Annotated in this window: 45 protein-coding genes (1 of these 45 running past the window's edge); 19 read left to right on the top strand and 26 right to left on the bottom strand. The window is 62.0% G+C overall.

The window, feature by feature from the left end; all coding sequences use genetic code 11:
* Window positions 1-592: the 3' portion of an efflux RND transporter periplasmic adaptor subunit gene (locus tag D460_RS0103075; protein ID WP_018897035.1), read on the top strand. Its footprint begins 587 nt before the window's first position; the window shows 592 of its 1,179 coding nt (coding positions 588-1,179); the start codon falls outside the window, past its left edge; the stop codon is at window positions 590-592.
* Entirely contained in the window at window positions 589-3,783 is a 3,195-nt protein-coding gene (locus D460_RS0103070; protein WP_018897034.1) for a multidrug efflux RND transporter permease subunit, read from the top strand. The genes D460_RS0103075 and D460_RS0103070 overlap by 4 nt, the downstream gene beginning before the upstream one ends.
* Here the strand turns inward: D460_RS0103070 and D460_RS0103065 are convergent.
* The 4 genes from D460_RS0103065 to D460_RS0103050 form a co-directional block, all read right to left on the bottom strand.
* Window positions 3,778-4,785, bottom strand: coding sequence for an acyltransferase (locus tag D460_RS0103065; RefSeq protein ID WP_018897033.1), 1,008 nt, complete (start codon window positions 4,783-4,785; stop codon window positions 3,778-3,780). The genes D460_RS0103070 and D460_RS0103065 overlap by 6 nt on opposite strands.
* Window positions 4,786-4,835: 50 nt before the next feature.
* Window positions 4,836-6,107, bottom strand: a complete 1,272-nt coding sequence (locus D460_RS0103060; protein WP_018897032.1) for an O-antigen ligase — start codon at window positions 6,105-6,107, stop codon at window positions 4,836-4,838.
* Window positions 6,108-6,116: 9 nt separating this feature from the next.
* Complete coding sequence (locus tag D460_RS0103055) at window positions 6,117-7,388, bottom strand: polysaccharide biosynthesis/export family protein (protein ID WP_026282737.1); 1,272 nt, start codon at window positions 7,386-7,388, stop codon at window positions 6,117-6,119.
* A gap of 65 nt (window positions 7,389-7,453) precedes the next feature.
* Entirely contained in the window at window positions 7,454-8,134 is a 681-nt protein-coding gene (locus D460_RS0103050; protein WP_018897030.1) for a sugar transferase, read from the bottom strand.
* A gap of 768 nt (window positions 8,135-8,902) precedes the next feature.
* Between D460_RS0103050 and D460_RS0103045 the strand changes: the two genes are divergently transcribed.
* The gene (locus tag D460_RS0103045) at window positions 8,903-9,175 is read left to right on the top strand and encodes an exopolysaccharide production repressor protein (protein WP_018897029.1); all 273 of its coding nucleotides are present in this window, start codon (window positions 8,903-8,905) and stop codon (window positions 9,173-9,175) included.
* A 130-nt stretch (window positions 9,176-9,305) separates the two neighbouring features.
* Window positions 9,306-10,307, top strand: a complete 1,002-nt coding sequence (locus tag D460_RS0103040) for a glycosyltransferase family 2 protein (RefSeq protein WP_018897028.1) — start codon at window positions 9,306-9,308, stop codon at window positions 10,305-10,307.
* A 63-nt stretch (window positions 10,308-10,370) separates the two neighbouring features.
* On the opposite strand, the gene D460_RS0103035 is transcribed toward D460_RS0103040, so the two are convergent.
* Window positions 10,371-11,330, bottom strand: a complete 960-nt coding sequence (locus D460_RS0103035; RefSeq protein ID WP_018897027.1) for a glycosyltransferase — start codon at window positions 11,328-11,330, stop codon at window positions 10,371-10,373.
* 579 nt (window positions 11,331-11,909) lie between these two features.
* Between D460_RS0103035 and D460_RS0103030 the strand changes: the two genes are divergently transcribed.
* From D460_RS0103030 to D460_RS0103005, 6 genes are all read left to right on the top strand, one after another.
* A complete protein-coding gene (locus D460_RS0103030; protein WP_245267708.1) occupies window positions 11,910-12,992 on the top strand; it encodes an acyltransferase in 1,083 nt (360 codons plus the stop codon).
* A gap of 3 nt (window positions 12,993-12,995) precedes the next feature.
* Window positions 12,996-13,802 carry a glycoside hydrolase family 16 protein gene (locus D460_RS0103025; protein ID WP_018897025.1) on the top strand — a complete coding sequence of 269 codons (807 nt, stop codon included), beginning with the start codon at window positions 12,996-12,998 and terminating at the stop codon, window positions 13,800-13,802.
* A 1,241-nt stretch (window positions 13,803-15,043) separates the two neighbouring features.
* Window positions 15,044-16,042 carry a glycosyltransferase family 2 protein gene (locus D460_RS36320; protein ID WP_026282735.1) on the top strand — a complete coding sequence of 333 codons (999 nt, stop codon included), beginning with the start codon at window positions 15,044-15,046 and terminating at the stop codon, window positions 16,040-16,042.
* A complete protein-coding gene (locus tag D460_RS0103015; protein ID WP_051110762.1) occupies window positions 16,039-16,992 on the top strand; it encodes a glycosyltransferase family 2 protein in 954 nt (317 codons plus the stop codon). Before D460_RS36320 ends, D460_RS0103015 begins: the two co-directional genes overlap by 4 nt.
* Window positions 16,989-17,996, top strand: coding sequence for a glycosyltransferase family 2 protein (locus D460_RS0103010; protein WP_018897022.1), 1,008 nt, complete (start codon window positions 16,989-16,991; stop codon window positions 17,994-17,996). Before D460_RS0103015 ends, D460_RS0103010 begins: the two co-directional genes overlap by 4 nt.
* A gap of 4 nt (window positions 17,997-18,000) precedes the next feature.
* Window positions 18,001-20,358: a polysaccharide biosynthesis tyrosine autokinase gene (locus D460_RS0103005; RefSeq protein ID WP_018897021.1), complete on the top strand. Its 2,358-nt coding sequence runs from the start codon at window positions 18,001-18,003 to the stop codon at window positions 20,356-20,358.
* Here D460_RS0103005 and D460_RS0103000 read toward each other — a convergent pair whose 3' ends face one another.
* The 5 genes from D460_RS0103000 to D460_RS0102980 all read right to left on the bottom strand — a co-directional run bounded on the left by D460_RS0103000 (window position 20,359) and on the right by D460_RS0102980 (window position 24,582).
* Window positions 20,359-21,096, bottom strand: a complete 738-nt coding sequence (locus D460_RS0103000; RefSeq protein ID WP_018897020.1) for a metallophosphoesterase — start codon at window positions 21,094-21,096, stop codon at window positions 20,359-20,361.
* 276 nt (window positions 21,097-21,372) lie between these two features.
* Window positions 21,373-21,837, bottom strand: a complete 465-nt coding sequence (locus D460_RS0102995; RefSeq protein WP_018897019.1) for an Rrf2 family transcriptional regulator — start codon at window positions 21,835-21,837, stop codon at window positions 21,373-21,375.
* A gap of 113 nt (window positions 21,838-21,950) precedes the next feature.
* The gene (locus D460_RS0102990; RefSeq protein WP_018897018.1) at window positions 21,951-22,217 is read right to left on the bottom strand and encodes a hypothetical protein; all 267 of its coding nucleotides are present in this window, start codon (window positions 22,215-22,217) and stop codon (window positions 21,951-21,953) included.
* Window positions 22,218-22,248: 31 nt separating this feature from the next.
* The gene (locus D460_RS0102985) at window positions 22,249-22,425 is read right to left on the bottom strand and encodes a hypothetical protein (RefSeq protein ID WP_018897017.1); all 177 of its coding nucleotides are present in this window, start codon (window positions 22,423-22,425) and stop codon (window positions 22,249-22,251) included.
* 105 nt (window positions 22,426-22,530) lie between these two features.
* On the bottom strand, window positions 22,531-24,582 hold the full coding sequence (locus D460_RS0102980; RefSeq protein WP_026282732.1) for an NAD(+) synthase: 2,052 nt from the start codon (window positions 24,580-24,582) through the stop codon (window positions 22,531-22,533).
* Between the two features lie 269 nt (window positions 24,583-24,851).
* On the opposite strand from D460_RS0102980, the gene D460_RS0102975 reads away from it, so the two are divergent.
* Together D460_RS0102975 and D460_RS0102970 are read left to right on the top strand one after the other, a co-directional pair.
* Entirely contained in the window at window positions 24,852-25,940 is a 1,089-nt protein-coding gene (locus D460_RS0102975; protein ID WP_026282731.1) for a hypothetical protein, read from the top strand.
* A gap of 342 nt (window positions 25,941-26,282) precedes the next feature.
* On the top strand, window positions 26,283-27,290 hold the full coding sequence (locus D460_RS0102970; RefSeq protein WP_026282730.1) for a porin: 1,008 nt from the start codon (window positions 26,283-26,285) through the stop codon (window positions 27,288-27,290).
* A 163-nt stretch (window positions 27,291-27,453) separates the two neighbouring features.
* On the opposite strand, the gene D460_RS0102965 is transcribed toward D460_RS0102970, so the two are convergent.
* Both D460_RS0102965 and D460_RS0102960 read right to left on the bottom strand, forming a co-directional pair.
* Window positions 27,454-27,942 carry an Rrf2 family transcriptional regulator gene (locus D460_RS0102965; protein ID WP_018897013.1) on the bottom strand — a complete coding sequence of 163 codons (489 nt, stop codon included), beginning with the start codon at window positions 27,940-27,942 and terminating at the stop codon, window positions 27,454-27,456.
* Window positions 27,943-28,102: 160 nt separating this feature from the next.
* The gene (locus D460_RS0102960; RefSeq protein ID WP_026282729.1) at window positions 28,103-29,131 is read right to left on the bottom strand and encodes a CorA family divalent cation transporter; all 1,029 of its coding nucleotides are present in this window, start codon (window positions 29,129-29,131) and stop codon (window positions 28,103-28,105) included.
* Window positions 29,132-29,405: 274 nt separating this feature from the next.
* Between D460_RS0102960 and D460_RS0102955 the strand changes: the two genes are divergently transcribed.
* Complete coding sequence (locus D460_RS0102955) at window positions 29,406-31,967, top strand: FAD-dependent oxidoreductase (RefSeq protein ID WP_018897011.1); 2,562 nt, start codon at window positions 29,406-29,408, stop codon at window positions 31,965-31,967.
* A gap of 356 nt (window positions 31,968-32,323) precedes the next feature.
* On the opposite strand, the gene D460_RS0102945 is transcribed toward D460_RS0102955, so the two are convergent.
* Genes D460_RS0102945 through D460_RS0102935 form a run of 3 tightly spaced genes read right to left on the bottom strand, consistent with a single transcriptional unit; the run spans window position 32,324 to window position 36,131 of the window.
* The gene (locus tag D460_RS0102945; protein ID WP_018897009.1) at window positions 32,324-33,643 is read right to left on the bottom strand and encodes a cytochrome c; all 1,320 of its coding nucleotides are present in this window, start codon (window positions 33,641-33,643) and stop codon (window positions 32,324-32,326) included.
* 11 nt (window positions 33,644-33,654) lie between these two features.
* Window positions 33,655-35,424, bottom strand: coding sequence for a GMC family oxidoreductase (locus D460_RS0102940; protein ID WP_018897008.1), 1,770 nt, complete (start codon window positions 35,422-35,424; stop codon window positions 33,655-33,657).
* 5 nt (window positions 35,425-35,429) lie between these two features.
* Complete coding sequence (locus tag D460_RS0102935; protein WP_018897007.1) at window positions 35,430-36,131, bottom strand: gluconate 2-dehydrogenase subunit 3 family protein; 702 nt, start codon at window positions 36,129-36,131, stop codon at window positions 35,430-35,432.
* On the opposite strand from D460_RS0102935, the gene D460_RS36650 reads away from it, so the two are divergent.
* Window positions 36,130-36,393, top strand: coding sequence for a hypothetical protein (locus D460_RS36650; RefSeq protein ID WP_155947662.1), 264 nt, complete (start codon window positions 36,130-36,132; stop codon window positions 36,391-36,393). The genes D460_RS0102935 and D460_RS36650 overlap by 2 nt on opposite strands.
* Before the next feature lie 56 nt (window positions 36,394-36,449).
* On the opposite strand, the gene msrA is transcribed toward D460_RS36650, so the two are convergent.
* From msrA to D460_RS0102905, 6 genes are all read right to left on the bottom strand, one after another.
* Window positions 36,450-37,094, bottom strand: a complete 645-nt coding sequence (gene msrA, locus D460_RS0102930; protein ID WP_245267711.1) for a peptide-methionine (S)-S-oxide reductase MsrA — start codon at window positions 37,092-37,094, stop codon at window positions 36,450-36,452.
* A 117-nt stretch (window positions 37,095-37,211) separates the two neighbouring features.
* Window positions 37,212-39,089 (bottom strand): cytochrome c biogenesis protein DipZ, encoded by a 1,878-nt coding sequence (locus tag D460_RS0102925; RefSeq protein WP_018897005.1) that lies wholly within the window; start codon window positions 39,087-39,089, stop codon window positions 37,212-37,214.
* Window positions 39,090-39,104: 15 nt separating this feature from the next.
* Window positions 39,105-39,596: a peptide-methionine (R)-S-oxide reductase MsrB gene (gene msrB / locus D460_RS0102920; RefSeq protein ID WP_018897004.1), complete on the bottom strand. Its 492-nt coding sequence runs from the start codon at window positions 39,594-39,596 to the stop codon at window positions 39,105-39,107.
* Window positions 39,597-39,928: 332 nt separating this feature from the next.
* The gene (gene glf, locus D460_RS0102915; protein ID WP_018897003.1) at window positions 39,929-41,086 is read right to left on the bottom strand and encodes a UDP-galactopyranose mutase; all 1,158 of its coding nucleotides are present in this window, start codon (window positions 41,084-41,086) and stop codon (window positions 39,929-39,931) included.
* Window positions 41,087-41,153: 67 nt separating this feature from the next.
* A complete protein-coding gene (locus D460_RS0102910) occupies window positions 41,154-43,199 on the bottom strand; it encodes a hypothetical protein (RefSeq protein WP_018897002.1) in 2,046 nt (681 codons plus the stop codon).
* Between the two features lie 217 nt (window positions 43,200-43,416).
* Window positions 43,417-48,654, bottom strand: a complete 5,238-nt coding sequence (locus D460_RS0102905; RefSeq protein ID WP_018897001.1) for a hypothetical protein — start codon at window positions 48,652-48,654, stop codon at window positions 43,417-43,419.
* Window positions 48,655-49,524: 870 nt separating this feature from the next.
* Here D460_RS0102905 and D460_RS0102900 point away from each other — a divergent pair.
* Window positions 49,525-50,232, top strand: a complete 708-nt coding sequence (locus D460_RS0102900; RefSeq protein ID WP_155947661.1) for a hypothetical protein — start codon at window positions 49,525-49,527, stop codon at window positions 50,230-50,232.
* A 123-nt stretch (window positions 50,233-50,355) separates the two neighbouring features.
* Here D460_RS0102900 and D460_RS0102895 read toward each other — a convergent pair whose 3' ends face one another.
* The 5 genes from D460_RS0102895 to D460_RS0102875 are packed head-to-tail and all read right to left on the bottom strand — an operon-like array spanning window position 50,356 to window position 53,461.
* Window positions 50,356-50,682: a hypothetical protein gene (locus D460_RS0102895; protein ID WP_018896999.1), complete on the bottom strand. Its 327-nt coding sequence runs from the start codon at window positions 50,680-50,682 to the stop codon at window positions 50,356-50,358.
* Window positions 50,679-51,401: a glycosyltransferase family 2 protein gene (locus tag D460_RS0102890; protein WP_018896998.1), complete on the bottom strand. Its 723-nt coding sequence runs from the start codon at window positions 51,399-51,401 to the stop codon at window positions 50,679-50,681. The genes D460_RS0102895 and D460_RS0102890 overlap by 4 nt, the downstream gene beginning before the upstream one ends.
* Window positions 51,402-51,411: 10 nt before the next feature.
* Complete coding sequence (locus tag D460_RS0102885) at window positions 51,412-52,038, bottom strand: HAD family phosphatase (protein ID WP_018896997.1); 627 nt, start codon at window positions 52,036-52,038, stop codon at window positions 51,412-51,414.
* The gene (locus D460_RS32465) at window positions 52,035-52,703 is read right to left on the bottom strand and encodes a hypothetical protein (protein ID WP_018896996.1); all 669 of its coding nucleotides are present in this window, start codon (window positions 52,701-52,703) and stop codon (window positions 52,035-52,037) included. Before D460_RS32465 ends, D460_RS0102885 begins: the two co-directional genes overlap by 4 nt.
* Complete coding sequence (locus D460_RS0102875; RefSeq protein WP_018896995.1) at window positions 52,700-53,461, bottom strand: glycosyltransferase family 2 protein; 762 nt, start codon at window positions 53,459-53,461, stop codon at window positions 52,700-52,702. Before D460_RS0102875 ends, D460_RS32465 begins: the two co-directional genes overlap by 4 nt.
* 385 nt (window positions 53,462-53,846) lie before the next feature.
* Here D460_RS0102875 and D460_RS0102870 point away from each other — a divergent pair, with 385 nt between their 5' ends.
* From D460_RS0102870 to D460_RS34905, 4 genes are all read left to right on the top strand, one after another.
* The gene (locus tag D460_RS0102870) at window positions 53,847-54,863 is read left to right on the top strand and encodes a zinc-dependent alcohol dehydrogenase family protein (protein WP_026282727.1); all 1,017 of its coding nucleotides are present in this window, start codon (window positions 53,847-53,849) and stop codon (window positions 54,861-54,863) included.
* A gap of 99 nt (window positions 54,864-54,962) precedes the next feature.
* The gene (locus D460_RS0102865; RefSeq protein WP_018896993.1) at window positions 54,963-56,165 is read left to right on the top strand and encodes a carboxymuconolactone decarboxylase family protein; all 1,203 of its coding nucleotides are present in this window, start codon (window positions 54,963-54,965) and stop codon (window positions 56,163-56,165) included.
* Between the two features lie 188 nt (window positions 56,166-56,353).
* Window positions 56,354-57,436, top strand: a complete 1,083-nt coding sequence (locus D460_RS32460) for an MFS transporter (RefSeq protein WP_018896992.1) — start codon at window positions 56,354-56,356, stop codon at window positions 57,434-57,436.
* Window positions 57,437-57,465: 29 nt separating this feature from the next.
* The coding region (locus D460_RS34905; protein WP_155947678.1) for a transposase at window positions 57,466-57,671 on the top strand (206 nt) is incomplete at its 3' end.

Genomic DNA, 57,671 nt, shown 5'->3' with positions numbered 1-57,671 from the left:
GACGACCATCGTGTCGCTGGACCCGATCGATTTCTACTTCGACGTCGATGAGCGCCGCCTGCTGAACTTCGCCGACACGGCGCGCAAGCTCGGCAAGGATCTGCAACTGGGCGGCGGCGGCGTGCCGGTTACGGTGACCATCTCCGACCCGAACGCCAAGCCCTTCATCGGCAAGCTCGACTTCGCCGAAAACCGCATCGACAACGAAAGCGGCACCATCCGCATCCGCGCTCGCCTCGCCAATCCCGACCTGATCCTGCAGCCCGGCCTCTTCGGCCGCGTGCAGGTGGAGGCCTCCAACAAGTACAAGGCGATCCTCGTGCCCGACGAGGCGATCGGCTCCGACCAGAACGAACGCGTCGTCTTCGTTGTCGGCACTGACGGCAAGGTATCGACCAAGCCCGTGCGCCCCGGCCCGCGTCTCTACGGCTACCGTGTCATCCGAGAAGGCCTTGATGGCACCGAGACGATCATCGTCAACGGCCTGATGCGCGCCCGCCCCGGCGCCACCATCACGCCGCAGATGACCGAACTGCCGCAGGAGCGGCGCGACACGCCGCCGGAAAACGCCGCGACGGAGACGCCACAATGAGGTTCGCTCATTTCTTCGTCGACCGCCCGATTTTCGCGGCGGTCATCTCGATCGTGCTCCTCGTCGTCGGCAGCATCGCCTACACGCAGCTGCCGGTGTCGCAATATCCGGAGATCGCGCCGCCGACCATCGTCGTGCGCACCTCCTATCCGGGCGCCGACCCGCAGACCATCGCCGACACGGTCTCCACGCCGCTGGAGCAGCAGATCAACGGCGTCGAGGACATGCTCTACATGTCCTCCTATTCCAGCGCCGATGGCGCCATGTCGCTGACCATCACTTTCAAGCTCGGCACCGATCTCGACAAGGTGCAGGTGCTCGTCCAGAACCGCGTCTCGATCGCCCTGCCCCGGCTTCCCGAAGAGGTGCAGCGCCTCGGCGTCACCACCGACAAGAGCTCGCCCGATCTGATGATGGTCGTCCACCTTCTCTCGCCCTCGCACCGCTACGACCAGCTTTACGTCTCCAACTACGCCCGTAACCGCATCCGCGACACCCTGGTGCGCCTCGATGGCGTCGGCGACGTGCAGGTGTTCGGCGAGCGCCAGTATTCCATGCGCATCTGGCTCGATCCGCAGAAGCTCTCCGCCTACGGCATGACATCGGATGACGTGGTCTCGGCCCTTCGCGACCAGAACGTCCAGGTCTCCGGCGGCAAGATCGGCGCACCGCCAGTGACAGGCAAGAACGCCTTCGAATATACGGTGAGAACCGACGGCCGCTTCTCCGACGTGCGCGAATTCCGCTACGTCATCGTCAAGTCAACCGGCGCCGGCCGGCTTGTGCAGCTGCAGGATGTCGCCCGCATCGAGCTCGGTGCGCAGGACTATGTGACCAACAGCTATCTCAACAACGACCCCGCCGTGGCGCTCGGCATCTTCGCACGCCCGGGAACCAACGCGCTCGATACCGCGCACCAGATCCAGTCGCTGATGAAGGACATCTCCCAGACCTTCCCGCAGGGTCTGGAATACCGCATCGTCTACGACACCACCGAGTTCATCTCGGAATCGATCACCGAGGTCTACCGGACCATCGCCGAAGCCGCGATCCTGGTGGCGATCGTCGTCCTCGTCTTCCTGCAATCCTGGCGAACCGCGATCATCCCGATCATCGCCATCCCGGTCTCGCTGATCGGCACCTTCGCCGTGCTCCTCGCCTTCGGCTTCTCGCTGAACATGCTAACGCTGTTCGGCCTAGTGCTCGCGATCGGCATCGTCGTCGACGACGCCATCGTCGTGGTCGAGAATGTCGAGCGCAATCTCGCCAAAGGCATGACGCCGAAGGAGGCTGCGCATGTGACCATGGATGAGGTCGGCACCGCCGTCATCGCCATCTCGCTGGTGCTGATCGCCGTCTTCGTTCCGACCGCCTTCATCCCAGGGATTTCCGGCCAGTTCTACAAGCAGTTCGCGGTGACCATCTCGGTCACCACCGCGATCTCGGCGCTGAACTCGCTGACGCTCTCGCCAGCGCTGGCCGGCATTCTGCTCCGAAGCCACGATCATCAGCACACGCGCAACAACATCGCCCTGCGTTTCGGGCGCGGTCTCGCCAATGGCTTCAACAACGGCTTCGATCGCCTGAGCCACGGCTATTCGTGGATCGTCAGGCACCTCGTCAGAAGCTGGATCGGCATCACCTGCTCGCTGCTCGTCTTCGCGGGCCTGCTCGGCGCCACCTACTTCATGATCACCAAGGTCCCGTCAGGCTTCATCCCGACCATGGACCAGGGCTACGCGATCGTCGTCGTACAGCTTCCTGATGGCGCGTCGCTGGCGCGTACCGATGCGGTGGTGAAGCAGGTGGGCGATATCGCCCGCACGGTCCCCGGCGTCGGCAATGCCGTACAATTCGCCGGCTTCAGCGGCGCGACCTTCACCAACGCCTCCAATTCCGGCGTCGTCTTCGTGCCGTTCAAGTCGTTTGCCGAGCGCGAGGAAGGCGGCGAGACAGCCAACAAGATCATCGGCGAGCTTTTCGGCAAGCTGCAGAGCATCCAGGAGGCCTTCATCATCGCCGTGCCGCCGCCATCCGTGCGCGGCGTCGGCAATTCCGGCGGCTTCAAGATGCAGATCCTCGATCTTGAAAACGCCGACATGACCCGCGTTCTCGGCCTTGCCCGGCAGATGATGGGCGCGGCCGCGACGACCGAAGGCCTGACCGGCGTCTTCACGACCTTCTCCGATGCCAGCCCGCAATATTATCTCGCGATCGATCGCGACAAGGCCCGTTTCCTCAACGTGCCGATCCCCAACATCTTCAACGCGCTGTCGATCAATCTCGGCGTCGCCTATGTCAACGACTTCAACGCCTTCGGCCGCGTCTACCAGGTCCGCGCCCAGGCCGACCGGCAATACCGCATGGACCGCGAGGATATTTTAGGTCTCAAGGTGCGCTCGGCCACCGGCGCGCTGGTGCCGCTCGGCACGCTGATGGATATCCAGGACTCCAGCGGCCCTGCGCTTGTCCAGCGCTACAATATGTATGTGTCCGTTCCGCTGCAGGGCAATCCGACACCCGGCACATCGACGGGCGACGCGCTGAAGAAGATGGAGGCGCTGGCCGCCAAGATCCTGCCGCCGGGTACGACCTTCGAATGGACCGAACTCGCCTACCAGGAAACCCACACCGGCAACACGGCGGTCTATATCTTCGCCCTGTCGGTCATCTTCGTATTCCTGGCGCTCGCGGCCCAATATGAAAGCTGGGTGCTGCCGCTGGCCATCATCCTGATCGTCCCGCTGGCCGTGCTCGCCGCGCTGATCGGCGTCTGGTTCAGGGGCATGGACAACAACGTGCTGACTCAGATCGGCCTGATCGTCTTGATCGGCCTTGCGGCGAAGAACGCGATCCTGATCGTCGAGTTCGCCCGCCAGGCGGAAGACGAAGGCAAGTCTCCCGTGGAGGCAGCCGTCGAGGCGAGCCATCTGCGCCTTCGCCCGATCCTGATGACGGCCTTCGCCTTCATCTTCGGCGTGCTGCCGCTCGCGATCGCCACCGGCCCCGGCGCGGAAATGCGCCAGTCGCTCGGCACGGCCGTCTTCTCGGGCATGCTCGGCGTCACGATCTTCGGTCTGTTCCTGACGCCCGTCTTCTATGTCGCCTTGCGCTCGTTCAGGAGAAAGGCCCGGCCGGCGCCGACGGTGGAACCGGATGCCGGGCCCCCGCCGGTCGAAGCCTCTTCATGAGGGCCGGCGGGCGAGTGTGGCCTGTTTCGAGCGGGAGCTGGAGAGCAGCTTCCTCAGCGGCTTTTCGATGAGCTCGTAGGCCGCGGTTCCAAGAACCACGCCGGCAAGGACGCACACCGGCGCCATGACCGCAGCCGAAAGACCGATGACCTGCCCCGCCTTGGCGACCACCGAGATCGCCAGCGTGTGCCAGAGATAGATCGAATAGGAGGCGTCGCCGAGATAGGTGAGCAGCGGCATGCGGCCGAGACTTCCGGCCGCCTCAAGCGACACCATCCCGTAAACAAGCACCATCGCCAGCGGACCACAGATCCCCGCATTGAACTCGGCGCCCATCAGATGGATGGCGGCGAAACCGGAAAGAGCGGCGCCCACGCAGGCAAGCCCCAGGCTGGTGCCGGCGATCCACCAGCGCAGCCAAAGCTCGGCGATCAGCACGCCACCGACGAATTCGAGAATGATCGGCCGCGTATAGGTGTAGAGCGCCGGCGTCGTCGGCTGCAGGATCTGCCCGGCAAGGAAGAAGCCGCCGAACAGCGCGAGCAGAAAGACGAGACGCCATTTGCGCGGCAGGAACAGTGCGCCCGCGAAGAGCACGTAGAAGAAGATCTCGAAATTCAGCGTCCACCCCTGCACCAGCACCGGCCAGATGTCGCCGGTGCTTGGCGAATGCGCGGGAATGAAGAACAGCGACGCAAGGATATGCGACGTCGTCAGCTGCAGGTTGGGAAACAGCCCGGCCACGGCGCCGGCGATCATGATTGCTGTCACCAGCCAATAGGATGGCGCGATGCGGCGCAGGCGGTCCAGGAGAAAACCCTGCGGCGTCATCGGCCGGCGCTCGCTGATCACCCACATGATGAAGCCGCTGATGACGAAGAACACATCGACACCGGCAGCCCCGATGGCGAAGTGCTCGCCGGACTTCTCGGCCGCGTGAAAAACGACGACAGCAAGCGCCGCAAAGGCGCGCAGATATTGGATGCCGTAAAGGGTCTTCATCCGGTTTCCTCAAATGACCGGTCAATGCCGGCCGACAATGCTGTTAAGTGCTAATGCATCAAAGGTTCGGGCTGCCGTGCCTGCCGCGCCCATGCCGCGACATCAGGCTGGCGGCGCACGCTCATCAGCTTTCCGGCGCAGAAATAGAACAGGAACGTCCCGACATTGTAGGGCGTCAGAATGTCGATCTCGACGAAGGAGCGGATCAACAGAAGCACGCAGATGGCAAACAGCAGATAGGATTCATCGTTCCTGATGTCTTCGATCAGGCGACGCAAATGCCCCCAGAGGATCTTCAGGAAAGTGAAGACCAGGATCAGAAGGCCCACGAGGCCGAGCTCCACCGTCGTTTCGATATAGGTGTTGTGGAAGTGGAAGCCGCTGCGCGAGCCGATGAAGAACTCTTCCCAGAGACGCTCCGGCTCCGAGAAGCCCTGAACCCAATAGGCCTGATAGCCGACGCCGAAATAGGGATTGTCGGCCGCAGCCTTGATCCCCTGCTGCCACAGATAGGTGCGTCCCGTCAGCGTCGAATCCTTGCCGAAGATCCCGAGCACGGCATCGACCGCGCCGAGATAGACACCGGCGACCGCAAGCACGATCACCGCGACCCCGCCGCCAATGACGAGCAGCTTGCGCTGGTCGGGCGTCAGCGTCAGCACCACACGCAGACCGACCATCAGCGCCAGAACCACGACCGCGGTCAGAACCGAGGTCGCCGATTGGCACATCATCAGGCAATAGGCCGACAGCAGCCCGACGACGCCTGTGGCACCCAGCCATGATGGACGGCGTTCGCCGAAGATGAATACCGTCGCGAAACAGGCGATCAGGCCGAGCGAGGCATAGAACCCGAGCTGGTTCTTCGACGCGAAGGCGCCGACGAAGCTGTAGGTGTTGTCGATCACGTCGAGCTCGTAATGCCCGAAGAGCACCGAATAGACGAGTACGATGCCGATGCCGGCGACCATGCCGAGCGTCAGCGTCTTGGCATCCAGCACCCTGACCGCGATCAGCGTGCACAGCACCTGCGTGAAATATTGAATGGCGGCGCGCATCGACACGCTGGGCGCCGCCGACCAGAAGACCGACAGGAAGGCGATCGCCGCGAAGGCGTAGATCCAGATGTAGCGATTGTAGTTGCCGAGCACCTTGCGGTAATCGACCGCGATCAGCGGCAGCCAGAGCGCATAGTAAAGCAGGATCGACACCTGCCCGAACCGAAGCGAGTAGGCGAACGAAAAAAGCGAAATCGCCACGGCGGAAACGGCATAGGCCACATTCCCGCCGGGCTGGATGAGCGCCGACTTAGCGATACGCATACTGCCTCGTTACCTCATGGCCAGTCCGGCGGTGACCTTGATCAGATCGCCGGGCTGCAACGCGGTGCTTTCCTGCACCGGGATTTCCTTCGGCTTGCCGTCCACGTCACGAATGACGGAGTAGGCAATGCTGGCGGCACCCGTCGACGTGTCGAAGCGGGCCGCGTCCGTGGATTGGGTCAGCGCCTCGGCCATCAGCGAGTTGCTCGTCGTGAGCTTCAGGTTAAGCTGGTCGAGCTGCGCGTCGGCACTTTGCTTTTCCTGGGCAAGCTGTGCGTCCCAGTCGTTGCGAAGCGTGATCTCGTCCTGGTTGGCCTTGCTGATATCCTGCTTGGCCTTGAGCGAGTTCGTGTCGATGTCGAGAAGCATCGCCTCGAGATCGGCCGCGCGTTGCTCGGCCGTCATCTTGCGGGCGCTGAGCACCAGCCCCTTCTCGGCGAGATCGTCGACCTTGTCGCGATCGGCCGTGGCCAGTTCCAGCTGGCGGGTCTGCGTCTGCGTCTTCTTGGCAAGCGTCTCGACTTCGCTCTGCAGCAGAGCCCTCAAGTCATCGAGTGCCTGAAGCTGCAGCGTCAGCCGCTTCTTGCGCGAGGTCATGAGCGCGTTCTCGCTGTCGACGAGCGCTCTGGCCTCCGGCTTGTCCTTCAGTTCGGCCGGAATCTCGAAACTATCCTTGTTGTCGATTTCGGCCTGAAGACGAGCCTGCTTCACCAGAAGCCGCGCCCGGTCCGCCATGTAGACGACGGCGTCGCCCTTGGCGTTGATGAAATCGCGCGCGAACCGCTGGCCGGAATCGGCCCGGCGAAGGCCGCCGGCAAGGCTGACGGCCTTGGCGACGGTGAGGTTCGGCGCGAACGGAAACTCACCTGGCTTCTCCACGTCTCCGGAGAGATAGACAGGGCGGAATTCCGACAATTCGACGGATGCCGACGGCCGGTCCTTCAGGGCGAACTGCTTCTGAAGGGCCATGCCGATCTGCTTGGCGATGGCGTCGGTCGTCTGCCCGGAAGCAGCGAGATCGCCGACGAATGGCAGCGAGATGCTGCCGGATGGGCCAACCGTGTAGTCGCCGCTGACGACAGACCAGTCGCGGATCGTCCCATCCGCCGTCTGCCATTCGGCAACTCGAATCTTCACTTTATCCATGGTTCCAAGGCGGTAGTCGTCCGCGCTGGCAATGAATGAGGACAGCAGGAATGCACTCAACCCGGCAGCGACTGCAACACCGGATCGAAGGGCACGGGATCGCCCAGCCTGACTGCCAAATAGACGTTCGTTCATACTTTTCCCCGTGTTTCGTCCCGACGGCGAGCCATAAGACGTGCTCGTCGGGCGTAAGGATGCCGTTAGTAGCTTCCGCGCTGAGCGCAGACGGCGGGAATGGTCTTTGCGATGATCGCAACGTCCCGGGCCATCGACCAGTTTTCGACATAGTGGGTGTCGAAAGCGACGCGAGCGGCATAGGAGACGTCGTTGCGTCCGCTGACCTGCCAGAGACCGGTAAGGCCTGGGCGGGACTGCAGATAGAAGACGGCGGCGTGCTCGTACATTTCAAGTTCGTCTTGAACGACGGGACGCGGACCGACGACACTCATCTCACCGCGAATGATATTGAAGAGCTGGGGAAGCTCATCAAGGCTCAGCTTGCGCAGCACGGCGCCAACGGCAGTTACCCGAGGGTCGTTCTGCAGTTTGCGCGTGGCGCGCCACTCATCCATGGCGGAAGGGTTGTTGCGCAGGTATTCCTGCAAAACCTTGTCGCCATTGGTGACCATTGTCCGAAACTTCAGGCAACGGAATTCCTGGCCATTGTGGCCGATGCGGCGATGGCCATAGAAGGCCGGACCCTTGTCCGTGAGCTTCACAAGCAGCATCACCATCAAAAAGATTGGGCTCAGAAACAGAAGCCCGAGGCAGGCGGCGGACACATCGAATGCCCGTTTTGCGAAGCCGCCTGTGGGCGGGAACGCGTTTTCGTGAACTGCGCCATAAAATGGCGAACTGTCCGATCTCGTCGCAGACTTCATAGAGGTAACTCCACTTATGTTTGCCGTTTGGTCGGTTAAGGCTCAGGACGCTTAGCTAGCGCTGACGAGTTGGGAGTGTATGAGGGGATTTTGTTTTTTTAAGCCACGTTTTTAAAACCGCTCGTTATCGAACGGTTTTGGAAACATTTGTTCAACTTTTTGTATTTCAGAGGTCGCTGAAACATATTTAGATTCCACCAAAGCGATCAAAACTATATTTGCAGACCGAAATAAAATGTCCTGTGACTTCTTGCCAATACACCCTGAACGAAGTTTACAGGGGTGACCGGCCCCGGTCGAAAGTTCTTGGTTACGGCCATCACTTCTCCAACGGACCTTTTTTTAAACTTGAACGGAGCCGTTTTATTGCATCGCAGCATCAGTTTTGCGCCGCACTCACAAATCGTTTGAAATTAAAACTTTGTAATAAAAGTTGAATGCGAAACGCGGCCACTACACCTCAGCGGGTATCGATTGTGGCATAAACAAGAACGTGCATTGTCAAATTGGATGCAACCATCGGATCGAAACCCAACTTTAACGACGTTTTCCGATTGCCGGGTGGCCATGCCGGTAAGTGGCATTTTTACCAATACCCGGAACAAACCTTTAAGATGACGCTTGTAGTTACTGAATACAGGCGCAAACGACGTCTTCACCGCTTTAGTTATATGACGAAGTCCTGTAAAAAGAATCTACAAAAGGGTCCTGGTGTGGCCGCGTATTCAATGGCTGTTCATTGAAGGGCACCATCTGGGGAGGCAACAAATGTATGCACCTCGCGTTTTTGTCAGCATGTTGGGCGCACTCGCAGTGTTCGCCGTCGCGACCTATTGGCTGAGCGGCTCTCTATCCGGCACCATCATCAAGACCGTGATCTGCGCGATCCTGATGCAGGCAGGCTATTTCGGCGGCGTGCTCTACCTCGTCTGGAAGGAAAGCAAGGAGCGCAACGGCGCCAAGCGCGCGCCCGGCCGCGCCGAGGAAGCTGAAAAGCTGCACGTACCGCCTTTCAACAGCTCCGAGCCGTTCAATCGCTAAGCGCCGAGGGCAGCCCTGACTGCCCGTTCGCCGCTCACGCCCCCACCCTTCGTAACATCATGTGAAGCGCTCTTTGTTGTCTGCTGCGCTGCAACGTCCTAGGTCTTGGACGAAACAACGGAGGTAGAGCGTGGCTGAAACAGCTAGCATATGCGTCATCATCGCCGCCAAGAACGCGGCCGATACGATCGAAATCGCCGTCAGATCAGCACTTCTCGAGCCTGAGGTCGCCGAAGTCGTGGTCGTCGACGACGGCTCGAGCGATTCCACAGCGGAGGCCGCCGAACGCGGCAACGACGCCACCGGCAGGCTCCAGATCGTCAGGTTCGAGAAGAACAAGGGCCCGTCGGCCGCGCGCAATCATGCCATCGATATCTCCACAGCGCCGCTGATCGCCATTCTCGACGCCGACGATTTCTTCTTCGCCGGCCGCTTCTCCCGCATGCTCTCGGACAATGATTGGGAGTTCGTGGCCGACAACATCGCCTTCGTCGATGCCGACACGGTCGCCCAGGCGCCGCAGAAGCTCGATCGCTTCGCCGAGAACCCTCTCTATCTCGACCTGACGACCTTCGTGGACGGCAACATATCCAAGCGCGGCGTGCGCCGCGGCGAGATCGGCTTCCTGAAGCCCGTCATGCGCCGAAGCTTTCTCGACAAGCATCAGCTCCGCTACCGCGAGGACATGCGTCTCGGCGAGGATTACGATCTCTACATCCGCGCGCTGGCGCTCGGCGCCCGCTACAAGGTGATCCACAGCTGCGGTTACGGCGCCGTCGTGCGCGGCAACTCGCTGAGCGGCAGCCACCGCACGGAAGACCTGCGCCGCCTTTACGAGGCGGACCGTTCGCTTCTGAAGGATTTCAAGCTGAAGCCGATGGCGGCGGACGCCGTGCGCCGGCACGAACAGCACATTCGCGCCAAATACGAGCTGCGCCACTTCCTCGATATCAAGAACCAGAAGGGCGCCGGCGCCGCGATCGCCTATGTCGCGACGCATCCCTCCGCCTTCCCGGCAATCGCCGGCGGCATCCTCGCCGACAAGACGGAGCGCTGGCGCAACCCGGATGGTGTAGCGGTCACCTCAAGCGGCGACCGCCTTCGCTATCTGCTCGACGCGCCGGCGGAATAAAGCATGTCGCGCAAAAGTGTGCCGCGGTTTTGCGGCACCGACATGCGATAGAGCAAGGACCAGTTACTTCGAGAGCTTGCCGGCGGCGAGCTGGAATGCGCTCTGGATCAGCCTTGGATCCTGCACCAGCCAGCGGGCGAGCAAGCCGAAATCGGGGCGGCGGCGGCGTTTGAGCTGCCCCACCTGCCCCCACAGCGCCTGCTTGCGCGCCCGGCTCTTGTAGGACCGAATGGTCGCGATCTCGCGCGGCCGCGAGGCGAAGCGGCTTTCCAGCCGATCGAGCGCCATCCAGGTGATGAACTGCTGCTTCAGATACTCCGGCGACGTATTGTCGACGCCGTGGAAGATGTTGATCCCCTCGCCGCGCAGCGCGCCCGCATCCGCGCAGAGCAGAACCTGCTTGGCCGCCAGCATGCAGTCGCAGAAGAACAAAACGTCTTCCGCCGCCAGCCGCAGCGCCGCGTCGAAACGCACCGTCTCGATCAGCGGACGGCCGATCACCATGCATGACATGTGCAGGAACGCCCAGTCGTTGATCATCACCCCCGCAATATCGGGAACCGAGAGGATGTGGGGCGTCTCCATCAGCCGCTGGGCGCCGTCGATCTTCGCAAGCGCCGCGATCCCGAAGTGATAGTCGAACTCCGCCCCGCCCTCGATCGACGCCCAATAGCAATCGCCGCCGAGCGTATCCATGGCCGTGAACGCGTTTTTCAGATGATCCGGGGTCCAGATGTCGTCCGAATCGAGAAACGCGACATAGCGCGTATCGGCGGGAACATGATCGAGCCCGGTATTGCGCGCGCCGCCCGGCCCGGCGTTCGGCTGGCTGACGACGGTGATTCGCGCCCGCTCTTCGGCGGTCAGCGGCGCCAGCTCGCTTGCCGGCGCATAGGGCGACTGATCGTCGACGACGATGATATCGAAGTCTTGAAAACTCTGCGCAAACGCCGACGCAAGCGCCCGTCTGAGGATGCCGTCATCCCGCTGATAGAACGGAATAATGATCGTGAAAGTCGCCATACTCTCTCCCTGAGAGGTTCGAATTGGTGCTTCGGTCGGCACATTTAGCCGTGCCATCTAGGCCAGCTGCTGCACCGCACAAGCATCAGGGGCATTTCGGCCGAAATTTGTCAAAGGCGGCAGGAAGAGCGCTGACGCCCCCTCGATCCGGAAACGCTCCATTGTGGATCAAACCGCCCCATTCCGACCATAAATGATGAACCACTTGCGGACGGCTACTGTAACATTTCCTCTCATTTGATAAAAACTTTCGTGCGCCGCACCACGTCTTTTGCGCCTAAGCCAGTGAATATAATCATTTTCTTGAATGCACTGCTGACACTGGCTTCTGGCCGGAGCGAGAACACTTCAGCCGCGTATTTTCCGCGATCTGTTACGGCAAGTAGTATCCGTTACGAAACGGCGTGATCGATCACTTTTGCTGCAGTGCCATATTTTCTTCCGTGAATTCGCCCTAACTTCCCTCGCTGCGGGCTGAAGTCTGCTCTGATTGAAACGGTTGCAAAGGGGAGCTGCGACCCAAAAGGGGTGACTGACAACGTGAATGTTGATACCAACGTGTCCTCACGGATCAACCTGATGCGGATTGTGCTCATTTCGGGCATCGTCTTCGTACACATACCATTCAGCGACCAGACCAGTCCCTTCGTCGGGACCTACGGCGCCTTCGATTGGCTGAGAGTATTCCTGGCGGAAGCGCTGTTCAGGGTGGGCGTGCCCTGCCTGAGTGCGATTTCCGGCTATCTCCTGTTCCGTGGCGGCTTGGAGAATTTCAGCTACCTGAAAACGGTGCGCACGAAATCCAAGACCGTGCTGCTGCCATTCCTGTTGTGGAACGGGCTGTTCTTCCTGGCGATCCTGGTGGCGCTCGGCGTCGGCCTCGGCGACGGATACGTGCCGAACCCGTGGCAGGCCTCGGCGCGCGAGTTGATGACCCAGCTGTTTGCGGTCGAAGACTTCCCGGTCAACGTGCCGCTCTATTTCCTGCGCGACCTCTTTGTCTGCATCCTGCTGTCGCCGCTGCTGGCATGGCTGATCCGCCATGCGCCGCTGCTCACGCTGTCGGTGCTGCTCGTGGTCGCCGTGGTGCCGGAGGCGTCGCTCTATGTCGTCTTGAAGCGCTCGATCCTCTTCTCGTTCAGCCTCGGCATCTATATCGGCCTGAACAAGATCGACCTGAAGGCGCTCGACCGCTTCGCCACGCTTGGCGCAGTCCTCCTGCTCGCCAGTTGCGCAGCGCTTGCCACCGTCATCTACATGACCGGACCGAGCCTGCCGGATTGGGTCCAGTTCCTGCGCAACACGCTCGCCATCTTCGGCGCGCTCGGCTTCTGGCTCCTGTCGGCGCCGCTGATCGAGACATCGATCGGCCAGCGCCTGTCGAAAACCGGCAGCCTGAGTTTCTGGATCTTCTGTGGCCACTATCCGCTGCTGATCTTCATGTGGATCGTCTGGGGTAAAGCCGGCGTCAGCTTCTACCCGGCCTTCTTCCTGCTGTCGCTGGCGGTCCTGTTCCCGTTCCTGGCCTTCTCGAACAACCTCTGCCGCAAGATCGCCCCTCGCCTCTACGCCGTCATGACCGGCGCACGGGCCAAGAAGCCGTATGACAAGCCGGTTTCCGCGGGCGCGGCTCCTTCCAAACTCGCTACACAGCAAAGGTGACACATGACGACCAAAATCGCCCATGCGCGAAAACTTTGCCCCACACTCGGCATCATCGGCACGCTCCTCATCGGCGCCTCCCCGGCTTTCGCCCAGCAGGCAGCCCAGCAACCGAGTGCCCCCTCTTTCGTCGAGAACTTCGATAAGCTCGACCGCAGCGTCTGGTACATCTCCGACGGCTGGAACAACGGCCCGCATCAGAACTGCACATGGTCGAAAAACCAGGTGAAGGTCGAAGGTGGCGCGCTGCAGCTCTCCTTCGCCGAGGGTCAGTCGAAGGACCGCAGCTACCTCTGCGGCGAGATCCAGACCAAGAAGCGCTTCGGCTACGGCACCTACGAGGCGCGCATGAAGGCGGGCACCGGTTCCGGCCTGAACTCCGCCTTCTTCACCTATATCGGCCCGGCCGACAAGCAGCCGCACGACGAGATCGACTTCGAGGTCCTCGGCAAGAATTCCGGCCAGGTGCAGGTCAACCAGTACATCAAGGCCAAGGGCGGCAACGAGAAGCTGGTTCCGATCGGCGCCAATGCCGATGACGGCTTCAACGACTACGCCTTCGTCTGGGAGCCCGGCCGGCTGCGCTATTATCTGAACGGCAAGCTCGTCCAGGATGTCACCGATCCCTCCAAGATCCCGGATAGCCAGCAGAAGATCTTCTTCAGCCTCTGGGGCACCGACACGCTGAAGGACTGGATGGGCAAGTTCGCCTACACCAAGCCGACATCGCTGGAGGTTGAGCGCTTCGCCTACACGGCCCCCGGCGACAAGTGCCAGTTCCCTGAATCGATCGCATGCACGCTGAACTGATCGGCGCCGAAGGCGCACAAATGACAAGGAGTGCCATGCTCAAAGTCTTGTATCTCGTGCATGATCTGGCGGATCCCGCCGTCCGGCGGCGGGTGCTGATGCTGCGCGAGGGCGGCGCGGAGGTAACGCTGGCCGGCTTCCGCCGCGGCGAAAACCGCCTCGCCGAAGTGCACGGCATCACGCCGATCGAGCTTGGCCGCACCGCCGACGCCAAATTCGCGCAGCGCATCGGCGCTGTCGTAAAGGCCGTGAGCGGACTGAAGAACCTGCTGAAGACGGTCGAGAGGCCCGATGTCATCATCGGCCGCAACCTCGAGGCGCTTGCTGTCGCCGATCGCGCCAATGCGATGTTCGGCGGCGATGTGCCCGTCGTCTACGAATGCCTCGACATTCACCGGCTGCTCTCGCGCAACGACATGGTCGGAAAGATCATGCGCGGCGCCGAAGCCCGTTTCGGCCGCAACGCGCAGCTGATCATGACGAGCTCGCCCGCCTTCATCGAACATCACTTCGCGCCGCGCTCCGGCATCAAGGCCGAAACGCTGCTCGTCGAAAACAAGGTCATATCGATCGACCAGACGGTCCAGCCGACCATCGCCCGCCCGCTGAAGCAGCCCGGCCAGCCGTGGAAAATCGGCTGGTTCGGCGCGCTGCGCTGCAAGAAATCGCTGACCATGCTCGCCGAGTTCTCGCGCCTGATGGAAGGCCGCGTTGAGATCGTGCTGCGCGGCCGCCCCGCCTATTCCGAATTCGAGGATTTCGACGGCTTCGTCGCCAGCGAGCCCTATCTCCGCTTCGAAGGCCCGTACAAGAACCCCGAGGATTTGAGGGCGATCTATGACGACGTCCACTTCTCCTGGGCGATCGATTTCTTCGAGGAAGGCCTGAATTCCAGCTGGCTTCTGCCGAACCGACTCTACGAAGGCTGCCTCTACGGCACCGTTCCGATCGCGCTCGAAGGCACGCAGACCGCGCGCTTCCTGCGTGAAAAATCAATCGGCCTTGCCCTTCCGGATGCAAGCCCGGCAGCGCTGCGCACGCTGTTCGAAACCATGACCGGCGAGCGCTACCATGCGCTGAGCGACGCCATCGCCTTGACTGATCAGAAAATCTGGCTCGCCGACCGCAGCGACTGCGAAGCGCTCGTCGCCAGCCTTTCCCGCCTTGTGCCTGCTGCCGTCGAGAGGGGCGACAGCAGTGCATCCGCACCGAAAACCGTATCTCCAGAAGGGTGGACAACCATGCAGCCTGATGCCAGTTCCAGCGTCTCCAGTCTCATAATCATCCCCTGCTTGAACGAAGAAAAGCACATCGAGCCGCTGCTCGCCAAACTGAGCCGCGAAATCGATCACATGAACGCCAAGATCGTCGTCGCCGACGGCGGCAGCAAGGATGCAACGCGCGAGATCGTCGCGCGCATCAGCATGTCTGATCCACGCATCGTGCTGCTTGACAATCCCCGCCGCCTGCAGAGCGCCGCCACCAATCTGGCGGTCGCCACCTTCGGCCGCGACTACGATTATCTCATCCGCATCGATGCCCATGGCGATTATCCGGACGATTATTGCCGCCGCCTCGTCGAGGAAGCTGTCGCCACCCAGGCCGATTCCGTGGTCGTATCGATGGAAACGGTCGGCTTCGGCATGTTCCAGAAGGCCACCGCTTTTGCCCAGAACTCCAAGCTCGGCAATGGCGGCTCGAAGCATCGCGAGGGCGCCAAGGGTCATTGGACCAACCACGGCCACCACGCTCTGATGCGCATCGCCGCCTTCGAGGCCGTCGGCGGCTACGACGAGACCTTCAGCCACAATGAAGACGCCGAGCTCGACTACCGCCTGAAAAAGGCCGGCTTCGGCATCTGGATGACCGACAAGACCCGCATGGTCTATTACCCGCGCTCCAGCGTCGCCACGCTGTTCCGGCAGTATCTCGGCTATGGCCGCGGTCGCGCCAAGAACATCCTGAAGCATGGCAGCATGCCGAATGTTCGCCAGATGCTGCCGCTCCTGGTCGTTCCCGTCTTCATCGGCGCATTCCTCGCCGTGGTGAACTGGGCCGCCGTCATACCGTTCAGCCTGTGGGCAGTCGCCTGCGTCGGCTACGGCTTCTGGATGGCGATCGGCCAGCGCAACCCCTACGGCCCGCTGGCTGCCGTGTCGGCCATGGTCATGCACTTCGCCTGGTCGGCCGGCTTCTGGATGGAACTCCTCAGCTTCCGCGGCAGAAAGGTGGCGTCGTGAACCAGCCCCCCGAGCAGACAAAGAAACAGCAGACGAGACAATTGCAGATCGACATCGGCATCTGCACCTATCGCCGCGCATCGCTAGACGAAGCGCTGCTGTCGCTGGCCGTCCTCGAGGTCCCTCCCGGCTCGCGCCTGCGCATCATCGTCGCCGATAACGACAAGACGCCGAGCGCCAGGGAGCGCGTCGAGGCGCTTCGTCCGCGCATCGCCCACGAAATCGCCTATGTGCATTGCCCGGCATCGAACATCTCGATCGCCCGCAACGCCTGCCTCGACAACGCTACCGGCGACTTCCTGGCTTTCATCGACGACGACGAAGATGCCAGCGAGGATTGGCTGGTCGAGCTCCTCTCGACCGCCCGCGCCACCAAGGCGGACGCCGTTCTCGGCCCCGTCCGCAGCGTCTACGCGGACACAGCACCGCGCTGGATGCGGGTCGGCGACTTCCATTCGACGCTTCCCGTATGGGTCAACGGCGAAATCCGCACTGGCTATACCTGCAACGTGCTTCTGCGCCTCTCCTCGCAGAGCCTTGCCGGCCGCCGCTTCAATCTGGCGCTCGGCCATACGGGCGGTGAAGACACGGAATTCTTCAGCCACATGCATGAAGCCGGCGGCAAGATCGCCTTTGCCGAGAAGGCCTATGTCTACGAGCCCGTGACCGAAAACCGCGCTGAGCTCTCCTGGCTCGCCAAGCGCCGCTTCCGCTTCGGTCAGACCCATGGGCGGCTGCTGCAGGAAGCCGGCACAGGCCTCAACCGGCCGAAGCAGATCGTGCTCGCCGCGGCAAAGGCCGGCTTCTGCTACGCCGCCGCCCTCGCCTGCGTCTTCTCGGCCGTGCCGCGCTACCGCTACGCCCTTCGCGGCATCATGCATTCCGGCGTCGTCAGCGGCCTGCTCGGCGTGCGCGAAATCCGCCAGTACGGAACGGCGGAGGCCGCATGAAGCAAGACATGCCCGACGTCAGCTTTATCATCGCCGCGTACAATGCGGCGGCGACGCTCGGAAAGGCGATCGACAGCGCGCTTGCCCAGCGCGGCGTCACGGTCGAGGTGATCGTCGCCGACGATTGTTCGGCCGATGAAACCAGGGCGATCGCCGAAAGCTATGCCGACCGCAACGTCCGCCTGATCGCGCTCGCTCGCAACGGCGGCCCGTCCGCCGCGCGCAACGCCGCGATCTCGGCCGCCACCGGACGCTGGCTGGCGGTGCTCGATTCCGACGACACGGTCGACCCCGACCGGCTGCGCCGGATGATATCACGCGCCGAAAAGGCCGGCGCCGAAATCGCCGTCGATAACCTGCGTGTCATCAGGACCGACGGCACGCCGGCCGAAACCATGTTCGCCGAGGATGCGCTGGCGCAAATGCCGACGCTCACCCTTTCCGCCTTCATTCGCTCCAACGCCCTTTTTCAAACAACTCATAATTTCGGTTATCTCAAGCCGATCTTTCAGCGCGCCTTCATCGAAAGCCATGCCCTTCGCTTCGACGAGAGCCTGAAGATCGGCGAGGACTATCTCTATCTCGCCAGCGCCATGGCGCTCGGCGGGCGCTGCGTTTTCGAACCGCTTACCGGTTACGACTACAATATACGCGAAGGATCGATCTCCCGCGTTCTTTCGCTTCACCACATCGACGCCATGATCGAAGGAGATAAGACCTTCCTTCGCAATCACACGCTGGATGCGGAAGCAGCCGCCGCCCAGGATTTCCGGGCAAAAAGCCTGCTTCGGGGAAGAGCCTTCCTCGTTCTCGTCCAGAATATCAAAGACCGGTCGATCCTCGGAACGATCAGGACAGCCTGGGGCACCCCATCCGCTGTCGGGCATCTCAGCATGCCCATCGCAGCACGGGCCAACCGCGTTATCGCGTCGCTCCGCAAACTGATTGGCCCGCAGGCCGACCTCACAGCCATCGATGGCACGACCCGTTCCCGCAAAGGATAGAGCCATGAACCAACGGAACCTCACCTTGCACAGCTCTCTGCCAAAAGCGCCCGACGACTCCGATTCCTTCATCGACATCGATCGCCTTATCGCGATCCTGATGCGCCGCGTCGGCTCGATCGCGCTCTGCGTCGGGGTGACAGTGACGCTGGCGGTGATCTATCTTTTGTTCTCCACGTCGCAATATACGTCGATGACGCAAATCCTGCTCGATGACAGCATGACCAAGTACGCGCAGGACGCCACGCCGGTGGCAAACTCCCAGCAGGTCGACATGCAGATCGCCAGCGCGGTCGAAATCCTGAAGTCCAATCAGCTCGCTCTGCGCGTCGTCGATGCCGAGAACCTGCAGGACAACGCCACGATCCTCGATCCGCCCGCCTCCCCTGTTGGCCTGATCAAGTCGGGCGTCAAGCTGCTCGCCAGCGCCGTCCTTCCCGGCCGTCCTCCGGTTTCCGAAGACGACGCCCGCGCCGGCCGCCGCCAGAAGGCAGCCGCCCTCATTCAGGAAGCCGTCGCCGTCTCGCGCGTCAACCGAAGCGCGGTTCTCGCTGTCTCGTTCCGCTCGACCGACAAGCTGCTCGCCGCCCGCATCACCAAGGCCTACGCCACCGCTTATCTGAGCGACCAGCTGAACGCGAACTTCGACGCCACCGAAAGCGCCTCCGTCTGGCTGCAGCAGCGCCTGACCGACCTGCGCGAACGTTCGCAGCAGGCAGCGCTTGAGGCCGCGAATTTCAAGGCGAAGAACGGCCTGACATCGGCCAATGGCGAGCTCATGTCCGAACAGCAGCTGGCCGATCTCACCAAGCAGCTGATCGTCGCCCAGTCGGACGCGGCCAGCACCTCGGCCCGCTACAACCAGTTCAAGCAGATCATCGATCTCGGCCCCGAGGGCGCGGTCAACAACGCGGCGATCTCGTCCGGCCAGGCCAACAACTCCGTCATCCAGGATCTGCGCACGCGCTACATCAATGTCAGCAAGCGTGAGCAGGAAGTCACGACGAATTTCGGCGCCGATCATCCGCAGGCGGTCGCACTCCGCTCTGAAAAGGAAGATTTGACCCGCCAGATCTTCCAGGAACTGCAGCAGCTGGCCTCGAACGCCCGCAACGAATTCGAGGTTGCCCGCTCGCGTGAAGCATCGCTTCGCCAGAACATCGATCACCTCACCGGCAAGAACTCGGAAGCCGACAAGTCCATCGTTCAGCTGAACGATCTCGAACAGCGCGCATCTGCACTGAAGACGCTCTACGAATCCTACCTCGGCAAGTATGAAGAGGCCTCGCAGCAGCAGTCCTTCCCGATCGCCAAGGCCCGCGTGATCTCCGAAGCCGGCATCCCGGTCTCGCCGTCCAGCCCGAAGCGGACAATGACGCTTGGTCTCGCCATCGTTCTCGGCCTGATGGCCGGCGGCGGCCTGGTCGTGTTCCAGGAATTCCGCGAACGCTTCTTCCGCGTCGAGGGCGATGTCCGCACCATTCTCGGCCTGAAGTTCCTCGGCTACCTGCCGCTGGTCGGCAAGCCGCCGCGCGAACGCAAGATCTTCCGAAACCCGAGCCAGCTCGCCTCAGAGCCCGGAGATCCCGTTGGTGACGACGGCGCGACCTTCGAGCGTATCATGCGTGTCGTTCTCGAAGCGCCGCGCTCGGTCTTCGCCGAGACGCTGCGCAACGCCAAGCTCGCCAGCGACGTCATGTTCCAGGGCCGCTCCGACCGCGTCATCGGCGTCGTCTCGGCGATGCCGGGCGAAGGCAAGTCGACGACGGCCGCCAACTTCGCGGCACTGCTCGCCTCAAGCGGCAAGCGCACGCTCCTTATCGACGCCGACCTTCGCAATCCGGGCCTCACCCGCATGTTGAAGACGCCGCCGCAGCATGGCCTTGTCGAAGCCGTTCTGGGTGAAATCCCGTGGGCCGGCGCCGTTAAGGTCGACCCGACCACCAAGCTCGCAATCCTGCCCGTCATTTCGAACGACAACCTGATGCACACCAGCGAACTGCTGGCCTCGCAGGGCATGTTCAACCTGATGGAAGCCGCCCGCAAGATGTTCGACTACATCGTCGTTGACCTTGCGCCGCTCGGCCCCGTCATCGACGCCAAGGCCTTCGCGCCGCAGGTCGACGGCTTCCTGTTCGTGACCGAATGGGGTGCGACGCCGACCAACCTGGTGCGCGATGTCCTGAACGCCGAGCCGCAGATCAAGTCGAAGATCCTCGGTGTGATCCTCAACAAGACCGACATGGCCGAACTCGGCAAGTTCACCAACTTCGGCGGCACCGAGCGTTACCGCCACAAATACACGAGCTACTACACCGAAGAGACGCCGAAGATGCGGGAAACCGCGGAAGCGGATGCCTGATTACGTCGAGAACAGGCGCACCTCGCCCTGCCATAACCGCGCGACAGTCAACCTGTCGCTGCGGTAGGCGCCGGTGTCGAGGTTGAGCCGCATCTCCTGCACGTCGGGCTGATCAACCGGCGTGTGTCCGTGCACGACGAGCTTCGGCAGCGGCAGATCGCTTTCGAAGAAGCGATGGCGGATGAAGACCAGATCGTCATCCTGCTGATTGTCGATCGACCGCGCCGGATCGATGCCGGCATGCACGAACAGCACCGCCGGCGTATCGATCATGATCGGCAGCGAGCGCAGGAAGTCGATATGCGCCTTCGGCAGAGAATCGCGGATAAAGGCATCGCGCTTCGAAGCGGTGCGGAATAGCCCCGGCATCTGGTTGGGATCGATACCGTAGGAATGCAGCAGCGCATCCGCACCGGTCATCATCCAGCTGTCGTACGACATCTTGCCGTCGATATAGTCGAGCATCATCATTTCATGATTGCCCGTCAGGCTGATGCGATCGAAATCCTCCGGCACCGGCTGCATCAGGTACGAAATCACCTGCGCCGAAGCCGGCCCGCGATCGATATAGTCACCGAGCGTGATGATGAGCTTGCGCCCCGGCAGACGCGATGCATCGTCGAAAATCGCCTGCTCGGCCTGTCGCAAGAGATCGAGCCTGCCGTGAATGTCCCCAATCGCGTAGATCGGCATATCGCCGGGATCGAGCTGGAGCCGTGTGCGAGGGTTCGACGGCATATGGTACCTCATGCTGCATAATGTCATGGGTCGCGGAGGCTGCGCCTTTCATCAGGCAGCGGCAAACACGACCCAAGACAGCGCCCACGCGGGCAATGGAATGTCAGTAACACTCTTATTTCTTAAAAAACACGCGCTATCTTCGCGCAGCCACCCCGCGAAGACCATCCCCTCACCATATAGTGAGTATCCTATGAATCGACAGCCCGGTCATGGGACAGGTCTCTCACGGCCGAAATCATCGGAGATGCTGGTGTAGATACGAAACGCCGTCGCTCAGGCGACCGACATCGGCACCGTCTCGTCGCTCCCGGTCCATTTGTTGTTGCCGGATGCGACGAACTGCTCGAGCGTCATGTTGTCGAGAATATCGGCAATCGCGTCGCGCACATCGGTCATCGACCGGCGCACCTGACAGGTCTCGGGATCGGAACAGTCGTCGCAGGCTTCGAACGCGGTGCGGCTCGCGCAGCGGATGGGTGCCAGCGGACCGTCCAGCGTACGGATCACATGGCCGATGCGGATTTCGGACGCCGGCCGCGACAGCGAATAGCCACCGCCAGGCCCCTTCTTCGAGCGAAGGATGCCGACATTGCGCAGTTCGAGGAGGATGGTGTCGAGGAACTTCTTCGGAATATTGTTGCGTGCCGCCACATCGTTGATGAACGCGGTTTCGCCCGGTGCGAGCCGTGCGAGATCAACCAATGCCTTCAGGCCGTACTTTCCTTTTTTCGTCAGCATTCCGACTACCTTACGCTCCTCACGTGATCTCCTATCCGGCAGGCAATAGCGCTGAATCCGCGAAGAGACAACAAATGACATCGTTTATAGAGTATATATGGCGAAGTGTTGCCCTACGGCCCCTCGGAAGACGGCCTATCTACGGCTGGCGGCGACGTCGCGGCACCTGGATTGGGGCCATCGCTCTTGAAAACGGCAAAAGCGAGCGCAATCATCGCGATCACGAAGGCGCCCGCACCGATCAGCGCCCATACCGAAAGCCTGCGGCCTTCGCTGAGCATCCGCTCTTCCCTGTCATCCAAACGACCGGGCTTGTCAGCGGCCTTATCCGCCGATCCGTGATCGCGGTGGTCGTTCAGGCGATCGTCATGATCCGCCATGCCCTATCTCCAGCGGGTTCTGCGCCGGTGGTCAGATCAACGGATCACGACCCTGCGCGATGCTCCGGTTGAGCTCGTCGGCGATATCGCGCGCGTCCTCCCTGGAAAGCCCGATCAGGTCGCGCCCATTGCTTGCCGCCGGCAGCGCGGTCATCGAATCCACGACCGTCCACCGCCCCGAGGGCTCGCGCCGGATCTCGTAACGCAACGGTTCGTCAGGACCATCACACTCCACGAGCATCTACCTCCGTAAGCTATGCTCTCTTATGTGTGCCATCGGCACGCTTCGGCAAGGATGCCGCCGCCAACTCCCTCAGTTCGCGACGTCAGGAACGTTGGCCTTCAGCTCCTTGATCCAGATCCGCGCATTGCCATCCGACGGCGCGCGCCAGTCTCCGCGCGGCGAAAGCGAGCCGCCCGACGTGACCTTCGGCCCGTTCGGCGAGGCCGAGCGCTTGAACTGGCTGATCGTGAAGAAGCGGAAGAGAAACGTTTCCATCCACTTCTTGATGACGGGGAGATCGAAGGCGCGGCGCTTGTCCTCGGGGAAATGCGGCGGCCAGACACCGGCGTCGACATCCTTCCAGGCGGAATAAGCGAGGAAAGCCACCTTCGAGGGACGCAGCCCGAACCGGGTTGTGTAAAACAGCGCGAAGTCGTGCAGATCGTAGGGACCGATCTTGTCTTCCGTGCTCTGCATCACCCCGTTCTCGTCGGCCGGCACCAGCTCGGGCGAGATCAGCGTGCCCAGAATGCGCTCCAGCGTCGCCTTCGCGTCGGCGTCGAAATCGCCGGTGCGGATCACCCAGCGGATGAGGTGCTGGATCAGCGTCTTCGGCACCGAGGCGTTGACATTATAATGGCTCATCTGGTCGCCGACCCCATAGGTCGACCACCCCAGACCGATTTCCGACAGGTCGCCCGTTCCCAGCACCAGCGCGTTGCGCTGGTTGGCCGCGCGGAACAGGAAGTCGGTGCGCAGGCCGGCCTGCACGTTCTCGAAGGTCACGTCATAGACCGGCTGTCCGCCGGAGAACGGATGCTTGAGGTCGCGTAGCAGCTGCAGCGCCAGCGGCTTGATGTCGATCTCTTCCGCCGTCACCCCGATGCTGCGCATCAGCGCCCAGGCATTCGACTTCGTTTCATCACCGGTGGCAAAGCCCGGCATGGTGAAGCATAAGATATCGGAGCGCGGCCAGCCGAGCTTGTCGTATGCCCGCGCCGCCACCAGAAGCGCATGCGTCGAATCAAGCCCGCCCGAAATCCCCAGGCAAAGCCGCTTGATCCCCGTCGAGCGCAGACGCTTCATCAAGCCCTGCACCTGAATGTTGAAGGTCTCGTAGCAATCCTGATCCAGCCGGCTTTCATCGGCTGGCACGAACGGGAAGCGCGCGACATCACGCTCCAGCCCGATATCGCCCTGCGGCGCCTGGAACTGGAAGCCGATGCGCCGAAACGCGCGATCCGGCGTCAGATTGAGCGTCGCGGCATCGTTGAAGGTTCCGGTGCGCAAGCGCTCCAGCCGCAGCCGCTCGACATCGATATCGGCAACGCACATCTGCGACGTCATCGGGAAACGCTCGGTCTCTGATAGCATCGAGCCAAGCTCGTAGATGCAGGCCTGTCCATCCCACGCCAGATCCGTCGTCGATTCCCCCGGCCCCGCGGCCGAATAGATGTAGGCCGACAGGCTGCGCGACGATTGCGAAGCGCAGAGCAGCTTGCGGGTTTCCGCCTTGCCGACGGTGATGTTGCTGGCCGACAGGTTGGTGAGGATGAGCGCGCCGCCGAGCGCGCCGAAATCGCTCGGCGCGGCGGGCGCCCAGAGATCCTCGCAGATCTCGATATGGAACGTAAAATCGGGCCGATCCTCAGCTGCGAAGATCATGTCGGTACCGAACGGCACGCTCTCGCCGGCGACCCGGATCGTCTGGCCCCGCACCGTCCGCCCGGAGGCAAACCAGCGCTTCTCGTAGAATTCGCGATAATTGGGCAGATGCGTTTTCGGCACGACCCCGAGGATGCGGCCAGCGTGAATGGCGACGGCGCAGTTATAAAGCCGGCCCTCGTGCTGCAACGGCGCGCCGATCAGCAGAACCGGGGTCAGTGCCGCGCTGGCGGCGACGATCTCGGCGATCGCAGTGTCCACTGCCTTCAGAAGCGCGTCCTGTCCAAGAAGGTCATCGATCGAGTAGCCCGATATGCCGAGCTCTGGAAACACCATCAGGCCGACGCCCTGCTGATGGCCCTGCCGCGCCATATCCAGCGTCGCCTTCGAATTGAAATCAGGATCGCCGACCTCGCAGATCGGCGTGCAAGCCGCCACGCGGACAAATCCCTGATCATAGACCGAATAGAAATTCACGAATGCCTCCAGCAGCCAAGCGCTTCGCAAGGATCATTACATCCAAATGCGGCAGCGCAAAACCGCATATCCTCGCAATGCTGCCCCCTGTCGGGCTCATTCTTGCAAACTTCTGGAACATGTCTCAACCGGAATTTTACCTGAAGTTGCACGCATCGCGAATATATCGCGATCATCGGTGAAAAATTACAAAACTGTCATAAAACCATGAGGTCAGCGCCCTATAGCGACCGCGCGCGCCCTTCGGTTTTTCACCAACAGAGTTCTGAATGCCAAACCTCGCTTCCGTCCACGCTGGACTGCTCCGGGAAACTGTGCCCGGTGAGCGGCGCGTGGCGTTGACGCCCGAGGATGTCGACCACCTCTCAGCGCGCTTTTCGATCCGCTTCGAGCACGGCTGCGGCGCTGCGGCTGGCTACGAGGATGAAGCCTATGTCGCCGCCGGTGCGCGACCGGCGAGCCGTGAGACCATTGCGCGCGAGTGCAATCTTTTCATCGGCATCCGCAAGCCGCTGGACGCGCGCAGCTTCGCCGGATCCCCAACCCTGATCTTCCTCGGCTCCCCGCTCGACGCCGACGAGCCGGCAGGCCGCGGCCTCATGCTCGATCTCGCGCGCCTTGAAGGCGCGGCCGATGCCGGCAGCATGGATGTGGCGACACGACAGGCGACCATCTGCGGCCATGCAGCGGTTCTCGAAGGCGCCCGCCAACTCGGTGTCGGCCACCCGATGCTTGTCATGGATGGCGCCCTTGCACGCCCGGTCAAGATGGCGGCACTGGGCACGGGCGCCGCCGCCCTTCAGGCGATCGCCACCGCCAGGCGTCTCGGCGCCCAGACCTATCTCTTCAGTGTCACCGACAACGATCGCAAACGGGCCGAGGCATTGGGCGCGAAATTCGTGGCGATCGATTCGGCACTGGAACGCGCAAGCGCTGTGACATCAGACATTCTCGTCGCCGCCAGCCGCAAGCAGCTTGCCGGCCAACTTCGGGAAATGCAGCTGATCGTCTCCAGTGTCGGCGGCTCGACCGGGCGCGCACCTGTTTTGATCGACGACGCATCGCTATCGCTCCTGACGGCGGGCACCGTTATCATCGATCTTGAGGCAGCCGCCGGTGGCAATTGCGCGATGACCAAGGTAGACGAAATCGTCGCCCATAACGGCATCAGCATTCTCGGAAAAACTACTTTAGCGAGTGCCGATGCGCACCAGTCGAGCTTCCTGTTTAGCGAAGGCGTTCGCAAGCTGCTGGAGCGCCTGACGACGCCGGACGGCCGTCTTCATTTCGACCTTAAAGACCAACTGACCCGTCACCTGATTGGCGAGCGATTCGCTGGCGTGAGTGCTGCATCATGACCGAAGGACAACCGTAATTCGGCAATAATATTGCATTGCAGCACGATAAGCGTGCATAAGCATTTCGCCATATAGTATTGAGATAGCTTGATTATCAGGATCGGGCTGCTGATGAACCGTGTTCATCGTCGCGAAAGTTGCCTTTCTGCAACACCGTCTTTTTGCATCGCAAATATAACGAATTATGACTGTATCTGTAATTGATACATTTAAGCCGAAATGTAATTTGCCGGTCACGGAGACATCACGTCCCCGTGAGGGCTTGTTTTGAAATTGGGGTAGGTAGAAGCCGTTTTCGGCAGCAATGACCTGTGCCCAATCCTAAATAGATTGGACTCAACTATGACTATTCGTATGATGCTCATCAGCTCGGCAGCGGCTCTCGCCGCCGTCTCGGGCGCCCAGGCTGCAGACGCTATCGTCGCTGCTGAACCGGAAGCTGTAGAATACGTTCGCGTTTGCGACGCTTACGGCACCGGCTACTTCTACATCCCAGGCACGGAAACCTGCCTCAAGGTCGGCGGTTACCTCCGTTTTGAAGTCTACGGCGGCCCGAACCAGAAGGGTACCTCGGACTGGAACGCTCGTACGCGCGCCCAGGTTCAGTTCACCGCCAAGAGCGACACCGAGTACGGCCCGCTGACCGGCGTTATCGTTCTCCGTAACAACGGCGACAACTCTTCGACGACCACGACGCTCGACTCCGCTTACATCGACATCGCTGGCCTGCGCGCTGGTCTGTTCTATGGTTGGTGGGACGATGGTCTCTCCGGCGAAACCGACGACATCGGCTCCTCCGTTACCCTGCGCAACTCCATTCGTTACCAGTACGAAACCAGCGACTTCTACGCTGGTATCGCAATCGACGAACTGGAAGACGGCTACTACAAGCCGGGCGAAACCGCCAACAACTTCGGCGTTGCCGCGGCTATCGGTGGTAAGGCTGGTGCCTTCACGTACCAGATCACTGGCGGTTACGACACCGACAACGAAGAAGGTGCAGTTCGCGCCATGGGTACCGTTGCAATCGGTCCTGGCACGCTCGGCCTCGCTGGCGTTTACTCGTCTGGCCCGAACTCCTACTACAACAAGTCTGAGTGGGCAGTTGCTGTCGAGTACGCCATCAAGGCAACCGACAAGCTGAAGATCACCCCGGCATTCCAGTACTACGGTAACTACGGCATCGTCGCTGGCGACTTCAACAAGAACAACGACGCTTGGAAGGCCGGCCTCACGGTCGATTACCAGATCGTTGACAACCTCTACGCCAAGGCAACCGTGGACTACACGGACGCTGACAACGCAGACAGCGTAACCAAGGGCTTCTTCCGCCTGCAGCGCGCATTCTAATAAACTTCGGGCGCCACTCTTCAATCACGCCGGATCCTCTGATCCGGCGTGAGCGAGGAATGGCGCCCGAATCAGGTGTTTCTGATCAGATTGACCTCCGATCAGTTTACGGAAGGTGGTTCGGTTTCCCTGCTGAGCCACCTTTTGCTATTGGTTGAATGGATTATTCCGCGGCGTCACGCCGATCGGCCACAGGTGTATCGGCGGCATCAAGCTTGTGCCGCTCGACATCGAGGCGACGCAGCTCCGCGACGCTATCCTCGACTGTCACCGCTCCCAGCATATCGACAACCGCCTGCTCCGCCCGGTCGCAGAGATATTCGGAGAGATCGCCGATATTCTCGCCCACCAGACCCGCATGCGGGATTTCGTGGCGCGTCGCCCAGAGCTTCCTGCTTCCCGTCACCGCAGCATAAATCTCGCTGAGCAGGATTTCCTTGCTCGGCCGCGCCAGCCTGATCCCGCCCTTGCTCCCCGCTGCCGAAACGAGAATGCCGCTCTCCGTCAGCGGCGGCAGCAGCTTGCGCACGAAGCTCGCATTCGTGTCGAGCCCCACCGCAAGCGATTGGCTCGTCGAGCGCACGTCGGCCTCGTCGTTGACGGCAACGCTGACAACGATCTGCATCGCCGTGGAAAAACGCGTATCGATCATGCTGATCTTCAGCCTTGGTTGAAGGCAACAGGTGGCGGGGACACGGATTGACTGAGCCACACCCTGCAGCGGTAGAGGAAGTGATATTTCCCCTGAAATTGCATTGTCAATGAAGCCGATCCTAAATCACGCTTGTTTGATATCCGGCTACCACTCTTAGCTAAAGCCAGCCGATCCGCCTGAGCGCCCACAGCGTCGCAATCGACGTGATCGTCACGAAGCCGACGATGACGATGAACGCCCACGTGTCGTTGACCCCGGGTATCCCGCCGACATTCATCCCGAACAGCCCGGCCACCACGCTGGGCGGCAAAAGCAGCGCTGCAAGAGCCGCCAACCGGTTGGAATTGCGGGCGATGCGCTCGCTGATCACGGTCGACAAGTCGTCGTGCAGAATGCCAGTGCGGTCGCGGATGGCGTCGAGATATTCGATGAAGCGCATCAGCTTGTCGATCACTTCGCGTAACCTGAGCTTGTCGCGCTCGAGCAGCCATGGCGCGTCGTCGTGCTCGATGCGGTTCAGCGCGTCGCGCTGCGGCGCCAGATAGCGGCGCAGCTGCACGGAACGGCGGCGCAAGAGCTTCAGCCGCTCGCGTACTTCGCTCGCCTCGCCGTGAAAGATCATCTCGTCGAGCTCGTCGACCTCCTCGTCCATTCCGTCGAGAACCGGCTCGAGATCGCGCACCAGCTTCTCGCCGATCAGCGCCAGGAGATCGCCGCTGCGCTGCGGCCCCTTGCCCTTCTCCAGCGCCGCCCTGATATCGCGAAGCGCGGTGATGTAATGCCCGCTATCTCGAAGCGAAACGACGCGGTTGCCATCGACCCACAGATGCAGAGGCACGAGATCAAGCCCCGAATGCGGCTCCTCGGCCTCATCCGGCGCGGTGGCGCAAACGCCGCGCAGGATGATCAGAAGCCCGTCATCAACAGGCTCCACACGCGGCCGCGTCTCCTCCTCCAGCAGCGCTTCCGCCACGAAGCTATCGAAACCGCCCTTGGCGTTCACCCATTCGGCGGCCGCCGGATGATCGCGCTCCAGGTGCAGCCAGATCACGCCATCGCCCGGCTTCCAGGCGCAGACATCATCCATGTCGATCTGCCTGCAGCCGCCTCGCCCATCAAGGAGCAGCGCGAAGCGTATCCCTGGTTCGACACCGTAGCTTGCCATCGGCGCACTCGCAGTCTTCATTGCCGGTCCTTGCCCGCGGGGGTGGCGGAAATAGAGCCAACTCTCTGAATATTAGGGGGGATTCTAACATGTCGCGGAAACGACGCAACACCAGCCTTGCCCCGTGGCGCGGGTCGGGTCCATAAGACCGCGAAAGCCCGCGCCGCCCGCGCCCGTCATCCACAAGCCACATGGCTCTGGTCGTGCAGTTTGATAATTATGTCGTAGACAGGCTCTACACGTCGCGTTTCTATCCCTAAAATCCGATCTCAATATTCAATCAGGGTCGCACTCAATGGCAGAGTTTCCTAAGCAGGCTAAGGTCGTCATCATCGGTCTCGGCGGCATCGTCGGCGCATCCATCGCCCATCACCTGATCGAGCGCGGATGGGACGACATCGTCGGCATCGACAAGTCGGGTATCCCGACCGATATCGGCTCGACCGCCCACGCCTCGGACTTCTGTTACACCACGTCGCACGACTATCTCTCGGTCTGGACCACCCAGTATTCGATCGATTTCTACGAGAAGATGGGCCACTACTCCCGCATCGGCGGTCTTGAAGTGGCGCGTACCGGCGACGATGCCTGGATGGAAGAGATCAAGCGCAAGCTGAGCTCAGCCAAGGCCTTCGGCACCCGGGCGCATTACGTCTCGCCCACTGAGATCAAGGAAATGTTCCCGCTGATCGAGGAAGACCAGGTCCAGGGCGGCATGTTCGATCCCGACGCCGGCCTCGTCATTCCGCGCTCGCAGACCGTTGCCGGCAAGCTGGTCGATGCCGCCGAGAAATCCGGCAAGCTCAAGATGTTCGGCAACACGCCGGCCCAGTCGCTGATCGTCGAAGGCGGTCGCATCAAGGGCGTCGTCACCCATCGCGGCACCATCATGGCCGATCACGTCATCGTCTGCGCCGGCCTCTGGGGCCGCCTGATCGCGGAAATGGTCGGCGAGGACCTGCCGGTCATGCCGGTCGATCACCCCCTCACCTTCTTCGGCCCCTATAACGAGTTCGAAGGCACGGGCAAGGAAATCGGCTACCCGCTGCTCCGCGACCAGGGCAACTCCGCCTATATGCGCGACACCGGCGACCCGAAGACCACCGAAGGCGGCCAGATCGAGTGGGGCTATTACGAGACCACCAATCCGCGCATGTGCCACCCGCGCGAGCTTCTCGAAAAGCACGAGGCGCGCCTGTCGCCCTCGCAGCGCGACCTCGAAATGGAGCAGATCCTCGAGCCCCTCGAAAAGGCCATGGAGCTGACCCCGATCCTCGGCGAGCTCGGCTATAACGAAGGCCACTCCTTCAACGGCCTCTTGCAGGTCTCCGCCGCCGGAGGCCCCTCCTGCGGCGAGAGCCAGAAGGTGCGCGGTCTCTGGTACTGCGTCGCCATCTGGGTCAAGGACGGCCCGGGCTACGGCAAGCTGATCGCCGACTGGATGACCGACGGCCGCACCGAGATCGACCACAACTCGATCGACTATTCGCGCTTCTACCCGCACCAGCTGACCGAAGACTTCATCGCCGGCCGCTGCTACGAAGCCGCCCAGAAGATCTACTTCCCCGCCGTCCACACCCGCGAACCCTACGCCTCGGGCCGCAACGCCAAGCGCTCGCCCTTCTACGAGCGCGAAAAGGAACTCGGCGGCTACTTCATGGAGCTCGGCGGCTGGGAGCGTGCGCATGGCTACAAGGCCAACGAGCACCTGCTGGAGAAATACGCCGACCGCGTTCCCGTGCGCGAAAACGAATGGGACAACCGCCACTTCTGGCGCGTCTCCAATGCCGAGCATCTGGCGATGAGCGAGGATTGCGGCATCGTCAACCTCAGCCACTTCCACATGGTCGACCTCGAAGGCCCCGATCATGTCGAGCTCCTGGAATGGCTCTGCGCCGCCAAGATCGGCGGTGACGCCAACATCGGCAAGGGCATCTACACCCACTTCCTCGACGATGAGGGCATGGTCCGCGCCGACTTCACCGTCATCCGCATGGCCGACCGCTGCCGCCTCATCAACGGCGCCGATGCCGGCCCGCGCGACTTCCACTACATGAAGCGCGTGGCAGAAGATCGCGGCCTCGACGTCACCATCACCGACGTCTCGGAAAAGTTCATCACGATCGGCATCTGGGGCCCGAATGCCCGCGACACGCTGAAGAAGGTGGTCGCCGATCCGGCAGCGCTCGATCCCGAAAACTTCGCCTTCGCGGCCATCAAGCCGATCGAGATCGCGGGCAAGACGGTCACCGCCTTCCGCATCTCCTATGTCGGCGAACAGGGCTGGGAACTGCACATGAAGTACGAGGATGGCCTCGCCGTTTGGGACGCGCTGCGCGCCACCGGCGTCATGCCCTTCGGCGTCGAGACCTACGCCAACTCGCGCCGCATGGAAAAATCGCTGCGCCTGCAGAACGGCGACCTGCTCACCCAGTACAATCTGCTGGAAGCCGATCTCGCCCGCCCGAAGGTCAAGGAAGCCGATTTCCGCGGCAAGGCCAAGCACCTGGAATACAAGGCCCGCGAACACCAGCCGGCGATGCTCTGCACCCTCGTCATGACCGAAAACACCGACAGCAAGGGCGTCAAGCGCTACCCCGTCGGCTCCATGCCGGTCATGGACCCGGAAACCGGCAAGTCGCTGGTCGATAGCCTCGGCCGCATCTCCTACACCACCTCGGTCGCCTACGGCCCGACGGTCGGCAAGAACATCGCGCTCGCCTACCTCCCGCGGGAATACTGCCAGGTCGGCCGCAAGCTGAATGTCGAGTATTTCGCCGAGACCTATCCGGTCGAAGTGGTCAGCGTCGGCTACAAGCCGATCTACGACCCCGAGAACCTGAAGCCCCGCACCTGATTTCAGGCCCCGGCTCCGAAAGTCCGAAACAAAACGGCCCGCGGGACCTCGCCGGCGGGCCGTTTTGTCGTGATGAGGGCTCTCATGCGATGACCACCGGCCACACCATACTCCACCTCATTCCTGTGCTTGTCACAGGAATCCAGCCAGCCCAAGTCCTTGGGCTGAAAGAGCTTTCTCGCGCCGCAGACGCGGCGCCGCTGGATCCCGGCACAAGGCCGGGATGAGGGAATGATAGAGCTGAGGCCGGCCATCGGCACAAAAGCAAAACAGCCCGCGGGATCTCTCCCGCGGGCTGTTTCATGTCCAGTCTCATGGAAAAACCGGCAGCACTCTCGCGCTGCCGGCCTCTTGTCTCAGTGCTTCTCGCCGCGAACGGCGGTCACGTCGGCAGCCGAAACAGTGGCGGCCTTGTTGTGCCAGCCGTCGCGCAGGAAGGTCGCGAGTGCGGCGACTTCGTCATCCGACAGGCGGTTTTCGTAGCCCTGCATGCGCAGCTTCATCGGGCGATCCGGCGTCGACGGCAGTTCGGCGCCGTGCAGGATCACGCTGATCAGGCCCTTGGGCGACTTGGCGTCAACGAGCGAGTTGCCATCGAGCGCCGGGAAGGTCTCGCCGGCACCCTTGCCGCTCACCATGTGGCAGGCAGCGCAGTTGTCGATGTAGAGACGCGGGCCGAGCGGCATGTCGGGCTTGGCGTCCGAAAGCAGCGTTTCGGTTGCCGTCACCTCTGCCTTCTCCGGCTGTGCGGCCGAAGCCGAACCACCCGCGCTACCGATCTTCTTCAGATAGGTGGCGATCGCGAGGTTGTCGTCGTGGCTCATGTACTGCAGCGAGTCGCGAACGACGAGCATCATTTCGCCGGTTGCCGACGAGTGAGCGTTGCGGGCGGTCGAGAGATAGGCGGCCAGCTGCTCAGTGCTCCACGTCTGCGGACCGCTTGCCGGGCCGCGAAGATCAGGGGCCGTGAAGCCATCGATCTCGCCGCCGGAAAGGAAGGCCTTCGACGAATTGTCGATGCCGTCCTGCGCCATGAACAGGTTGCGCGGGCTGTGGCAGGCGGCACAGTGGCCGGCGCCTTCAACGAGATACTTGCCGCGGTTGAACTGCTCGTCCTCGCCTTGCTCCGGCTTGAAGCCGGCCGCGTAGCTGGCAGCCAGCCAGTTCCAGGCGCGCAGGCCAAAGCGCATGTTGAACGGGAAGGAAAGCTTGGTTTCCTCGACCTTGTTCGAGACAGGCTCGACCTCATGCATGAAGTAGTCGTAGAGCGCCACGACGTCTTCTTCCGACAGCTTGCGGTAGTTCTCGTACGGCATGGCCGGATAGAGATGTGTACCGTTTGGCGTCACGCCGTCGTAGAGGGCAGCGCGGAAATCGGCGAGCGTCCAGTTGCCGATGCCGGTGTCCTTGTCGGGCGTGATGTTGGTGGTCCAGATCGTGCCCATCGGGCTCTGGATGGCGCGACCGCCGGCGAAGGGCTTGCCGCCTTCGCTGGTGTGGCAGGCCATGCAGTCGCCGGCGCGCATGACATATTCACCCTGCCCCTTGGCCGGCTTGAAGTCGGCTGCGAGCTGGGTGACCGGGCCGGTACGCTGCACCGGCACGAAGATGAAGGCAACAAGGGCGATGACACCCAGAACGACGAGCGTTCCGATGATGCGGAGAAAGGTTTTCATCTCTGTTCTCCTTATGCCAGCGGCCGCGGGTTGGGCAGGTAATCCTTGCGGATGTGATGCGCCGCCCAGTAGGCCAGACCGCCGACCATGCCGGTCGGGTTGTACTGCGTGTTCTGCGGGAAGACGTTGGCACCCATGACGAAGACGTTATGGCAATCCCAGGACTGCAGATAACGGTTGAGGACCGAGGTCTTCGGATCGTCGCCGGTGACCGTGCCGCCGGTGTTGTGGGTGGTCTGGTAAGGACGGACGTCGAACATGGCGCCTTCCTTCTTGAAACCTTCCTGCAGCGTCGTCGGGTTCATCGACTTGGCCAGCGGCTCCATCTTCGACTTCATGAACTGCGTCTGGCGGATCTCGTTGTCGTGCCAGTTATAGGTCATGCGCAGCATCGGACGGCCGTGGCGGTCCTTGTAGGTCGGGTCGAGATCGAGATAATGGCCACGATAGGACATGACAGAGCCGTGGGCGCCGATGTTCATCGCATGGCCGTACCATTCGCCGATGCCCTTCTTCCAGCCTGCACCCCAGCTTGGCGTGCCCGCAGGAAGCGGCATGGTGTGGCCCGGCTGACCATTGGTCTGGCCGGCACGCCAGTAGGCGCCGCCGATAAAGCCTTCCTTGGCGAAGTCGATATTGTCGATGCCGAAATCGTCGATGCAGAAGCCGTTGGCGCCGGTACCGATGAACGGGTTGAATTCCTCGTCCTTGAAGAACAGCGTGTAGCCGCCGGTGATCTGGTAGGCATAGTTACGGCCGACGACACCTTCATTGGTGACCGGGTCGTAAGGCTTGCCGATGCCGGAGACGAGCATCAGGTGCACGTTGTTCAGCGCAAAGGCGGTCAGGATGACCAGATCGGCCGGCTGGAAGACTTCTTCGCCGGTCTTGTGGTCGAAATAGGTAACGCCGGTTGCGGTCTTGCCGTCTTCCGCCTTTTCGACGCGTAGCACTTCCGAATTGACGCGGTATTCAAAGTTCTTCTTGCGCTTCAGGGCATCGATGATGGCCGTCTGCGGCGAGGACTTCGAATAGTTGTAGCAGCCGTAGCGCTCGCAGAAACCGCAATGGTTACACGGGCCCATCTGCATGTTGTATTCGTTGACGTAATCCTTGGAGGCAATGCCGCCAGGGCTCGGGAACGGGTGATAGCCCGCAGCCTTCGCCGCGTCGCGGAACTTCACGCCGTCCCAGGTCGACGGCATGGCCGGCATCGGATAGTCGTTGGAGCGAGGCGCCTCGAACGGGTTGCCACCCTCGACGATCTTGCCGTTGACGTTGCCGGCCTGGCCGGAAATGCCCGCGACCTTCTCGAAGCGATCGAAATGCGGCTCGAGCTCTTCGTAGGTCATCGGATAGTCCTGGATCGTCATGTCCTCGGTCATGACGCCTGCGCCGAATTTCTCGGTCACGTAGGACTTCAGGCGGTATTCCGACTGCATCGGACGCCAGTTGAGGCCGTTCCAGTGCGTGCCGGCGCCGCCGACACCGGTGCCGAGCAGGAAGGTGCCGAGGCTGCGGTAAGGCAGCGCGGTCTCATCCAGCGAACGGCGAATGGTGACGGTCGTGTTCGCCGGCTTTTCCATCATGCCGTAGCGAATGCCGTATTTCAGCTCGTCGATCATGTTCGGGTACTGGAAGTCGGGAACGGTCGCCTGGTCGTGACCGCGCTCCAGCGCCAGAACCTCAAGGCCTTCATTGGCAAGCTCGATGCCCATGATCGCGCCGGTCCAGCCGAAGCCGACGAGAACGACGTCTTTTTTCTTTTCTGTGCGTGCCATGATCGTTAGCCCCTTTCGCCGGAGATCGAGACGGGGCCAAGCGGATACTTGACGTTATGCTTTCCAACCCACTCCTTGTAGGAGCCGCGCGCGCCCGGAAAGCCGATATACTTCCAGGCAGCCATGCCATGGTTGCCGCCATACATCGGGTCGGAGAAGTAGCCTTCCTTGGTGTTGGCGAGCAGAATGCCGAAGAACTCGCGCAATTCAGGCTTGATCTTCATCTCGTCCTTCTGGAGCGAGGTGAGCGCCTTGTCCTGCGTTTCCGCGTCGAGTTCGGCGAAGATCTTGCCGTGGGTGGTCTTGCACCATTCGTCGAACAGCGGGATCGCCTGCTGGTAGATCTCCAGCGGGTTGAGCGGGGTCTGCCAGCCGCGCAGCGGGCTCGCCGCCGGCTCATAGGGGCCGACCATGTACCAGTCCGACGCCTTGCCGTAATCGCCGGCGAGCTGCTTGTCGATGAAAACGGGAACGCGCGTCTCGATCGCGCCGGGGCCATCGCCCTCCGACGGAATCAGCCTGGCGACCGCTGCCATGACGAAGGCCCACTCCGTGGGCTTAAGACAGTCCGGCTTGTATTCGGTGAGCGCGACGGGTTCGGGTTTCTGTTCGGCTTTCGCTCCAACGGCGATACCGGCAATAGCCGCAGTCGCCGCGGAAGCTTTCAGGAAGCTTCTGCGGGACGGCAGGCCCGGGAGGTCTCTCATGATTGGCTCCTTTGTGGCTGTGGGAGGCAGCCACCGAGTGTTGCTGAAGCGTCAATTCAGCGCAGGGCAATGTGACGCTAGCGCCGTACGCCTGCTTGCCTCAGGTGACAAGCGCCCCGAGGTGAAAACTGGTTCCATTTTAGATGAAAGCGAGAACTATTTTGCACATGTGCAAACTTTGGCGCGATATTTAGCGCGTAAAATTCGGCATTTCTGGAATTTTCTACTCAGGTATAATGAGTTGACCAGATTGCACGGTTGAACGCAAAACGCCCGCTCGAAACCGGGCGGGCGTTTGTCATGCGATACGGATGGCGTTCAGTTCGAACCGGAGGCCGCCACCAGAACCGGCTTTTCGCTGTAATCCCTCGGGAACAGCTGCTTCAGCGCGGCGACCTTCGGCAGATCGTTGATGACGATATAAGGGTAGGTTGGATTGTTCGTCAGGAAGTCCTGATGATACCCCTCCGCGGGATAGAAGCTCTTGCCCGGCTCGATCTTGGTGACGATGGCCGCGTCGAAAACCCGTGCCTGGTTCAGCTGGCCGATATAGGCCTTGGCGACCTTTGCCTGCTCGTCATTGGCGGGGAAGATTGCCGAGCGATACTGCGTGCCGGTATCCGGCCCCTGGCGGTTCAGCTGCGTCGGATCGTGCGCGACGGAAAAGTAGATCTGCAGCAGCCTGCCGTAGCTGACCTTGCTCGGATCGAACACGACCTTGACGGACTCTGCATGACCGGTATCGCCGCCGCTGACCGTTTCGTACTGCGCGGTATTCTTGGAGCCGCCGGCATAGCCCGACATGGCGCTCTTCACCCCGTTCACGTGCTGGAACACACCCTGCACGCCCCAGAAGCAACCGCCGGCAAAGGTCGCCGTCTCGCTGCCACCAGCGGCCGGCTCGTCCATGACAGGTGCCGGAATGACACGCGCCTCTTCGGCGGATGACGGCGTGAAATACATCGCCAGACCCGCGGCCAGCACGCCCGCCGCACCAAAGGCGACGATGCGCATCGAGCGCCGTGTGCTCGAACCCTTATGATCAGTCATGCCCTTATAGTCAGTCATGATGGTCTCCTATCAACCGAAGGTGAAGGCGTAGGCTTGTACGCCGGAATCAAGAAAGCGGATTTCGAATGTGTGATCGCCAACGGCGCCCGGCTCGCGGATGAGCTGGTAGAGCCGTTGTGCGGTCACGGTGCCGTTGCCATCGGCATCGGTATCGGCCCCATGCCCGTCGCCGGGCGGCTTGCCGTCGACGGTCACCTGGAAGCGCACCGGTTTGCCGTCGGCACCCGGACCGAGCACCAGATGCAGATCGCGGGCATGGAAGCGGTAGTAGATGCTGCCGTCCTTGTCGTTCAGCGCGGCCTGCTCGGAACCGACGGTCCAGTTGCCCGTCAGGCCCCATTCGTTGAGCCGCGGCGTGGCCGCGACATAGGTATGAGCCGCATCGTTGACCGTACCTTTCTGGTCGACGAAGTTCTCGGAGCGCTGCCAGCCGACGTAGGTTTCCGGCGATTGCACGTCCGCCTGGTTCGACGCGGCTTCCGCACCAGTCGCCTTGACCTCGACCATATCGGCGGCGACGTTGGCCTTGCCGGCCTCCGCCAGAAGCTGCTGGATCACCCGCTCGGAACGGTCATAGTCTCCCTCGCCGAAGTGATGATGGCGCACCCGGCCCTCGGCATCGATGAAGTAGTGGGCCGGCCAATACTGGTTTTCGAAGGCGCGCCAGATGGCATAGTCGTTATCGATGGCGACCGGATAGGTGATCTTGAGATCGCCGATCGCCTTCTTGACGTTGTCGATGTTCTTCTCGAACGCGAACTCCGGCGCATGCACGCCGATCACCACCAGCCCCTGATCCTTGTACTTTTCCGCCCAAGCGCGGACATAGGGAATGGCGCGCAGGCAGTTGATGCAGGAATAGGTCCAGAAATCGACGAGAACGACCTTACCCTTGAGCGACTCCGCCGAGAGCGGCGGCGAATTGAGCCACTGCACGGCGCCATCCAGCGACGGCATCGTTCCTTCGACCGGAAGCGCTTCAGTGGCAGCCTTCTTCGGCCCGCCCTTCATCATCATCGCGTTCGAGCCGGCCATCATGGCATTGTTGCCTGAGATCATGGCCGGAGCGTTACCGGACATCATCATCTGGTTGCTGCCACCAGTCATCGCGTCGCCCTTCATGACGACGGAGGCGGCATTCTCCGCCGTCTGCCGTTGGGGATGCAGCTTGTCGATCAGGCTCTGCTCCAGCGTGCCGGTACTGGCTAGCGAGGCCTGCGTGAGGAAGCCGGTATCGAGGCCGAGACCGATCGCCACCACAGCGGCCAGAACGGCAACGCCAAGCCCGCGGCGCACCCATTCACCGACGCCGAGCGACCGCTTCATCGCCTGATACACCCGCCCGCCGATCAAAAGCGCCAGCGCCAGCGACGTCGCCGCACCCAGCGCGTAGGCGAGCAGCAGCAAGGTCGTGCCGACGCTCGCTCCCTGCAACGCCGCGCCCGTCAGGATCAGCCCGAGAACCGGGCCGGCGCAGGGTGCCCAGAGCAGGCCCGTGGCAACACCCAGCAAGGCCGACGCCGCCACGGTCGATCCGCCGCTTCGGGTACCGCGATCGGCCGATTGCGACAGCCGCGCACCCAGCGACACCAGCGGCCGCGTCAGATAATCGGACAGGGCCGGGAAAAGCAGGATGATGCCGAAGACGGCGAGCAGGGCAAGTGCGGCATAGCGGCCATACTCGTTGGCCTGTACCGCCCAGCCGCCGCCGAGCGCCGCCAGCGTCGCAACGGCCGCAAAGGTCGCCGCCATGCCGACAAGCATCGGCAGCGTGCTGCGCAGAAACGGCTGGCCGGCGCGCGCGAAGACGAACGGCAGCACCGGCAGGATGCAGGGACTGACGATGGTCAGCACGCCCCCGAGATAAGCGAGAATGAAGAGGATCATGTCAGGTCCCGTTGATCAGGCCGAAGCCGGATGAAATGTCAGGGCAACACCGTTCAGGCAGTAGCGCAGGCCGGTCGGTTGCGGCCCGTCGTCGAACACATGCCCGAGATGCCCGCCGCAGCGGCCGCAATGAACCGCCTCGCGCACCATGCCGAACTGCGTGTCGCGCGTCGTGCCGACGACCTTGGCGTCAAGCGGCGCCCAGAAGCTCGGCCATCCCGTGCCGCTGTCGAATTTGGTCGCGGATGCAAAACCGTCCTGTCCGCAGCCGGCGCAGGCGAAGTTCCCCTTGCGCTCTTCGTGAAGCAGGGCGCTGGTGAAGGGGCGCTCGGTCCCCTCCTCGCGCAGAACGGCATATTGATCCGCTGTCAGCATCTTCTTCCACTCGGCATCCGTATGGGTGACGGCAAAGGTCTCCGCGGCCGAAACCTTCGAACGACCGAGAACAAGCGGCAGGCCGATCGCGGCAAGGCCGGCACTGAAGAGCAGTCTGCGTCTATTCATCATCTCGTGGTCTCCTCGACGGTATGAAGTGTGTCTGACAGCAAGTACGGGCGGCGCAGCCATTTTGTTACGCGCCACACTCGAAATACAGCGCCCTCACCAAAGCGCCGGCTGCCGCATCAGCAGAGCAATATATTCAAAGGAATACAACGCCATACGAAAGCCAAACCGGCCTTCCGGACAAGCGGCGACTGCCAATTCACCAATATGTGATTATCTGATGGACGCTTGTCTTGTCGGATCGAACGCTGCGTGGCCGAAATTCGACGCGAGAAACAAGAAAGGCGCCAGCCTTGCAGCCAGCGCCTTTCGCAATAACGGCGATGATGTTCCGGTCAGACAGGACGGTGTAGGAAGGCCGGCATGCGGGCGCTCTCTGACAGCGCCGAGAGATAGAGCCGCGCCGTATCGAGCGCCTCGCGGATCGTCACGTCCATGTCGAGATAGCGATAGGTACCAAGGCGGCCGACGAATGTGACGCCCTCTTCCTTCTCCGCGCGCGTAACATATTGCGCCAGCTGTTCCTTCTCCTCGACCATCCGGATCGGATAGTAGGGAATATCGTCAGGCCCGCAGGCGCGCGAGAACTCGCGGTAGCATACCGAACCCTGATGCTCTTCCCACGGCGAGAAATGCTTGTGCTCGGTGATGCGAGTAAACGGCACCGCGGCGTCGCCATAGTTCATGACCGCGCAGCCCTGATAATCGCCATCATAGCTGAAGCGCTCGAAATCGAGCGTGCGGTAGCCGAGCCGCCCGGCCTCGTAGTCGAAATAGCCGTCGAGCTGTCCGGAGTAGAAGACATGGCTCGCATCCGCGTGCTCGGCGCGCTCGAACCGCGTGCTCAGTTTCACGCTGATATTGGGATGGTCGAGAATGCGGCCGATCATGTCGGTGTAGCCATTCTCGGGCATGCCCTGGAATTTGTGGAAGAAGTAGTTGTCGTCGTAGTTGAAGCGCACCGGCAGCCGCTTCAGGATCGAGGCGGGCAGCTCGGTCGGCGAGCAGCCCCACTGCTTCTCGGTGTAACCCTTGAAGAAGGCCTCGTAGAGATCCTTGCCGACGAAGCGCATGGCCTGCTCTTCGAAGGTCTGCGGATCGGTGATCGTCTTGTCGGCCTGCTCCTCGATGAACGCCTTCGCCTCATCCGGGCGCAGCGTCTTGCCAAAGAACTGGTTGATCGTGTGCAGATTGACAGGCAGCGAATAAACGCGTTCCTTGCTCGTCGTCTTCACCCGGTTCTTGTAGGGCATGAAGGTCTGGAAACCGTTGACGTAGTCCCAGACCTCGGCATCGTCGGTATGGAAGATGTGCGGTCCGTAGACATGCACCATCACGCCGGTGTCGGCGTCGCGCTCGGTGTGGCAGTTGCCGGCGATGTGGTCGCGGGCATCAAGGATCTCGACCTTGTGCCCCGCCAGCGCCAGTTCCCGCCCGATCACGGCGCCCGACAATCCGGCGCCGACGATCACGATCTTTCCATTCCCCTGCATTCTCTAAAGCACCCGTTGCCTGTGGCCTTGCGGCAAGTTGAAACCCCTTGAGGATGGACCGGCGGCGTTAAGCCGTCGGCTCCGTCCACAGGCGCGTATCGATGGCAAGCGGCGCGTAGTCATTCCACTGCGCGAGCTTCTCACGGTAGTGGCGGCGATAGCTCGCATCATCCTCGAACTCGCTGAGGGTCTGCACGAGTTCGGCGCCGATCTCGTAATAGGCCTCGAGGTTGCTGAGGTCAGGCGTCGGCGTTTCGCCGCGCTCGGCTTCGCCCTGCATCTGCCAGAACAGCTCTTCCAGACGACGGGCGAGACCCGGAATATCGCGCAGCGCACTGCCCTCGCGCTTGTCCTTCAGCGACTGGCGGATGGCGGCAAGGCTTGCACGGTCCTTGAAGAAGCCGATAGCGCGCGCAACATAATCGTCCGGCCCGCTGCAGGCGAGCTCCGGCACGCCGGCGGCGGCCACGATGCTATTGCAGAAGCGCGAGGCAAAGCTCTTGCCCGGAACCGTCAGCACCGGCAGACCCATGGTGATCGCGTCGCCCGCGGTCGAATGGGCGCCATAGGGGAAGGTGTCGAGGAAGAGATCGGCAAGCGCGATGCGCGCCAGGTGATGCGCGTTCGGCGCCTTCGGCGCGAAGATGATCCGCTCGGCCGCGATGCCGGCTTTCACGGCAGCCTGCACCAGGCGGCCATTCACGGCTTCGTCGGCGGCGAGCAGCCAGAGCACGCTGCCCGGCGTCGCAGCCAGGATCGTCATCCAGCGCGCGAAGCACGGCTCGCTGATCTTCTGCATGCCGTTGAAGCAGGCGAAGACGAAGGCATCTTCAGGGAGACCGGCCTGCGTGCGCGTCGGCTGCGCGGCGATCTGGCGCTTGCGGTCGATCGGCTGGTTGCAGGCGATCCGCAGAACCTTTTCCGTGTAATAGATCTCGTTTTCAACGGGCACGATCGTCTCGTCGGCGATCATGTACTGGTGCACGGGGCTACCCATCGAACCGGGATAGCCGCAGAAATTGACGATCACGGGTGCCGGACGATAGGCGAACAGCTTCGTGCGGGCATGCTTCGTATAGCCGTTGACGTCGATCAGGATGTCGATCTCGTCCTTGCGGATCAGGTTGGCGGCATCGGTGTCGCTGAGCGTGCTGATATCGCGCCAGCCATCCACGGCCGCTTTGATGCGCTCCTGCGTCGCATCATTGGTGCGCGGCTCGCCGCAATAATAGCCGAAGATCTCTACCGTCGTCTTGTCGTGCAGCTCCAGCACTTCGCTGAGCGCGAAGCCGACGGCGTGATCGCGCAGATCCGACGAGACGTAGCCGACGCGCAGGCGCTGGCCGGTGCCGGTCTTCACGCGCGCAGGCTTGCGCGGGAAGGCCGAAAGGTTCGGGCGGCCGACGAGCGTCTTGTTGTAGCGATAGGCCTTCGCCAGCTGATAGAGCGGATCGTCGGCGTAGCAGGAGAGCGTCAGCGTCGACATGGCATCGAGCAGCTGGCGGGCGCTGACATGGATCGACGGCGTGAGGATCGGCCACTTGCACTGCCGCTGGCGCAGCGACGTCCAGTGCTGACCGGCTTCCGGCCGGTTCGGCTGCAGTTCGATTGCCTGCCACAGCGTGGTTTCGGCCGCCTCCAGCACGTTGCCGCCTTCGAGAACGCGACCGATATGCTGGAGCGTCATCAGGCGATGCTCGATGCGCTCGCTGGTGATGTCGCTCGTCATCTCGACATAAGCGCGCCATTGCTCGACCGCCTGATGGCCGAGACCGCAATCCTCGAGCGCGCGGCCGAGGTTGATATGCGCCGGGCCGAAACGCGGATCGATCTTCAGGCAGGCACGCAGCGCGCTGATCGCGCCGGCCACGTCGCCGGCATTACGCGAAACGACGGAATAGTTGAAATAGGCGAGATGCAGCAGCGGATTGTTGTCGTTGAACGCGATCCACGTCTTGTAGAGCTCGGCCGCCTGCTGCCGCTGGTCGGCATTGGCGAGGCCTTCCGCGATGGCGATCAGGTCGCCGAGCGACAGACGTTGATGACGGGCCTGCTCCAAAACATTCGTGATTGGAGAGACTTGGCTCGATGCAATGGCGGTGTTCGCGTTCATGGACGTCCTACGGCAAGTCGGCCGGATGGCCTGAGGTCAACAGACGCACGAAAGCGTCGTTACCCTTGCTATCGGACAGAGCTTGCGTCGGGCTGGCTGATTGGCCGCCAGAATGGCCCAGAACGCCTGATGACAAGGCTGTCTGGCACCGCGCATGCAAACGAAAAACGCCGCCCGATGTGATCGGGCGGCGTCCTTGTTTCGGTATGGTTCCGGCTTACGGGTTCAGCGCGGCGTAGGCTGCGAGAACCGCGTCGACCTGGGCCGAGTTCAGAGCCGGCACCTGCGTCGAGGTGAAGGCGCCCAGCTGGTCGCTGTTCAGCGCTGCGATGTCTTCGGTCTGCAGTCCGGCCAGAGCCTTGTTGCTGATCGCCGCGATTTCGTCGGTGGTGAAGGTCGAGATGTCCTCGCTGGACATCGCGGCAATCTCCGCCGAGCTCATCACCGCGATCTGGCTGCTGGTGAAGGCCTGAACCTGATCGGAGGTCATTGCCTCGATCTGGGCCGTCGTCAGCGAAACCACCTGGCCGGTCTTCAGGCCAGCGACCTGATCCGTGGTCAGGACCGCGATATCGTCGGTGCTGAGCGCCGCGACCTGCTTGGCGGTCAGGACACCGAGCTGATCGGAGCTCATGGCGACCATCTTGTCGGTCGACAGCGAGGCGATCTGGCTGGTGGTCAGAAGCGCGATCTGGTTCGTCGTCAGAGCCTTGAACTGATCGGTGCTCATTGCCTCAATGCTGGCCGAGGAAAGTTCCACGATAGCCTTGGTGCTGATGGCAGCGATCTCGTCGGTCGTGAACGAGCCGATATCGTCCGTGTCCATGGCGCCGATCTGGGCGGCGGTGAGAACCGCGACCTGAGCGCTCGTCAGTGCCTTGACCTGATCCGACGTCATGGCGGTGATCTGGTCCGTGGTCAGCGAAGAGACCTGGGTCGACTTGAGCACCGCGACGTTGTCGGTGGTCAGAGCCGTCACTTCGTCGGTCGTCAGCGACTTGACCTGGGCCGACGTCAGCGCACCGACCTGATCCGAAGACAGGAGAGCGATGTTGTCGGTCGTGATCGCAGCGAGCTGGCCGGTCGTCAGCAGGGCGATCTGGCCGGTCTTCAGAGCCATGAACTGCTCGCTGCTGAGCACGCTGATATCGTCAGTGCTCAGGCCGGTCAGAGCCTTGGTGCTGATGGCGGCGATCTCGTCGGTCGTGAAGGACGAAACACCATCCGTCGACATGGCGCCGAGCTGGGCCGAGGTCAGTACGCCGATCTGGCTGCTGGTCAGAGCCTTGACCTGATCGGAAGACATCGCCGTGATCTGCGCGGTGCTGAGGGCGGCCACCTGGGCTGTCTTCAGCAGTGCCACGTTGTCCGTGGACAGGACCGCGAGGTCCTCGGTGGTGAGCGCCGCGATCTGCTTCGCGCTGAGGACGCCGATCTGATCGCTGCTGAGAGCCGCCATCTTGTCGGTCGTCAGCGACGCGACCTGTTCGGTGCTGAGCAGTGCCACCTGGCCGGTGGTGAGTGCCGCGAACTGAACCGTATCGAGTGCCTCGAGCGTGTCGGTCGACAGAGCCGCGATGATCTTGGTGTTGATCGCCGCGATTTCGTCGGTCGAGAAGGTCGCGATGTCATCGGTGGACATTGCGGCGAACTCGTCTGCAGTCAGAACACCGACCTGAGCGCTGGTCAGAGCCTTGATCTGGTCGGAGGACATGGCGCCGATCTGCGTGTTGTTCAGAGCGGAAACCTGACCCGAGCTCAGCAGGGCGATGTTGTCGGTGCTGAGTGCAGCGACTTCGTCCGTGGAGAGCGCCGCGATCTGCTTCGAGTTCAGAGCGCCGACCTGAGTGCTGGACAGAAGTGCTACGTTGTCGGTCGACAGCGCGGCAATCTGGCCGGTGCTGAGCAGAGCGATCTGGGCCGACGTCAGAGCCTTAGCCTGATCACTGGTGAGAGCGTTGATATCGGCGGTGCTCAGACCTGCGAGAGCCTTGGTGCTGATGGCCGCGATTTCATCGGTCGAGAAGGACGTGATGTCGTCGGTGGACATGACCGCGAGCTGCGACGAGGACATCGAGCCGATCTGAGTGGCGGTCAGCGCGGTGACCTGATCGGCTGTCAGCGCATCGAGCTGGTCCGTGGTCAGGGCGGCGATCTGGCCGGTCTTCAGAAGAGCGACGTTATCCGTGGAGAGGACAGCGATGTCATCCGTGGTCAGAGCGGCGATCTGCTTCGAGTTCAGGGCGCCGAGCTGGTCGCTGCCGAGAGCGACCATCTTGTCGGTCGAAAGCGATGCGACCTGGCTGGTGGTGAGCAGCGCGACCTGGCTCGACTTGAGCGCAGCGAACTGGGCCGTGTCGAGAGCGCCGAGGCTTTCCGTGCTGAGCTCCGCGATGGCCTTGGAGCTGATCGCAGCCACTTCGTCGGTCGAGAACGTTACGATGTCGTCGCTCGACATCGCACCGATCTGGGCAGCCGTCAGAACTGCAACCTGGGTGCTCGTCAGAGCCTTGACCTGGTCGGTCGACATGGCGTCGATCTGCGCGGTCGTCAGCGCGGTAACCTGCGTGCTCTTCAAGAGGCCGACATTGTCGGTGGAGAGCGCAGCAACCTCGTCGGTCGACAGCGAAGCGATCTGGCTGGTGCTAAGCGCCAGGATCTGATCGCTCAGCAGCTTGGTGATGTTGTCGGTCGACAGTGCGGTCAGCTGGATGGTGCTCATGGCGGCCATCTGGGTCGACTTCAGCGCTACGACCTGATCGCTTCCGAGAGCGTTGATGGCAGCCGTGGAGAGACCGGAGAATGCCTTCGTGCTGATCGCAGCGATTTCGTCCGTGCTGAAGGTCAGGATGTCGTCGCTCGACAGGGCGCTCAGCTGGCCGGACGACATGACGCCGACCTGGGTGCTGGTGAGTGCCGTGATCTGATCGGACGTCATGGCATCGACCTGGGCGCTGCTCAGCGCTGCGATCTGTGCCGTCTTCAGAAGAGCGACGTTATCCGTGGAGAGAGCCGCGAGGTCATCCGTGGTCAGCGCGGCGATCTGCTTCGAGTTCAGGGCGCCGACTTGGTCGCTGCCGAGAGCGGCGATAATTTCGGTCGAAAGCGAAGCGACCTGGCTGGTGGTGAGCAGCGCGATCTGGCTCGACTTCAGAGCGGCGAACTGAGCCGTGTCGAGAGCACCGAGGCTCTCGGTGGAGAGCTGCGCGATGGCCTTCGAGCTGATCGCAGCCACTTCGTCGGTCGAGAACGTCACGATGTCGTCGCTCGACATCGCACCGATCTGAGCAGCCGTCAGAGCGGCAACCTGGGTGCTGGTGAAGGCCTTGACCTGATCCGTGGACATCGCGTCGATCTGCGCCGTCGTCAGGGCGGCGATCTGCGTGCTCTTCAGGAGCGCGACGTTGTCCGTGGAGAGAGAGGCAACGGCGTCGGTGGAGAGACCGGCGATCTGCTTCGAGCTCAGGGCGGCGACCTGATCGCTCTTCAGGAGAGCAATGTTGTCGCTGGAGATGGCGCCGAGCTGGGCGCTGCTGAGGAGAGCGATCTGGCTCGACTTCAGCGCGACGATCTGCTCGCTGCTCAGGGCGGCGACGTCGTCGGTGGAGAGACCCGTCAGAGCCTTGGAGCTGATGGCGGCGATTTCATCCGTCGTGAAGGCGCTGACGCCATCCGTCGACATCGCGTCGAGCTGTGCGGAGCTGAGGACACCGATCTGCGAGCTGGTGAGAGCCTTGACCTGATCGGAAGACATCGAGCCGATCTGCGATGCGCTGAGCGCTGCGACCTGCGCGGTCTTCAGGACAGCGACGTTGTCGGTGGTGAGCGCACCGATTTCGTCGGCGCTGAGAGCTGCGATCTGCTTGGAATTCAGGGCGCCGACCTGGTCGCTGGTCAAAAGAGCGATGTTGTCGGTGGAGAGCGCTGCGATCTGGCCGGTGCTGAGGAGAGCGATCTGGCTGGACTTCAGGGCAACGACCTGCAGGCTGTCGAGAGCGCCGATGACGTCGGTCGACAGGCCGGACAGAGCCTTGGTGCTGATGGATGCGATTTCATCGGTCGTGAACGTCGCGATGTCGTCGGTGCTGAGAGCGGCGAGTTCCGACGAGGTCATTGCGCCGATCTGGGCGCCGGTAAGCGCGCCGATCTGCTCGGAGGACATGGCGGCGATCTGGCTGTTGTTCAGCGCGGCGATCTGCGCGGTCTTCATGATGGCGACGTTGTCGGTGCTGAGAGCGGCGACATCATCGGTGGTGAGAGCTGCGAGCTGCTTCGAGGTCAGGGCAACGACCTGGTCGCTCTTGAGCGCCGCGACCTTTTCCGAACCGAGCGACGCGACCTGCGACGTGGTCAAGAGAGCGATCTGGCTGGACTTGAGCGCTGCGAACTGGGTGGTGTCGAGGGCTGCGAGCGTCGCGGTCGAGAGGCCGGCCAGCGTCTTCGTGCTGATGGCGGCGATCTCGTCGGTGGTGAAGGTCGCGATGTCGTCGGTGGTCAGAGCGCCGAACTGAGCGGAAGAAAGCGCTGCGGTCTGGGAGGAGCTGAATGCGCCGACCTGATTGACGTCGAGCGCTGCGAGCTGGTCGGTGGTGAGTGCCGCGACCTGCGTCGTCTTCAGCGCGACGATCTGATCGGTGGAGAGCGATGCGATGACGTCGGTGGAGAGCGAAGCAAGCTGCTTGGAGCCGAGGGCGCCGATCTGTGCGCCCGTGAGAACGCTGACCTGATCGGAATCCAGCGCGCCGAACTGGGCGCTGCTCAGAAGTGCGATCTGGCTCGTCTTGAGCGCGACGAGCTGGCCGCTGGTGAGCGCTGCCATGCTATCGGTGGAGAGGCCGCCGAGTGCCTTGGTGCTGATGGCGGCGATCTCGTCGGTCGTGAACAGGGCGATGCCGTCGGAGGAGATGGCGCCAAGCTGAACCGAGGTCAGTGCAGCGGCCTGCGAGGAGGTGAACGCAGCGACCTGGTCCGTGGAGAGGCCGGCGATCTGTGCGGAGGAGAGAGCGCCGAGCTGCGTGGTCTTCAAAACAGCGATCTGGCCGGTCGTGAAGGCAGCGACGTCTTCCGTACCCATGGCAGCGATCTGCTTGGAGGTAAGAGCGGCAACCTGACCGGTCGAAAGCGCGCCGATCTGCTCGGAAGAGAGGTTTGCGACGTCGGTGGTGGAGAGAGCGGCGACCTGCGCGGTCGAGAAACCGCCGAGCTGTGCCGTGGAAAGAACGGCCAGCTGCTCGAGCTTGAGGCCAACCAGTGCGGTCGCCGATACGGCGCTCATCTGCTGGGAGGAAAGAGCAACGAAGTCCTGGGTTTCGATCGCGCCGAGCTGCGTGGAGCTCAGTGCCTTGATCTGCGTTGTCGTGAGCTGTGCCACGTCATCGGATGTCAGGTTCGCGATCGCGGTCGTCGACAGCGCCCGGATCTGATTGACGGTCAGAGAAGTTACAATGGAAGTCATGGACGAGCGCCCCTCGCGTTAGCTGATCAAAAGACATCATCCCGCTTCGTCGGTCAGACGCGCGCAGCCGCACTTAAGCCAGCCACACGGCGTCGTCGGCATCGACGATCCGGGTTTCCTGTCGGAACAAAATTGGGTCAAACTAAACATGGCTCGGACGAGCCAGCGCAAAAGGAGGGCATCATGCGCCCAGAGCCAAAGCGACTCTGATCCCTACGCCAATGAACGCGAACTCCTTAACCCCCGGCACCATTTACCAGCGTCCATCATGGACCCACCGGCCAATTGCGCTCCTCGGTAGAGCTATCGCGAGCAGTGAAACTCTTATTCGGCAGTCTTTAATTTCGAGTTAACGTCGCCTGTAACTGAGCGGCACTCTTGTTACAGATTCGGTCGCCGGAAGTTTAAATCGTCAGTTTTTTAGATGCAATTGGCACACTATGTCTTTTTTCAAGCCGAAACCGCACAGTTCGACTGGCGATTGCAACAATCGTTGCCTGCACCGTCCGGCTCATAACGTATCAATTCAAAACGATAGAATAGGAGGGAGAAAAACTCATCCAGAAGCATGATTCTCTTTTTTAATTCCCAGATGATCAATTAGAAATACTACAGAAACAACAACGAATCATCATGGAAACACAAGTTACCTGCCGATCCGAAGCGCCGGGTAGCAAATGTCGGCGCAGCACTCCAGCAGCATAGCGCCGCCCGCCGGCAATAATTTCCGACCATTTTTGGGCCTTATGCATAAATCCGGCCGTGGCGAGCGTTTCGCATGCTGCGGCGCACACTGATTCGTCCCCGAGGCAAGCCCGGCACAAGTAAAATGGCGTTCATAGAGCTATATGGGTGATAGGGACGACCAGAATGCGACTGTCTATATTGATTAGAGGCCATAACTTTCTTGAAAAGGATCGTTTCGGCCTGCCGATGGACGGGCGGGACAACGCCACGTCCTTGCTTGAGAACGTGATCACGCCGATCCGCGCCAGGAATCCGGATGCGATCGTCTATCTGGCGACATATGAAAGCCCGGCGCTTGCCGAGTTGCAGGAAAAATTCGCGCCATGCGAACTGATCCTGCTCGATCCCAACGGAAGCTCGCAGGCCGAGACCTACAAGGAAGCGCTCAAGCACGTCTTCCAGAAGACCGAATACGATGCGCTTGTCGTGGTCCGCTTCGATCTGGCTTTCAAGAAGCCGTTCGACGCCTGGAACCTGAAGATCGACATCAACAGCATCCACTTCACCTGGAGGGAATATCGCGACTACTGGCGCGATCACCGCCGCGTCGGCGATGCCATCCACGTGATCGGCAAGGCCGCCATTCCCGCCTTCCACAATGCGCTGATCATGAACCAGCTGGCCGGCCGCGGTCATCTGCACATGATGTACTATTATCTGCGCACGATGCACGACAATCTGAAGTTCATCGAGGACGGTTACTTCGACACCAACACGCTGTTCGCCAACCCCGAATGCGACAACCCGCTCTACACGGTCTTCAACCGTCCGCGCCTGACCAGCATGGCAGGCAGCACCGGCATGGTTCTGCACGAAATCCGCGCGGAGTAACAAGCAAGCAGTCAAACAAGAACGCCCGCATCGAGATCATCGATGCGGGCGTTCTGCTTTATAGGGCTATCTTGAAAGTATAGCGCCCGCGAAACCATTCGCGACCGCCCTCCTCCAGGTCAATCAGACGAGATACTTGTCGTTCTTGGCGCTCGGGATCTTCACGACCGTCACCGTCGCATCGGTGAGCGCCTCGAACTGGTTGACCTTGCCGGGCTCGATATCGATGATGCTCCCCGCTTCCCACACCTGATCGATCATCCGCACCGTGCCGGAGATGACGAGCGTGATCTCGCGCGCGATCTTGTGATAATGCGCCGCATCCTTGTCGCCGGCCACGTAATGCTTCACGCCGACCTCGAACGCACCCGTCTTGACGACGGTGGGGTCGAAGTCGCCGATGAACCAGCCGCCGATCATGTCGTTGAGGGTGAGTGGCTTATCGCTCATTTGTCACCTTCGGTCACGGACAGCTCGATCAGCTGGCGATCCGACTTGATCGGATGGAAGTCCTTGGCGTTGATCGGGAAGATCCCGATCTTCTTCCCCTCGAGCACCATCTCATTATAGACGGGGCAGACATAGAACATGTTGTTGTGCCGCGCGTCCTTGCGGATCGCGTTCTTCGCTGCGCGCACGAAATCGCGCCCCTGCCGGAAATAGTAGAAGCCGGCCGTGGCATTGTCGCTGATCGGATGCTTCTCGGCCGCCTCGACCACCATGTTCTGCTCGTCGAGCCGAACGAAGGAGTAGCGCGGATGCACCGACTTGAAGGTCATCGTGCCGCCATCGAGTTCGCGCTCCACGAAGTTCTGGATGACGCCGTCGAAGGGAACCGTGAGGAATTCGTCGCCGTTGAGGATCAGAAGCGGCTGGTCGTTGTCGATATAGCCGGCAGCGAGCAGCGCCGTGCAGGCGGCTCCCTCCGTGCCGTCCTCGACCGAGACCACCGCGGCCTCCGGCGACAGCAGGCGCACGACCTCGTCGAGGTGGTAGCGCGCCAGGTCCTTCTTCTGCATGGCCACGATGATGCGGTGGCCGGGGATCTTGGCGCATTCGGCCAGCTGCCGCTGCACCAGGGGTACGCCGTTGATTTCCACCAGCGCGGTCGGATAGGCTTCCATCGCCTGGATGCGAGGCTCGCCGGCTATCAGGATCAGAATATTCATCGCAAGCTCATCAACCGTGGATTTTTCGAATGGTCTCGGTGATCGCGGGATAGTTCACATCCGCGATATCGTTCACCACCATGACATGCGCGCCGGAACCCTTGGCCGCCTTGATACCGTTTTCGTTGTCCTCGACGATCAGGCATTCCTCGGGCGTCAGGCCCATCATGGTGATCGCCTTGACGTAAATTTCCGGGCTCGGCTTGCCGTGCTTGACGTCTTCGTTGCTGAGCTGGAACTCGAGATAACCGTCGAGTGCGGCTCGCGACATCATCAGCGACACCGTGCTCTTGATCGAGTTCGACGCCACGGCGAGCCGGTATCCGTCTTCCCGCAGCCGCGCCAGCGCGTATTCCTGCTTGAAGGTCGGCTTGCACTTGGTGTGGATCATCTCGGTCGTGTAGAGCTGCTTCATCTCGTTGATGAAGCCGTGCAGCGCCTCGGGAAGCCCGCGCGTCGTCGTCAGGATCTCGAGCTTGCGCCGCGTCGGCAGGCCGTCGAAGATCGTAAGGTGCTCGTGCAGCGGAATGGTGTATCCGAAGAGCTCGAGCGCCCGGTTCAGCGCCTCGTAGTGCCATTCGCGTGCGTCGATCAGCACGCCGTCCATGTCGAAGATAATCGCCTTAAGCGTGGTCATGCTGCGTCCCGGCCTGTCAATATCAGTTGCGCGCGCTCCGGAAAGTCGGTGCAGACGGAAAGCCCGTCCCGCTCGTTGAGCCCCGAAGACACTAGCCACTGGAGAAATGGTTCATATTCGTCGTGGCGGCCATGAAGATCCGGCGCCACCAGCGTCGCCTGCTTGCCGTCGGCAAGAATGCGCTCGATCAGCGCCGCGTCGTACCAGCGCCCCGGCAGGAAGTTGTCGATCCATACACCGGTCACGCCGGGATCGTCATAGAGCGAGGCCTCGCGCTCATACTCGCTGAGACGCGTGAACGACACCATCTTGCGCTTCACGCCCTGGATGAGATCGGGAACCGATGCATCGAACAGGAAATAGTTGCTGTAGCCTTCGCTTGAGAGCACTTCGGCCAGCATGTCGTGCAGACCATCGGCCTTGATGTTCAGCGCAAGTAGCGGCGAGCCGTGTTGCTTGGCGATCCGGAGCAACTCGGCGAACGAGATCTCTCCCCCGCGCGGAATGTCGTGCGAGATGACGATCGAAGGCGCACCATCAGCCTGGCTGTCGCGCACATCGGTCTCCGTGCCGAAGCCGAGCGAGAAGGAGCGAACGAAGGCCTCGACCGAGTTCTTCTCCTCAGGCGTCTTCCAGTAGCCGCGATGGCTCAGAACCTCGATCATAGCGAGGCACCCAGCGAGCGCGTCACGTCGACGGACAGAGGCAGGCTCTGGAAATGGGTGAGATCCTCAGGCACGCCGAGACCGTACATGCCGGCATCCACCGAGCCGATGGAGTAAGCGCCGATCTTCGAGCCGTCCTCGATCATGAAATTATAGACCGGCGCCACGTAGAACTCGCCGTTGACGCGGAAGTCGCGCTCGATCATCCGATCCGCATAGGAAACGAAGTCCGAGCCCTTGCGGAAATTGTAGATCCCGACGGTCGCGTGATCGGAAATCACCTGCTTCTCGACGACGTTGTCGATATAGCCATCGGCGCCGAAGGAGACGAAGCTCCACTTCGGATCATCCGCCGTCATCGTCATGATCATCCCGTCGAGATCGCCCATGGCCTTAAGATAATCGTCGATATCGACGTCGATATACTGGTCGCAATTGGCGATCATCATCGGCTGATCGTTGTCGATCTCGTTACGCGCGAGCAGCACCGTGCAAGCAGCACCCTCGGTCACCTGCTCGACGAGAAATATCTCGCAGCCCGGTGCCCAGGCGCGCAGGTTCTCGCCCAGCCCATGCTCCCTGACATGCGCGGCCTGGCAGATGAAGATGAAACGATGCTCGACGGACGGGCGAAGGTTTTCGATCACCAGCCGGATCATCGGCACGCCGTGCACGGGCAGAAGTGGCTTGGGAAGAGTATAGCCGGCCTTGGCGAAGCGGCTTCCGTGCCCTGCCATTGGTACGACGATGTTCAACATTGCGCATATCCCGAATTGTATCAGCTTACACTGTGGCGCGACCAATAACGCTCGAAGCTGGCGTCACGCTGTCTGCGCAATTCAAGTATAGCCGGCGGCAGCAGTCGAGCCGGCGCGCCATTCATGAACGAAGCGCATAGGTTCATCCCGAACTCAGCGCCTAATAAGCTTGCCCGACGCGATGTAGAGTGCCCGCGAATAGTTGCTGGAAGCTGCGGACGGGCGCACACTTGGAAGCGACCACGCCGGCGGCGGATGGTTTATCCGGCGCGAACGGATCTGCAATGCCCCGCCCCTCGACCTCGCTATAGACCGGTCGACTGTCCGGCGACACGACGCTTCAGATTGAAGACAGGCCAGATTAAAACAGAAAAGGAATTCCGCCATGTTAGCAACGATGCTCTATGCCCCAGGCGATGTCCGATGCGAGGAAGTTGCCGAACCCAAGATCCTCAAGCCGACCGATGCGATCATCAAGCTGGCGGCCTCCTGCGTCTGCGGCTCCGACCTCTGGCCATTCCGCGGCGCCAATGAAGTGACCGCCCCGCTCGCCATGGGCCATGAATATTGCGGCGTGGTCGTCGAAGTCGGCAGTGCGGTGAAAACAGTCAAGCCCGGCCAGTTCGTCGTCGGCTCCTTCTGCCTGTCCGACAACACCTGCCCGCATTGCAAGTTCGGCTTCCAGTCCTCCTGCGAACAGCGCGAATTCATGACCGGCGCCCAGGCGCCTTTCGCGCGCGTGCCGCTTGCCGATGGCACGCTGGTCGCAACGCCTGACATGCCGGCCGATGACCTCATCCCGAGCCTCCTCGCCGTCTCCGACGTGCTTGGAACCGGTTGGTATGCCGCCGATGCCGCAGGCGTCCAGGAAGGCTCGACCGCCGTTGTCGTCGGTGACGGTGCCGTTGGCCTGATGGGCGTTCTGTCGGCCAAGCAGATGGGCGCCACCCGCATCATCGCCATGAGCCGCCACAAGACCCGCCAGGATCTCGCGCTCGAGTTCGGCGCTACCGACATCATTTCCGAACGCGGCGATGAAGGCGTCAAGCGCATCAAGGAACTCACCAATGGCGTTGGCGCCGATTCCGTTCTCGAATGCGTCGGCACGCAGGAATCCATGAGCCAGGCGGTCAACGCCGCCCGCCCCGGCGGCAAGATCGGCTTCGTCGGCGTTCCCCACGGCGTGACCTTCGACGGCCAGAACCTGTTCTTCCAGCAGAAGAGCCTGCTCGGCGGCCCGGCGCCCGTGCGCCGCTACCTGCCCTATCTGATGGAGCTCGTGCTCGACCGCAAGATCAACCCGGGCAAGGTCTTCGACCTGCAGATTCCGCTTGCCGACGTCGCCGAAGGCTACAAGGCCATGGACGAACGCCGCGCCATCAAGGCCCTGCTGCGCGTCTGATGCCAAAGACGGGGCTTGCCCGGCCGACCGCTGAGCGAGCCCCGCCGGTATTTAGCGCATCAAGCGTAACGGCCTAGAACAATAAAGAGGAATAAAGAGATGAAGAACATCGCCGCAGGCATAGCCATCACGGCGCTCGCCGCGACCGGCGTCGAGGCTCAGGAACGCAAGCGCGTCGCACCGCCCGCCGTCTATGACGTTGCGCCCGGATTGGGACATTTCACCGACGACGTCCTCTTCGGCGAAGTGTGGGAGCGAGCCGAACTCGCCCCGCGCGACCGCAGCCTCGTCACCGTCTCCGCGATCGTCTCCACCGGCAAGACCGCGCAGATCGGCGGCCATGTCGGGAGAGCGCTCGACAACGGTGTCACGCCCGCCGAAATCGGCGAACTGATCACCCATCTCGCATTCTATTCCGGCTGGCCGAATGCGATTTCCGCCGTGATGGAAACCAAGAAGGTGTTCGACGAACGCGCCATCGCACCGGTCACCAATAGCGACGCCGCGCGCATCGAACTGGAAGCCGCGGCCGAGGCCGCCCGCACCGCGACCGTCAACGCCGGCGTCGCCCCAACGGCGCCAGCCCTTGCGGAGCTGACCAACCGCGCGCTCTTCGGCGACCTCTGGCAGCGACCGGATCTCAGCGCCCGCGACCGCAGCCTGGTGACGATGGCCGCGCTGATCGCCATCGGCCAGCCCGAACAGCTGCCCTTCCACGCCAACCGGGCGATGGACAACGGCCTGACCCGCCAGGAAGCCTCCGAGGTCGTCACGCATGTGGCGTTCTACGCCGGCTGGCCAAGGGCGATGTCGGCGGTGCCGGTGCTGAAACGCGTCTTCGAAGGACGCGAGGCAGCGGCCACGCAATCCGCGCCGGCCGATGTCCCCACCGACATCAAGGTGACCCGCGCCGGCCAGGGCAAGGCCAGCGCCCCGGAGGCCTATTTCACCGGCGCGGTCGAGACCTCGGGCTTCTACAAGGGCGACGCTCCGGCCACGATCAGCGGCGCGACCGTCTCCTTCCCGGCGGGCGCCCGCACCGCATGGCACACTCATCCGCTCGGCCAGACGCTGTTCATCATCTCGGGCAAGGGCTGGGTGCAGAAGGAAGGCGCCGCCAGGGAAGCTGTCGGCCCCGGCGACGTCGTCTGGATCCCGCCGCTCGTCCGGCATTGGCACGGCGCATCGCAAGATGAGGCCATGAGCCACTTCGCGGTCGCCGAGGCGCTGGATGGCAATGTCGTCACCTGGCTGGAGAAGGTCTCCGACGAAGATTACGCCAAAGGCGGCGAAGGCGAGTGACGCCGCCTCGTCTATGAGGCACAAGGACAACAGCACCGAAACGTGGCCCGCCGTTATCATGACGGCGGGCCACGCCACGACAGCGTGAGGCAAGCCCGCGATAGCAAGACCACGGCCGGCCTGCGCACCATGATCAAGACGCGCGGCCGGGCGAAATCCGCGACACATGCACAGGCTTCAATAACGCAATGACGACCACCGACGACCACTCCTCGACGCACAGACACATGTCGACCGCGATGACCATGCTGTTTGCGATCGTCGGCGGCGCGGCGGTCGGCAATCTCTACTGGGCGCAGCCGCTGCTCGCGGCCATCGCCACCTCGCTCGACGTGCCGCTGGGTTCGGCCGGCGCGCTGGTGACAATGACGCAGATCGGCTATGCGCTGGGCATCGTCCTGATCGTTCCGCTCGGCGATATGCTGGTGCGCCGACGGCTGATCCCTGTCGTCATGTTCCTGTCGGCCCTGGCGCTGCTCGCAACGGCACTCGCCCCCTCCTACGCAACCCTCCTCGCCGCCTTCACCGCGGTCGGCATGACCACCGTGGCCGGCCAGCTGCTCATTCCTCTCGCCAGCGATCTCTCGAGCCCCACGGAACGCGGCCGCACGGTCGGCACGATCGTCGGCGGCATCCTGATCGGCATCCTGCTGTCGCGCACCGTCAGCGGCTTCATCGCCGACCTGTTCGGCTGGCGCACCGTCTATTTCATGGCGGCGGCGGTGACGGCGTCGTTCTCCATTCTGCTGACGCGCGTCCTTCCGAACGAAAAGGAAAGGCCGCGCATCGCCTATGGCCGCCTGCTCGCCTCCGTGCCCGCGGTCGTGCGCAAGCATCGCTCCGTCCAGATCACGCTTGCAATCGGCTCGATCGGCTTTTGCACCTTCACCATGTTCTGGACGGGCCTGACTTTCCTCTTGAGCGCCCCGCCCTTCTCATATTCGCTGAGTGAGATCGGCCTCATGGGCGTGGTCGGGCTCGCCGGCTCGCTCGCCGCCCGCCGCGTCGGCTGGCTTCACGACAACGGCTATTCCGCCGCTGGCACCGGCGCGGCACTGGCGCTCGCCTTCCTGTCGCTGATGATCGGCGCGGCCGGCTCCCATGCCATCCTCCCGGTCGCCGTCGCCGTCCTGCTCTTCGACGTCGCCATTCAAGGCAACAACGTCCTCAACCAGACCCGGCTCATTTCCGTCGAGCCAGAAGCCCGCAGCCGCCTGAACGTAAGCGCGAATTTCTGCACACCTTCTGAAGAGGGGTGCTCTGATGCATGAAGTGTCCACCAAAAACAGGTGGACACCTAATCATGGACGATACTCCTAAACTGCAAGTGCGGCTTGTTGGTCGCGACGGCCGCCGTCGATATGACCCGGCTTCTCGGGATCAACTAATCGCAGCGTGCTTAGAGCCTGGCGTTTCGGTCTCTCGACTGGCGCGGGAACACGACGTGAATGCCAACCTTGTTCACAAGTGGATAAAGAAGGCCAAAGCGGAGCGGCCGTTGCCTTT

This window comes from Rhizobium sp. 2MFCol3.1 (genome assembly GCF_000377565.1).
Taxonomy (GTDB): Bacteria; Pseudomonadota; Alphaproteobacteria; order Rhizobiales; family Rhizobiaceae; genus Rhizobium.
Note: the sequence above shows the minus strand (reverse complement) of the source record. Positions and strands in the feature narration are given on the sequence as shown.

What these genes read in the sequence shown, in the direction of transcription:
- D460_RS0102975 (WP_026282731.1), top strand. Translation starts at nt 24,852, where the DNA reads ATGCCAAACCTCGCTTCCGTCCACGCTGGACTGCTCCGGGAAACTGTG.
- D460_RS0102960 (WP_026282729.1), bottom strand. Translation starts at nt 29,131, where the DNA reads ATGAAGACTGCGAGTGCGCCGATGGCAAGCTACGGTGTCGAACCAGGG.
- D460_RS0102945 (WP_018897009.1), bottom strand. Translation starts at nt 33,643, where the DNA reads ATGAAAACCTTTCTCCGCATCATCGGAACGCTCGTCGTTCTGGGTGTC.
- D460_RS0102895 (WP_018896999.1), bottom strand. Translation starts at nt 50,682, where the DNA reads ATGAGCGATAAGCCACTCACCCTCAACGACATGATCGGCGGCTGGTTC.
- D460_RS0103070 (WP_018897034.1), top strand. Translation starts at nt 589, where the DNA reads ATGAGGTTCGCTCATTTCTTCGTCGACCGCCCGATTTTCGCGGCGGTC.
- D460_RS0103055 (WP_026282737.1), bottom strand. Translation starts at nt 7,388, where the DNA reads ATGAACGAACGTCTATTTGGCAGTCAGGCTGGGCGATCCCGTGCCCTT.
- D460_RS0103010 (WP_018897022.1), top strand. Translation starts at nt 16,989, where the DNA reads ATGAAGCAAGACATGCCCGACGTCAGCTTTATCATCGCCGCGTACAAT.
- D460_RS0102990 (WP_018897018.1), bottom strand. Translation starts at nt 22,217, where the DNA reads ATGGCGGATCATGACGATCGCCTGAACGACCACCGCGATCACGGATCG.
- D460_RS0103000 (WP_018897020.1), bottom strand. Translation starts at nt 21,096, where the DNA reads ATGCCGTCGAACCCTCGCACACGGCTCCAGCTCGATCCCGGCGATATG.
- D460_RS0103060 (WP_018897032.1), bottom strand. Translation starts at nt 6,107, where the DNA reads ATGCGTATCGCTAAGTCGGCGCTCATCCAGCCCGGCGGGAATGTGGCC.
- D460_RS36650 (WP_155947662.1), top strand. Translation starts at nt 36,130, where the DNA reads ATGATTGGCTCCTTTGTGGCTGTGGGAGGCAGCCACCGAGTGTTGCTG.
- D460_RS0102875 (WP_018896995.1), bottom strand. Translation starts at nt 53,461, where the DNA reads ATGTTGAACATCGTCGTACCAATGGCAGGGCACGGAAGCCGCTTCGCC.
- msrA (WP_245267711.1), bottom strand. Translation starts at nt 37,094, where the DNA reads ATGTATTTCACGCCGTCATCCGCCGAAGAGGCGCGTGTCATTCCGGCA.
- D460_RS32460 (WP_018896992.1), top strand. Translation starts at nt 56,354, where the DNA reads ATGACGACCACCGACGACCACTCCTCGACGCACAGACACATGTCGACC.
- D460_RS0102865 (WP_018896993.1), top strand. Translation starts at nt 54,963, where the DNA reads ATGAAGAACATCGCCGCAGGCATAGCCATCACGGCGCTCGCCGCGACC.
- D460_RS0102900 (WP_155947661.1), top strand. Translation starts at nt 49,525, where the DNA reads ATGCGACTGTCTATATTGATTAGAGGCCATAACTTTCTTGAAAAGGAT.
- D460_RS0102965 (WP_018897013.1), bottom strand. Translation starts at nt 27,942, where the DNA reads ATGATCGATACGCGTTTTTCCACGGCGATGCAGATCGTTGTCAGCGTT.
- D460_RS0103045 (WP_018897029.1), top strand. Translation starts at nt 8,903, where the DNA reads ATGTATGCACCTCGCGTTTTTGTCAGCATGTTGGGCGCACTCGCAGTG.
- D460_RS36320 (WP_026282735.1), top strand. Translation starts at nt 15,044, where the DNA reads ATGCAGCCTGATGCCAGTTCCAGCGTCTCCAGTCTCATAATCATCCCC.
- D460_RS0102955 (WP_018897011.1), top strand. Translation starts at nt 29,406, where the DNA reads ATGGCAGAGTTTCCTAAGCAGGCTAAGGTCGTCATCATCGGTCTCGGC.
- D460_RS0103030 (WP_245267708.1), top strand. Translation starts at nt 11,910, where the DNA reads ATGCGGATTGTGCTCATTTCGGGCATCGTCTTCGTACACATACCATTC.
- D460_RS0103005 (WP_018897021.1), top strand. Translation starts at nt 18,001, where the DNA reads ATGAACCAACGGAACCTCACCTTGCACAGCTCTCTGCCAAAAGCGCCC.
- msrB (WP_018897004.1), bottom strand. Translation starts at nt 39,596, where the DNA reads ATGATGAATAGACGCAGACTGCTCTTCAGTGCCGGCCTTGCCGCGATC.
- D460_RS0103065 (WP_018897033.1), bottom strand. Translation starts at nt 4,785, where the DNA reads ATGAAGACCCTTTACGGCATCCAATATCTGCGCGCCTTTGCGGCGCTT.
- D460_RS0103025 (WP_018897025.1), top strand. Translation starts at nt 12,996, where the DNA reads ATGACGACCAAAATCGCCCATGCGCGAAAACTTTGCCCCACACTCGGC.
- D460_RS0102925 (WP_018897005.1), bottom strand. Translation starts at nt 39,089, where the DNA reads ATGATCCTCTTCATTCTCGCTTATCTCGGGGGCGTGCTGACCATCGTC.
- glf (WP_018897003.1), bottom strand. Translation starts at nt 41,086, where the DNA reads ATGCAGGGGAATGGAAAGATCGTGATCGTCGGCGCCGGATTGTCGGGC.
- D460_RS32465 (WP_018896996.1), bottom strand. Translation starts at nt 52,703, where the DNA reads ATGATCGAGGTTCTGAGCCATCGCGGCTACTGGAAGACGCCTGAGGAG.
- D460_RS0102905 (WP_018897001.1), bottom strand. Translation starts at nt 48,654, where the DNA reads ATGACTTCCATTGTAACTTCTCTGACCGTCAATCAGATCCGGGCGCTG.
- D460_RS0102935 (WP_018897007.1), bottom strand. Translation starts at nt 36,131, where the DNA reads ATGAGAGACCTCCCGGGCCTGCCGTCCCGCAGAAGCTTCCTGAAAGCT.
- D460_RS0103050 (WP_018897030.1), bottom strand. Translation starts at nt 8,134, where the DNA reads ATGAAGTCTGCGACGAGATCGGACAGTTCGCCATTTTATGGCGCAGTT.
- D460_RS0102910 (WP_018897002.1), bottom strand. Translation starts at nt 43,199, where the DNA reads ATGAACGCGAACACCGCCATTGCATCGAGCCAAGTCTCTCCAATCACG.
- D460_RS0102940 (WP_018897008.1), bottom strand. Translation starts at nt 35,424, where the DNA reads ATGGCACGCACAGAAAAGAAAAAAGACGTCGTTCTCGTCGGCTTCGGC.
- D460_RS0102890 (WP_018896998.1), bottom strand. Translation starts at nt 51,401, where the DNA reads ATGAATATTCTGATCCTGATAGCCGGCGAGCCTCGCATCCAGGCGATG.
- D460_RS0102870 (WP_026282727.1), top strand. Translation starts at nt 53,847, where the DNA reads ATGTTAGCAACGATGCTCTATGCCCCAGGCGATGTCCGATGCGAGGAA.
- D460_RS0102970 (WP_026282730.1), top strand. Translation starts at nt 26,283, where the DNA reads ATGACTATTCGTATGATGCTCATCAGCTCGGCAGCGGCTCTCGCCGCC.
- D460_RS0103035 (WP_018897027.1), bottom strand. Translation starts at nt 11,330, where the DNA reads ATGGCGACTTTCACGATCATTATTCCGTTCTATCAGCGGGATGACGGC.
- D460_RS0102995 (WP_018897019.1), bottom strand. Translation starts at nt 21,837, where the DNA reads ATGCTGACGAAAAAAGGAAAGTACGGCCTGAAGGCATTGGTTGATCTC.
- D460_RS0102885 (WP_018896997.1), bottom strand. Translation starts at nt 52,038, where the DNA reads ATGACCACGCTTAAGGCGATTATCTTCGACATGGACGGCGTGCTGATC.